Here is a 54,420-nt window from a genome sequence, read left to right on the forward strand (position 1 = left end):
CAAGGTCGCCAGTACGATTTTTGCGGTGTTCATGATTACCCTTTTCAGCATGAGAGAGGAATGAAATGCATTTATTCACGAGCAAAGCATCAGAACCAGATACGCACACCCGCAACCAATTGCACATCATGTGCCGGATCGCCATTGGTTCGCGCAATGTCTGCGGTTTTTCCGTATTTTTGCACATAATTGACACCGATGTAGGGTGCTAATTCACGGCGGATTTCGTAACGCAAGCGCAAGCCCAATGATGTATCGGACAGTCCTGCGCCAATGCCGCGATCCACGTCATCCTTGCTGTACAGATTGGCGTCGATTTCCGGTGTCAGGATCAGCCGCTGCGTCAACAACAGGTCATAGGCGGTTTTCAGCCGCATCGCGGCGCGCCCTGCCGGCCCCGCATACGCGGTTGCTTCGACATCAAATCTGTAAGGAGCCAGCCCCTGTATGCCCAAGGCGGCCCAGTCGCGGGAGGGGCCGGCGCCGAAGTCATGGCGCACGCCCGTCACGACATCCCAATATGCCGCATAAGTATGGCCCCACAACAATTCAGCATCAGCATCCTGGGTTTTGCCATGAGCCCGTTGACCTTCGCTGCGTATCCAGAGCTTGTCAAGGTCGTGACCGAGACGAAAGCGTCCATCCCATACCATGCTGTCGGTCTGGTCGCCATGGACATATTCCAGCTTGTCGAGCAGGAATTTGGCGATGAGCGGATCATCCTCCATATGCATGCTATCCATGTCTATACCCAAAGCGTGGTATGACTTGCCTGCCGAGCCATCGCTGCTTGGCAGGCTGCCTACCGGTGGGGCGGGTTGCGCAGGGGGGTGCTGCTTGCTGGTGGTAGTAGTGGTTTCCATACCCGGCATGTCGCCCATTTTTTTCATGGAATCCGCATCCATGTTTTTCATGTCCGAGTCGGAACCGGATGTGGACATCTCATGCCCGGACATAGGCATCGGGTCCTGGGCAAAGACAGCCTCGCTCAGCGGGAACAGCGTGCAGAGCAATATCTGCGCTAGCGGCTTGAGGTTTTTCATTGCAATGATCTCCGTTACTTCATACACAGATTAAGCGACTACCACGGTGCGGAACATGCCGCCTTCCATGTGGTAGAGCATGTGGCAGTGATAAGCCCAGTTGCCGCGCGCATCGGCACTGACCCGATAGCTGACGCGGTGTCCGGGCGCTACGCTGATGGTGTGCTTGCGCACCTGAAAATTCCCGTCGGGGGACTCAAGCTCGCTCCACATGCCGTGCAGATGTATCGGGTGATGCATCATGGTGTCGTTTATCAGGATGATGCGCAAACGTTCGCCATAATGAAACAATATCGGCTCGGCTTGGGAGTAGGGCACTCCGTTGAAAGACCACATATAACGGTCCATATTGCCAGTCAAATGCAACTCTATTTCGCGTGTCGGATTGCGTGGATCCAGTGCGCCGCCCACTGTATGCAGATCGGCATAGGTCAGTACCCGTCGTCCGTTATTACGCAGACCCACGCCGGGATCATCCAGCCGTGTTGATACCTGATCCGCACGCGTGGAATTGGATGGGCCATATTCGGTGGCAGCATGGTGTTTTACTGGTACATCGCCACCTGCAGATGCCATATCTTTTGCATCTGACTTGGCAGAACCCGACATATCCATTCCAGGCATGTCCATTCCTGCATGCATATCCATGCCTTTCATGCTGCTTGATCCAGCCATATCCATCCCTGGCATGTCCTGCATGCTGCCATTAGCATCCATGCCCGGCATATCGCCCATGGCCATGCCCATATCCGACATGCCCAGCATGGGCACAGGGTCGAGTTTGGGAACCTCGGCACGCATCCCGATACGCGGTGCCAGGGTAGCAAGCGCGTAGCCGGAACGATCCAGTGCCTGGGAAAAAACTGTGTACGCACGGTCTTCAGTCGGCTCAACGATCACGTCGTAAGTCTCGGCCACGCCTATGCGGAATTCATCGACGTTGACCGGATGCACATATTGGCCGTCGGCCGCGACCACGGTCATCTTCAAGCCGGGGATGCGCACATCGAAATAGGTCATCGACGAGCCGTTGATAAAGCGCAGACGGATTTTCTCGCCGGGCTTGAACAGGCCGGTCCAGTTCCCCGCCGGGGTTATGCCATTGGTGAGAAAGGTATAGGTGGCTCCGCTTACATCGGACAGGTCACGCGGGCTCATGCGCATTTTGTCCCAGGCTGCGCGCGTGGACAGGGCGCTGGCCCAACCTTCTTTCTTCGCATCCTCGACCAGATCACCGACCGTGGGTCGAACATAATTATAGTAATCGTTCATCTGCTTGAGATGCTTGAACACCTGTTCCGGATCTTCGTCTGTCCAGTCGGACAGCATCACGACATAATCGCGATCATGAGTGAAGGGTGCCGGTTCGCGCGGTTCAATGACAATGGGGCCATACAGCCCGGTCTGCTCCTGAAAGCCGGAGTGGCTGTGATACCAGTAAGTGCCGGACTGGCGCACATCGAACTGGTACACATAGGTCTCCCCTGGTGCGATGCCCTTAAAACTGAGGCCGGGTACGCCATCCATCGGGGCAGGCAGCAGGATGCCGTGCCAGTGTATGGAACCCGGTACCGACATGCGATTGGTTACCCGCAAGGTGATGCGGTCGCCTTCGCGCCAGCGCAGCAGCGGGGCGGGCACTTGGCCGTTTACGGTAGTCGCCATGCGGGGGGTGCCGGTGAAATTTACCGCAGATTCAACGAGATCAAGCGTAAAGTCGGTTCCGCTGAGTACGGCGGGTTGACCAGGGCTGGTTGAAGCCCAGGCGGGATTTTGCCACAGGCTGGTGCCTATCAAGGCGCCCCCTGCAACAAGCCCTTCTACAAAGCGGCGGCGAGACGGGTTCGCCGGCAGGTTTTTGAGAGTCGTTTTTTTCATAAAAAATCCTTGGACATTCAATGAATGAATCAGCGTTAATTTTTTCCGCATCGGCGGCAAAGATTGCAGAACTGTGCAGCATGTCGTTTGCGGTCAATTCCCGGACTGTCGCCTCAACTGAGCTGGCCTGATTCGTTATATTCAAAAACGTTACGAGTTTCCGGCCGAGTGTGCATGGAACAAGTATAGACTTTTCCAGCTCACGTGCCGGGTTCTATTTTTGTACAACGATGCTTTTCCACAAATTGGCTAATCCCGCTATCATGGCTTGAGCGGATGCAATGGCTGTCCAGTTCGGTCGGTATCTATTCCTTCACGGAAAACAAGGTATTACCGTGAAGGTGGCAAGGCAAGTTACTGTTTATTATCTTTCGGCATTCCGGCTCCAGGATTCATGGAATGTTGACTCTGATCGTTCATCTGCTTTTGCATGGCAGGGGCGCTCATGTTTCCCTGTCGAGGCATGTTTTTCATGGAATCGGCCCCCATGTCCATGTTCATGCCTTTATTCATGTCTTTATCCATATTCATATTCATCTTATCCGAGTCATGGTTGGTTTTACCCATATCCGGCTGTTGCGCATAGACTGGTGCGGCAACAACGATGAGGCCTGCCAGCAGTACGCCGTAAACTTTATTCAATTTCATGATTTTTCCTTTTTTCAGTGTGTATGATTCGCAAAATACAGTCCGGCGGCAACTTGCCAACGGAATGCTGGTGGTACCTTCCGATAATGCCAGTACGACGACGGCTTTTATGAAGACGAACCGTTTTAATCGCGTAACTGTGAAAACAGCATGCGCCATGAATGGCGACAAAGTGCTGACGCGATAATTACAAATTTGTAACCTTTCCCTACGGGCTTGCAAAAGGGCGATAATATCGTCATGAAAATACTGATTGTCGAAGACGAGCCGAAAACGGGTACTTATCTGAAGCAGGGTCTCACCGAGGCCGGTTTTATTACTGATCTGGCGGTCACTGGAACCGATGGCCAGTATCTGGCGCTGACTGAGTCGTTTGATTTGATCATTCTCGATGTCATGCTTCCTGGTATTAACGGCTGGGAGGTGTTGCGTGCGCTCCGGACAGCAGGCAGGAGTATGCCAGTGCTGTTCCTCACCGCGCGCGACCAGGTGGATGACCGGGTCAAAGGACTGGAGCTTGGCGCCGATGATTATTTGGTGAAGCCGTTTGCATTTTCCGAATTGCTGGCACGGGTGCGGACATTGCTGCGTCGAGGGAAGGCGGTTGAGCCGGATATTCTGGAGATAGCCGATCTTGAGGTTAATCTCGTTCGCCGCCGTGCCAGCCGGAGTGGGCAGCGCATTGACTTGACGGCCAAGGAGTTCGTGCTGCTGACGCTGTTCCTTCAGCGTCAGGGTGAAGTGTTGTCGCGCACGTTGATCGCTTCCCAGGTATGGGATATGAATTTCGACAGCGACACCAATGTGGTGGAGGTCGCCATCCGTCGCCTGCGAGCGAAGATTGACGATCATTTCGAGCCCAAGCTCATCCATACTGTACGGGGCATGGGATATGTCATGGAGTTGCGAAACAGCTGATGTTAAGCCGCTCGATCACCTTTCGTCTGGCATTGCTGTTTGCCCTTGCCACCATGCTCTTGCTGGCGGGAATAGGCTATTTTATGAACCGCTCCGTCGAGTCGCACCTGGCTGACATGGATTGGGGGGAAATCCACGGTAAATGGGAATTGACCCGGAATTTGATCGAAGAGGTCCATACACCAGCCGATCTGGCCGCTTTTCCCCAATTGCTGGAGGGGGCGCTAGTCGGTCATCCAGAGTTATTTGTTGTTGTCAGGGACCAAACCGGGCAACGCTTGTTTGCCACTTCCGGTTTTTCTTTTCCACAGCAGTTTGCGGCAGCGGATACCGACGCTCCCCCATCATATTCTACTATGATAACCTGGCATTACGGCGAGCACATGTTCCGTGGCATCAAGGCTTCGATTGCCTCCGGTCTGGATGGGCACCCCCGTTTTAGCGTCGATATTGCTCTGGAAACCGACGAGCACCGACACTTTCTCGACCATTTCCATAGCCTGCTGGTGACTGCTTTGGTGTTCGGCATGACTACCGCTGCCGCGCTTGGCTGGTTCATCGCCAAACGCGGGCTTTTGCCGGTAAGGGATATGGCCGCAGTAGCGCGCAATATCTCTGTCAGTCATCTGGGTGAACGTTTGCGTCCCGAAAGTGTGCCACTGGAATTGCGCGATTTGGCGATTGCATTCAATGGAATGCTGTCGCGACTGGAAGATTCATTTCACCGGCTGACAGATTTTTCATCAGACATCGCACACGAATTGCGTACCCCCATCAATAATCTCATGATCCAGTCGCAAGTGGCGCTGTCCCAAGCCAGAAACATCGAGCAATACCAGGAGGTCATTGCATCCAATCTGGAGGAATTTGACCGTCTGGCCAGAATGATTGCTGACATGTTATTCCTGGCTAAAGCAGACAACGGACTGATGGTGGCGGGACGGGAAAGAGTTGATCTTGGAACAGAAATCGAGCGCCTTGCCGAATTTTTCGGTCCTTTTGCCGAAGATAAAGGTGTAACTGTCGTAACTACAGGGACAGGGAGCGTAACGGGAGACCGGATTATGTTACAGCGGGCTCTCGCTAATTTGCTGTCCAATGCGATTACTCATACCTCTCCCGGCGGAAAAGTTCATATTCGCTTAATTAAAGAGACAGCGTTGTTGCAACGGATTGAGGTTGAAAATCATGGCAAGGCAATTCCTGCCGGGCAACTGGAACGGATTTTCGATCGTTTCTACCGGCTTGACCCTGCTCGAGGCGCCGCGCTGGATGGAGCAGGATTGGGCCTTGCTATCACCAAATCGATCGTCGAAGCGCACAAGGGCTGCATTGGAGTTTCTTCAGACAACAATTCAACGATTTTCACGATTACACTGCCGGTGGCATCGTGATCAACGATTTCAAAGGTTGCAGACTAAATTCGTGACCTGCAAATTATACGAATATGTAATATTCACGTCATTCCTTGGTTAACGCACGTAGCGCAGGATAGCCGAGATACAGGTTAGTTATGCCGTTATGGACCCCTTTGGGTAGTGCTATGCATTTTTTGTCCTACAATGAAAGGCGAGCTGTCAGGAAAATCCAAATGGAAATTACCATAATACAACTCGAAAGTATCAAATATGCCTGTAGTCCCGTTGCCATTTAACTTAACAGGAGAAACAAATGAAACTCAAAACTGCATTTTTGTCTCTGGCGCTTGCTAGCGCTTGCGCATTGTCGATGCCTGTACTGGCGGATGATAGCCATCATCCCGATCAAAAGGCGGTTGTGACTTCCGAAAAACCCATCATTCAGAAAATGCAGGCTAACACCAGGAAGATGCAATCGCAGCTGGAGAAGCTGGCGGTCACGAAGGATCCGAAGGAACGGCAGCGGTTGTTGATGGAGCACATGATGACCATGCAGGAAAACATGGCCATGGACAAAAACATGATGGGAATGGATTGCCCCATGATGAAAGGTGGCATGGGCATGATGGGATCCCAGGGCGGCGGAATGGGCATGATGAGCGGCAATCAGGCTGGTATGGGTACCCAGGGGGCGGCATCTGACGCGATGATGAATCGCATGCAGATGATGGAAAAACGTATGGACATGATGCAGCAAGAGCTGGAGAAGATGCCCAAATCGCAAATGCCAGCGACAACAGATAAGTAGTAATCTGTTATGGCAGCGGTTGGGGGCGAACGTGGCCTGTACCTGACCCATGTACTCCGAAGTACAACAGCAGAAACCAGGTAGCTGCCACAAAATATGGTATGGAGTTGGAGTTCGAGACGGCGCGCGTCGTTCGTGGCGATGTGCCGATTTTGGCAGCCGCAACGATCCCGCCGGGCTGGGACAGCTCCCCCCGTGCTGGTAGCTGCATCGCATCATGCGCATACAGCAGGCTGGATGGGCGGCATTGATCCGCGGCGCGGAGGCATGGCAGCTGGTATTGAAATCGGGGGGCAAACATGAGATTAAGCGTAATGGCTGTGCTAATGTTGCTGAGTGTCCAGAGCTGGGCCGCGCCGGCGCCCTGGTACCAATGGCGTAGCAAATTGGACGGCGAACTGATCTGCCGGCAGGTGTCGCCCGGGCCGGGATGGGAAAAGGCCATAGGGCCATTTCAGGACCCGCATTGCAAGCATCTGGTGCGTCGTTAGTTCCGTTAGATGTTCATTTCGCTCCATATGGTTAGGACAGCATCAGGTTTTGGCCGGATTCAGCGTGGGTAAACCCCGGCAATTCGCTGGAATCACAAATGTATTTACCGCATATACCATGAGTTGGAACTGAATCTGCGCATCAAGCCAAGGCGGCGCCTGGTTCGCGAGAAGCCGCAGGCGCTCGCTGTGCCCACACAAATCAATGAAGTATGGTCGATGGATTTCATGCATGACCAGCTGGCTGATGGACGTTGCATCAGGTTGTTCAATGTCATTGATGACTTTAATCGTGAAGGCTTGTGTATCGAGGTTGATTTCTCGCTACCATCAGAGCGGGTGATCCGCTCATTGGAGCAAATCATCGAATGGCGTGGCGCACCAAAAGCCATTCGATGCGATAACGGCCCGGAATACATCAGTGCCGCCACCCAGGCATGGGCTGAAAGGCGCGGCATCAGGATGGGTTTCATTCAGCCGGGCAATCCGCAACAAAATGAATACGTTGAGCGCTATAACCGTACCGTTCGCCATGATTGGCTGGCACCTACTTGCTGGATTCAATTGATGAAGTGCAGAACTTTGCCACAAACTGGTTATGGACTTACAATCACGAGCGAACCGACATGGACATTGGCAGCATCACACCAACACAGAAGCTGGCTTTGGTCGCTTAAGCTCTACTTTTAGATATCATTTAAAAATGGGGGGATTACCCAAGCGCAGCATTTCGGAGAGGCAGCAAATTATGGTGGATACGGATTTACAGTCGCATGTGCTTTCGCCCAAGTTGAATTTAAAACTTGCACCGGAAATGCGGGCGGATGAGGCTGTACGTGTCATTATGCGGCGTCTGCTGGAGATGATGAATACCAATGAAGCAGGTGTGTCTGCGGGAAAAGATATTGAGTGCCTGCATAACTTCCGCATTGCAGTGCGGCGTAACCGTTCTTTGCTTGGACAAGTTCACGGTATTATCCCACAGCATGAATGGCAGCGATTCACGCGAGGATTCGCATGGCTGGGCGTGATCACCCGCTCAGCGCGAGATATTGATGTTTACCTGCTAAGTTTTGAAGATTATACAAAAGGCCTCGGGGCAGTAGCTGCCAAAGCGCTTGATCCCTTGCGTGAGTTCATTCTGCATCAACAGCAACAAGCTCATCAACAATTAGTCGATAGTCTGAAGTCGGCACGTTATTCACAGCTGATGGCGGTTTGGGCTACGTTTCTTGCTTCACCGTTATCCTCCCGTAGCAGGCTGCCTAATGCCAAGCTGCCTGTGCTTGATCTGGCAAATCAGCGCATTTGGCGCATGCTGCGCCGCGTCATCAGGCAAGGTACCGAGATCGATGCAGACAGCCCGCCGCAAGCACTGCATGAGTTGCGCAAATCCTGCAAGAAGCTGCGTTATCTGATCGAGTTTTTCCAAAGCTTTTATCCTGCAGACAGAGTCAGGAAAGCGATCAAGGCGCTGAAGTCGCTGCAGGATATGCTCGGTGAATATCAGGACTTGCAGGTGCAGCAGGAGATGCTGAAAAATTTTGTCCCGCAGATGGCTGTGCTTGCGTCAGAGAAGCCGTGCACGCTGGCAGCAGTAGACAGAATGATGCGCAAACTGGCGAAGCGTCAGCTTAAAGTGCGCAAAATGTTCAAACAGCGGTTTGCCAGGTTTATCGAAGAAAAACATCAGAAGGTGTTCCGGCAGTTGTTCAAGTCGGGAAAGGCGATTGGGCCATGAAATGGTTTTCGCAGGGTATTGCCTAAAATCAATAAATAATTCGAAGGCACGAAAATAAATCAAAGGAGCGAGCGGGGTCTCAATCGCATTCCTGGTATTTAAATTTTGCGTGTCTTTCGTGATTTTCATGGACAGAATGTTTTTTGAATTGAATGACGATCAAAATGAACGGAGGATAAGCGCATGTTCCGCAATCGTGATGACGCAGCAAAAAAACTGGCCGACAGTCTGGCCCAATTCAAGGGTACACACCCGCTGGTGCTGGCGATTCCCCGTGGTGCAGTGCCGATGGCCAAAATCATTGCTGATCGGCTGGGTGGCGATTTCGATGTGGTGCTGGTGCGCAAGCTCCGTACGCCATCCAATCCGGAATTTGCGATAGGTTCGATCGATGAGAGCGGCTGGAGCTACATTGCGGATTATGCGGCATCGGTGGGCGGTACGCCTGAGTACATCGAGTCGGAAAAGCAGACGCAACTGGAAACCATACGCAGGCGCCGCGCCCAATATACTCCGATACGCCCGCCCATCGATCCCAGCGGTCGCATCGTGATCGTGATCGACGACGGGCTGGCGACTGGCTCCACCATGATTTCTGCGTTGCATGGTCTGCGTGCCAGACATCCGGCAAAACTGATTTGCGCGGTGCCGGTATCGCCCGAGGACACCTTGATCAAGGTGCGGCAATATGCCGATGAAGTTATCTGTCTGGAAGTGCCCGAATACTTTCAGGCGGTCGGGCAGTTCTACGCGGATTTCCCGCAGGTGGAGGACGAGGAAGTGATCACGATTCTGCAGGATAGTGCCGAAGTTTAGTCCGTTTTGATGCGCACGCCAGGATTTCCACCTTGCCCCTATGGCAGGTTTTGGCAAGATTGCGGGCGACGAAAATGGTATCTTGGCGTGTCTGCATGTGATGTCGCATCCGCTGGTATGGCGATAGCGAAATACCGCAATGCTGCTCAGTCAGCTTTCAAATAGCGTTTGAACCAGGCTGTTGCCCGATGGGCGACTTGCTCCAGCGCGCCTGGTTCTTCAAACAAATGGGTTGCACCGGGAATGATCGAGAGTTCTTTGGGGCAGCTCATGACATCATGGGATGCCTGATTAAGATCGATGACCAGATCATCAAAGCCGCCGACCAGCAACAGGGTGGGGGCGCGTACCTTGCGCAGCATGGCGGCACCGGCAAGATCGGGGCGCCCGCCGCGCGATACCACAGCGGCAATCTTGTGGGTAGATTGCGCGGCGGCCTGCAGCGCAGCGGCGGCGCCGGTGCTGGCGCCAAAATACCCTATGGGCAAATTTCGCGTGGATTGCTGCTGACTTATCCAGTCGGTGGCGTCCAGCAGGCGTCGGGTGAGCAGCGGGATGTCGAACCGGGTTTCATAGACCATGTCTTCCTCAGGGGTCAGCAAATCCATCAACAGTGTGCCGATGCCCGCTTCGCGCAGCACGCTGGCGACATAGTTATTGCGCGGGCTATGACGACTGCTGCCGCTGCCGTGGGCGAACAGCACGATGCCCGGAGCGTTCTCAGGCAATTCCAGCATGCCTTCAATATGGACATGATCGCTGGGAATGCTGACCAGTTGCGCCAGTTCGGTAGTCATCATGAGTCTCCATTGGTTTTGCTGGTTGCCATCAACCAGGCCTGTCAGAAATTACGCCCGCACCCGGCTGATCGCTATCGGAATGCGTTGCCGGCCGAAATGGCCCGGTTTGGCGTCAAACCGCCCTGCGATCAGGCTGTTGCAATGCGGGCAGTGACCATCAGGCGTCAGACGGTATTCGTTGATCTGGTACCAGTCGCGCACGATGAGCGGCGCATGGCAATCGGGGCAAAAGGTGGTGTCGCCCTCGATGTGATGCACGTTGCCGGTATAGACGTAATGCAGCCCGGCACGCAGCGCGATGTCGCGCGCCCGTATCAGCGTGGATGAAGGCGTCTGCGGAATATCCGGCATTTTGTAATCGGGATGGAACGCAGAAAAATGCAACGGTACATCCGGCCCCAGCTGCTGCATGATCCACTGGCACATCGCGGTGATTTCCGCATCGGAATCGTTCTTGCCGGGAATGAGCAGGGTGGTGATCTCGAACCAGACATCGGTTTCGTGCTTGAGGTAAACCAGCGTATCCAGCACAGGTTGCAGCTGCGAGCCGGTGAGCTTGAAATAGAAGTCTTCGGTAAACGCCTTGAGATCGACATTGGCGGCATCGATCTTGCTGTAGAAATCGCGGCGCGCTGTATCATGCATGTAGCCGGCAGTCACCGCGACGGTCTTGATGCCGCGGGCATGGCAGGCATCGGCGGTATCCATCGCATATTCGGCGAAGATCACGGGGTCGTTGTAGGTGAACGCCACGCTCTTGCAGCCGCTCTGTTCCGCAGCGATGGCGATGGTCTCCGGCGCGGCCTGATCCATCAGTTTGTCCATGTCCCTGGATTTGCTGATGTCCCAGTTCTGGCAGAACTTGCACGCCAGATTGCAGCCTGCGGTGCCGAACGACAGCACGCTGCTGCCGGGGTAGAAGTGATTGAGCGGTTTCTTTTCGATCGGGTCGATACAGAAACCGGATGAGCGCCCGTAGGTAGTGAGCACGATCTGGTTGCCCTCGCGCATGCGCACGAAGCAGGCGCCGCGCTGGCCTTCGTGCAGCTTGCAGTCGCGCGGGCACAGGTCGCACTGGATGCGGCCATCGTCCAGTGCATGCCAGTATTTTCCGGGGTGATGCTGCGTTGCATTCATTCGGATAAGCTCTCCAGATCGCTTTCTTTCCACTTGTTCACGGTATATCGGTATAGTCTGACGCTTTCATCCCAGAAGCGCGGATGGAGTCCGGCTTTGTGCTTCAGGTGCGCCATGAATTCGACCGGGTCGGGTAGCTGTTCCCATACCTGCGGCAAAAAGGTGCTGCGGTAGCGGCCGTATTCGAACACGATGCCGTCGATTTGCGGCCGCAGCTGTTCCAGCGCATCCTGTTCGCTGGCAAACACCATGTCCTGCATCATCGATAACAGTGATACCTCTACTTCAGTATAGTCCAGCTCGGCTTTTGTCAAAGGTGCAAATCGCGGATCGTGAAATGCAGCCGCCAGCGCGTTGGCCCTGACGTCGGCCAGCAGTGAGCGATGCGCTTCCAGTGTGCCGATGCAGCCGCGCAGCTGCTCGTGTTGGGTGAGGGTGACGAAGCATGCCCGGTGTTCCTGCAGCCAGCTGCTATTCTCATTGGCCGGATAGGTTTTCCCCAGTTTTTGCGAGATGGCCGCGCGCGCGATCGGCAGTAAGATCTGGCCGTGGTTAGTGGGCATGAGCAGGTTCCTCCATGAAAGCGAACGAGGCGTAACCGACCACGCGTTCCTTGTCGCCGGCGGTGTCGCCCGAGTTGCGTAAATCCAGCAGCAACGGTTGCAGATGGTGGCGCCGGGCGGCCAGCAGCATGCCGTTGATGGGCGTGCCGCCGCAGGCTTGCTCGTGAGACAGCGGGCCGCGCAATTCCAGGATGCGTTGAGCCGTTTCCCGATCCACGGTCTGGGCTGAAGCGTAGGGCAGGAAATGTGACAGGTCGGAGCTGATGACGATCAGGGTTTCCGGGCCGCCCCACAGCGCATCCAGTACTTCGGCGATCTCCTCCGGCGTGGCATCGCCTACGGCTAGCGGAATCAGGCTAAAATTATTCAATAATGCCTGCAGGAAGGGCAGTTGTACTTCCAGCGAGTGTTCCCATGCATGGGCGGCGGCACTGGTAACGATCTGTGGCATCGTGCCCAGCAACTCGACAGCCGCCTGGTCGATGGAAATGTTGCCGAGGGGAGTCGCAAAGCCATCGACGCCGGGCAGGGCCAGTCCGCGTACCGGTACGCGATGGACCGGGCCGAGCAGTACCACGCGCGTGATCTGGTCGCGGCCTGCGGCAAGGCTGGCATAGGCAGCGGCGGCAATGGCGCCGGAATAGACATAGCCGGCGTGAGGCACGATGACGGCCTTGGGCAATTTGCCGAGAGGGGCGGGGTGGGCTGCCGCCAGCAAGGCGGTCACATCGCGGGCGAGCGTGCTCGATACGCCGGGATAGAAAGTGCCAGCGACGGCGGGTTGACGAATTTGGTGCATGGTGGAAGTCTCCAGAGAGGAAGGGTTTATGCTATTAAAATTAGGGTGTTACGCTGGAATTCAAGTGCCGTCATCAATATGATGGCCACGCCTGGGAATGCGGATACCGCTGGCCGCAATACAGCGCGCGTATTTTTTGCGCTATGGCCCGATCCGGATATGCGCACGGCACTCGCCGGGATGGGCAAACATATGCATGCACAATGCGGGGGGCGGCGTACACGCGCCGAGTCTATCCACATTACGCTGGCGTTTGTGGGAGAGGTGGGGATTGAGCGCATTGCCGAATTACAGGCATTAGCTGCGCAGTTGCAGTGCGCTGCATTCAATTTCGAGCTGGCGCGCACCGGCTGGTGGCGGCATAACCATATCGCCTGGGTGGCGCCGGAAACGGTCCCGCAGGGGTTGATTGATCTGGCGAGCGCATTGCAGTCGCGGTTAAAGGGTGCAGGTTTCAAAGTCGATGAGCGAGCATATTTGCCGCATGTGACCTTGCTCAGGAAAGCTGATTGCCCTTGGGCGCAGGCAGCGATGAAGCCATTACGCTGGACGGCACGGAATTTCGTACTGGTGAAATCGGTAACGGGTGAGAATGGATCGGCCTATGAGATCATAGGCCGATGGCCTTTGGTGTCAGCCTTATAGATAAATGCAGTGCGACAATCGCCCGGTTAGTTCTTGTGGAGCGAACCGGGTGTAATCTTTTTCGATGGTGTCGGTAATCAGATTGCGTACATGGGTGTTGAACTGGTTATTGAGCAGCCCGATGAATGGTGCGGAGGCCACCAGAATCACGCGATCAAAAATATTGCTGGTGCGACCATGTTCCAGTACCTGTGCCAGTTCCTGAGCGAATTTTCCAGCTTCATTCTGTTTGGGTTGCGAGGCGGCAACGAAAGCGCCATGACCATTGCCCTGACTCTTGTTATGGCCGGGACGATCTGACACCAGTTCCGCGCTTTTCTCTCGGCTTTCCGGGTGGTTGAATTCCTTGATGAGCTGCAAACCCTTTTTGATACCGTGGTTTGCATATAAACGAGCAAAACTGGCATTGGCGATTAAAATCCAGGTTGTGGCCATTATTTCTCCAAGATAGCAAGTTGAAGGAAAGCTACTGGCAAAGACGCGACTGAAGATGGATCTTCACTTTTGAATTTGCCGGATAGCCTGCGGAAACACGACAGTTTTGGTCATCGTGTCGATTTCGGGAATGGGGTCGATAAAACAGCTACGCGTAAATCAACCGCTCTTCCCAAATTCATACATACAGAATATTTTCGAGGTGACTGGCCAATTCGCGCTCGGTAAGATACGTGTAATCCTTTTCGATGGTGTCAGTGGCCAGTGCCCGTACATGTGCGGGCAGCTGATTATTCAATTTGCCCATGAAAGGGTCTGAGGCCATTATGATGAGCCGTGTATAGCGGTTGCTGGTACGGCCTGTTTCCAATTCGCTTGCCAGTTCCGCGGCGAACTTGTCTTCTTCATGCTGCTTGGGGTCAGTAGGCTGGGAAAAGGCGCCATGCGCTCCGCTGCCGGTCTGATAATGCCCGGGGCGGTCTGATGTTCTTTCCAGGGCTTTCTCGCGGCTTTCGACATGCTGAAATGTCTTAACCAGTTCCAGGCCTTTATGAGGCCCGTGGTTTACGTATAAATTTGCTTTGCTTGCATTCGCAACCAGTACCCAGGTGGTAGCCATTTCCTCGTCACTCCCTCATTCATGTCTATTTTAAGACTAGCAAGTTTCCGGGGTTTTTCAAGGTTGGTTGACCAACTGGAACGGCACGGCTTCAAGCCGTATCATTAACTGATCAATTGGATGCGTATCCGCAAAGTGGCGGCAGTAATATGCCTGTATCCGATAAGTTACGTTGTTAGGCCAGCCCCGTGTCATGGACGCTTTTCACACAGAATAACTGCGCAGTTATCCGCCAGCATATTTCACACTTACGCATTGACCTGCGCCAGGCATACCCGGTCGCGCCCACTGTGCTTGGCCTCGTACATGGCGGTATCGGCGGCGCGAATCAGATCCTCGGCCGTCGTGCCGTGTTCCGGGAACACGGCAACCCCCATGGAGATGCTCACCGGACCAAGTGGCCGCCCCTGCCGGTTGACCTGCAATTGGTGTACGGCCGTTCGCAATTCCTCGGCGCGCTGGTGGGCGGTTTCGAGAGGTGTATCAGGCAGCAGCAGAACGAATTCCTCGCCGCCGTAGCGGCAGGCGACGTCGCTGGCGCGCATGTGGCTGAGCAGCAACCGGGCCAAACTCTGCAGCACTGCGTCACCGGCCTCGTGTCCGAAGGTGTCGTTGAAGCGTTTGAAGTGATCGATATCCAGCATTATGACCGCGAGCGGCAACTGCTTGCGGGCAACACGCGACAGATCGCGCTGCATCGTTTCTTCCAGATAACGGCGGTTGTATAGTCCGCTCAGGGGGTCGCGGATCGATTGCTGCCGAATCGCATCACGCAGTCTGAGATTGGCGAATACCATGGCCAGATGTTTGGCAAGCATGGCGGCAAGCGCTTGGTCGGCAGCCGGAATCGCATCATCCCTTGTCTGTTCATCAAGTGCCGGGAACTCCAGGTAGAGTGTGCCCAGCGTATCGCTTTGGGCCATCATCGGTATACAGAGGTAGGGGCGTAGCTCCGCATCCGTATTTTCCAAGTGCGGGCAGTCAGCCCTGTATGCGGATCGACGACGCAGTGCAGTTGGCCGCGCCGCAGCGCCCAGCATTCCTGGACCGCGAACATCGGCGCTGTGGCCACTGGATCGCCCCATGTTGCGACTGCTTCCAGGTGGTTGCGCGATGCCTCCAGTAAATAGAGATGTCCCGCCGCAAGGGGGAATAGTTGTTGTCCGAACTTGGGGACAGTCTTATAGGCTTCTTCGAGCGTGAGGCAGGAAAGCAGGGTATCGCCCATTTCCCTGAGCAGGGAGATTCCCCGGTTGCTCTGCTCGAGTCCGGCATTGGCGTCACGCAGCTGCGCGGTGCGTTCGGCGATACGGTGTTCCAGTTCGGCGTTGATCTTGTTGATCGCTGCTTCGGCCTGTTCGCGCTGGCGTATCTCGCTGTGCAAGGCCTGGTTCGTCGCGGCCAGTTCCGTGGTCCGCTGCTCGCGTGCATGGGCCGCTTCCTGCAGCGCGTCAGCCATGTCGTTCAGGGCGTTGGCCAGCGTACCGAATTCGTCGCGGCCACTGCGCTGCATGCGGCTTTGCAAATCGCCCAGTGCCACCCGCTTGGCGAAATCCACGCATTCCTGTATCGGTTTGGTGATACCGCGTGTCACCAGCCATGTCGCGAACAGGACGAACAGAATCGCGCCCAGGGTGGTGCCGATCACGATGCGCTCGGCCATATGCAATGTTTCACGGGCGCTGCCGCGTTTCGCTTCGTCTATGGCTGTTGCCTCCATGCTCAGCTTTTGCAGCAGCGGCATGAACGTTCGCACCGCAGCGAAATATTCATGTTTTTTGTCGTCGATCTGGTGTTTGATCTGCACGTATTTCAGGAACAGGGGCTGATATTCATCGGCGAGTGCGCGCAGTTCGTTCTTTCGATTGTCGGGCAGCGCGGAATGCGCCAGGTCGGTCTTGAACCCGGTCATGGCCTCTTCAAGCCGCCGTACATCCACCTCCAGCCCGCGCATTATGAAGTCCTTCTCTGCACGGCGCATGATTAGCAGATCGAGCATGAGCCGCCCCTGCCGTGAGGCCTTGAGCAGTTTCTCCATCTCGTGCGCCCGGTCGCGGAATTGCCCTTCCAGGCCGGTATCGACGAAACCCAGTTGACCATATAGGTCCACCATGTCGAGGAAGGATGATTCGTAGCGGTTGATGGACTGCTCAATGGCCAGCGTTTGCTGTACCATGCCCGTTCTGGTCATGAAACGGCGCATTTCTGCCAGATTCTCGCGCACATCGGCCAGATCGGTGCGCAACAGGGTCACGTAGCGTGATCTGGCTTCGTCAAAACCGAATTCCCGGTAGAACAGCAGAAAATTTTTCTCGTGGCGGCGTGCATCGAACATCGACGCGTCGCTGCGCAGACTCAATGTCGCGATCCGTGCATCGATGTCGAGCATGTGGTCGGACACGGCCAGCATCCGGTTCTGGCTCAGCACGGCAATGATGCCGACCAGCAGCATCAGGCTGGATACGGCAATGGAACCGCCCATCAGCATGGTGTGCAGACTGAGCCGGCTTATCCGGTGGATTATTCGTTGAGGCATGTCCATGGGGGTCAGTCTTCGTAAGGAACAAAGTTATTTTCCTCGATGAGGTCGGTGACCTGCGGAGACAGGGAGAACGCGATGAATGCACGCGCCAGCCCTTTGGGCAGGTCTTTCGTCACCAGGGAAAGCGGGCGTGACAGGGGATAGTTGCCATTGCGCACAGTCTTGCTGGAAGCTGCCACGCCGTTCAGTGCCAGCAGTTTGATGTTCATGCCAGTCTGCGACATGCGTTCCGCTTCGCCGAGGGAAACGAAGGTGATGGCATCGGGATTGCCGGCGACTGCATCGATGGTTGGCTGGTTGTCGCCTATGGTTATTGCTGCCCGGATATCGCCGTACGCAAACTTGAAGTAGCGGGTGAACAGTTCCACCTCGCTATGTCCCCGTTCGCGGTTGATGACCACGATAGGCGCATCGCGGCCGCTCAATGCCTTCCAGTTGCCGATCCTGCCGGTGAAAATGTCGGCAACCTGCCGATCGGTGAGCGTGGTTAACGGATTGTCCTTGTTGACAATGATGCCTACGCCGTCGCGCGCCATCAGGAAGCCATCCAGATCGCTTTCCCTGTCCGTCAGTGCCTGCGATGCCATGCCGATGTCTGCCTTGCCCGCGCGGGCATCGTTGATACCGCGGCTGGAGCCGCCTGTCAGTACCCGGATTTGTACGTTCGGATGGAGTGCCCGGAAGCGCTCGCCTATCGCCTGCATGAGCGGTGCCATGGTACTCGATCCGGTCAGCGTGAGCTTGCCGGCGAGATGGACGGAGAGCGGGTTGTCAAGATGCTTTTCCGCTTGGGCATCCTGTCTGGAACAGGCCAGCAGCATGGTGCAGAGAGCAAGTATAATGGCTGGTTTCCAATAGTTCTTATACATGTTGCCTCCCATGATGTTTTGGCAGAGCTGGCCTAACACCAATTGCGCCGATTCGAACTTGATATGCAATGTCTGATAATTTGCAGAGTATCTGATTGTGGTATCGGTTAGCAATCAATAATTAATCGATTCTTTTCTGACTAAATACACCACCAGATACGCTCCTTGAACCAGCCTCGGCTTTCCCGGTTCAAAATTTGACAGCTCGGCGGTTCGCAGGCGGTGTGGAGGACTCTGACTCATGTAATATCAGTATTCTGTAAACCGCCTGGCTTAAGCGCATCGGATCAGGGTTGGCCGCAGCCGATTGGCGTCCCCGTTTAATCATTCAGCGGAACGAAATATGAGCACATATGCAATCCACAAAGCCACCTCCGTCGATGCCGCGGCCATTGCCAGCATGGTGCAGCAGTTGCTGGAAGAAATCATGGCGGTCACGGGGGGCGCGCATTTCCATGTCGACCTGCCTGCTATCGTTGAACGTTGCGAACGGTTCATTGCCGAAGGCATTTATACGGTGCTGATTGCCGTGGAAGACACCGGCAATGCGGCGGCCGGCTTCATCAGTCTGACAGAGACCCATAGCCTCTACGCCGAAGGGGCATTCGGAATCATTCCCGAGCTTTATGTGCAGCCTGCGTTTCGTTCCGGCGGTGCCGGCCAGCTTTTGCTCGACGCGGCCAAGGCATACGGACGCAGCCGCGGCTGGCAGCGGCTGGAGGTGACGACGCCGCCATTGCCTGCGTTTGACCGTACGCTGGGCTTTTATCAGGCCAACGGTTTTGATGTCGCCGGTGGCCGCAAAATGAAGGTGTTGCTCTAATTCCGGCCTACAGACTGGCTTTTCGAGGCGGGGTGTTTAACTGGTTTACCCTTGTTTTCCGTTTAACGTACAATCAGTATTCGCCAGTTTATAAAAATGAGGTTCCAATGGACAACACCTTGCTGACCGATAACGAGAAATCCGCCAAAAGCCTGACGACGATCATTTATGCCTTGTATGCCGCTTCGTTCCTGTTCGGCATCACGGCGATCGCGGCGATCATGATGAATTACATCAAACGCGACGATGTGGCCGGGACGTTTCTGGAAAGCCATTTCCGCTGGCAGATACGTACTTTCTGGTTCGGCCTGCTGTGGGGCGTGATCGGCGGCATCACTACGCTGATCCTGGTCGGCTGGCTGATATTGTTCGCCAATACCCTGTGGCTCATTTACCGCATTATCAAGGGCTGGCTGAATCTGAATGACAACAAATCCATGTATATGGCTTAACGAGGCGGAATATGGGACAAAGATATACCGAAATCTCCGAAAAGCTGGCGCAGTTCATCGCTGAGCAGAAGATATTTTTTGTAGGGACCGCGACTGACGACAGCAGCGTCAACGTGTCGCCCAAGGGAATGGATTCGTTGCGTGTCATCGACCAGAATCGTGTGGTCTGGCTCAATGTCACCGGCAGCGGCAACGAAACCGCTGCGCATGTGCAGATAAATCCGCGCATGACGCTGATGTTCTGCGATTTTGATGGCGCGCCGATGATATTGCGCTTGTATGGCAAGGCGAAAGTGATTCACCAGAAAGATGTCGAATGGGATGCGTTGTTTGCGCTGTTCGATCCGCTTCCCGGCGCTCGCCAGATTTTCGATCTGTCGGTAGAGCTGGTGCAGACCTCGTGCGGGATGGGCGTGCCTTATTTCAACTACGTCGGCGAACGCGAACAGTTGACCAACTGGGCGTTAAAGAAAGGTCCTGCAGGTTTGATGCAATATTGGAAAGACAAGAATCAGACCAGTCTGGACGGGATTCCTACGGATATCGTTGCGAAGAATATCTGATATCGGATATTCCCCGTGTTTCACGGCCTCCCTCTGATGCCGAAGTTTTCCTAGACGACTTCGGCAGGCGCCAGCCGGCACATTACATCATGGTCGCCCAGCTCGATCTGGAAAGTGGCGTGACCGATATGGAAACGATGGGCCAATTCATCGGCGATGCTGTCAAGAAATGCATCGCCGGGATGGCCTTCGGGCGTGACGAGGTGGACGGTAAGCGCGTTTTCGGTGGTGCTCATGCCCCAGATATGCAGGTCGTGTACCTCGCGCACTTGCGGCAGGCCGAGCAGGTAAGCCTGGATTTTGGCAGGATCTACGGCGTCGGGCACGGCGTGCAGTGCCAGCTTCAACGATTGCTTGAACAGGCCCCAGGTGCCGATAAAGATGACGGCGGCAATCAGCAGACTGATGGCCGGGTCCAGCCACAGCCAGCCGGTCAGCATCATGCCCACGCCTGCCAGCGCTACACCGACCGATACAGCCGCATCGGCTACCATGTGTACAAATGCGCCGCGCAGGTTGAGGTCGTCCTTGTGACCTTTCATCAGCATGAGTGCGGTGATGGTGTTGACGACCACGCCCGCCAGGGCGACCCAGATCATGACAGGTTCATTTACCGCCATCGGCTCGCTAAAGCGCCGGATGGCTTCCCAGGATATGCCGCCTACCGCGATGAGCAGCAGCATGGCGTTAGCCAGCGCGGCCAGTATGGTGGTGCTGCGCAGGCCGTAGCTAAAGCGCAGCGAAGGCAGACGCCGTGCCAGTATCATGGACCCCCACGCTGCCAGCAGACCGATCACATCGCTGAAATTGTGTCCGGCATCTGCCAGCAGCGATAGCGAATCGGCATAAATGCCGAATCCGATTTCGATGACGACAAAGGCCATGTTCAGGCTGACGCCTACCGCAAATGCGCGGCTGGTCGTATCGACATTGCTGTGATCATGATGGTGATGATGGGCATGACCGTGATCATGGTGGCCGTGGTCATGATGCTCATGGTGGTCGTGCTGTGCGTTCATCAGGGTATTTCCGGTTATAAATATCAGGTTAGCCAGCTATCGATCTTCTTGCGATCGGGTACGCCGCCGGCATGCACTACGATGCCGTCGATCACTACACCGGGCGTGGACATCACGCCATAACCCAGAATATCGGCAATGGCCTCGACCTTTTCCAGCAGTATCGCAATGCCTTTTTCCCTGGCGGCCTCTTCGATGAGCCGGGTTGTCGTTTTGCAGTTGGTGCAACCGGTGCCGAGTACTTTGATGTTTTTCATGACAATTCCTTTCGGTGACTGTAAACGGCGAGTCGGCTTCGTGTCGGCTCGCCGATCTTGAGCGTGCTTTTTTACTGCCCTAGCAGCAGGATTTGCCGCTGGGGGTAGGGGTGCAGCATGCTTCAGCTACCGGAATGTTAAGTGGCTTTGCCAGTACAGGCGCAGCCGACATTTTAGCTGAAAATGCTGCATCAAAACTGACATCGAACTTTTGTCCGGCTTCATCGCGGATATGACGAGCGATTTCTACCACCAGATCGATTTGCTCCCCGGTAATGCCGAATTGCTTGAGTTTGTCGATCTGGCACAGGCCTTGTCCGGGGTGATTGGCGGCAATATTCGCTGCCAGTGATACCAGAGACACGATTGAGGGATGCAGAATTGCGTGAGCCATTTCGCTCTCCTTTCCTTATTTGCTGCAGCAAGCGGCTTTTTTGCCATTGCCGAACAGTACGCCTGCTGGGCAGAAGCCGGTAAAGGTAGCCTGGAATGCCATGATGCTGGCGAAACCGGCTATCCATAAGAAACTGGGATGTAACAGATTGAACTGGCCGGAAAAATGGGTTGCTGCCAGCGAGACCAATACCATGACCGACATCATGCGCGTCATTTTGTTGCCTTTCATTGTGATACTCCTATCATTGGTTCAAATTAAAGCACTGCATTAAATACATAGCCAACGAACAATATGCCCGCAGACACGACGCCGACAAAAGTTGCGATCAACCTGGGTTTGAGTACCTTGCGTAGTATGATCATTTCGGGAAATGACAGCGCGGTGACACTCATCATGAAGGCCAATACCGTACCCAATGCCGCACCTTTGCCGAGCAAGGCCTGCACTACCGGAATAATGCCTGCCGCATTGGAATACATGGGTACGCCGATCAATACTGCTGCGGGCACAGACCACCAGGCGCCCTTGCCCATGATACCTGCCATGAAGTTTTGCGGTACATAGCCGTGGATACCGGCACCGACCGCGACGCCCAGAACGATGTAGGGCCACACCTTGCCGACGATTTCCTTGAGGTGGCGGATGCCTGCTTCAAAACGCTCAGGCCAGGTTTGTTTCCGGTCGAGATTGGCGATGACCGCGCCGCCTTTGGCCTGAATGGCCTGCACCCAGTCTTCCAGATGCTTTTCCATGCCGAGCTTGCCGATAACCAATCCGGCGACGATCGCAACAGCCAGCCCCAGGCCCAGATACAGCAGCGCGATTTTCCAGCCGAACAAGCCGAACAGCAGACCCAGCGCGACTTCATTCACCATGGGTGCGGAGATCAGGAAGGAGAAGGTCACCCCCAGCGGTACCCCCGCCTGCAGGAAGCCGATAAACAGCGGCACCGCCGAGCACGAGCAAAAGGGCGTGACGATGCCCAGACTGGCGGCCATGACATTGCCGATACCCAGCCGGCGCCCGGATAACAGTTGCCGGGTACGCTCGGGGGCCACGAAAGTCTGGATCACGCCCATCGCGAATACGATGAGTGCGAGCAGCATCAATACCTTGGGCGTTTCGAACACGAAGAAGTTGAGCGCTTGTCCGAGATGCGTGTCTGCGGCAATTCCGGTCAGACTCATGCCGTAATCGGCAAGGTTCTGCAGCTGGCTGTAAAGCGCTATCCATACTGCCAGTCCGAGCGCAACCGCCGCCAGCCATTTGACGGTATTGATGCCTTCGGGTGAACGCTGTTGCATTATCTCCACGTCACTGCTCCTGAGCTGCCGTTGGCTTCAAGCTGCGCAACAGGCGTTGTTTGTATCACTGCCGCAAGCCGAGGCTTCCAGCGCCATCGCGGTTGCCATTTGCGCTAATGTTACCTGCGTCCAGTCTGGCAGTGCCGGGTTGATGCGGTAATGCACCCATGTGCCCGAGCGCCGTGTGCTTACCAGCTCCGCTTCGCGTAATATCGCCAGGTGGCGCGATACCTTCGGTTGCGACATGTCCAGCGTGGCATACAGCTCGCAGACACAGGATTCGCCGTGCTGCAGCAAATGCGTCAGCAACTGGCGGCGAGTGGTGTCGGCGAGGACGGTAAATAACGTGCTGGAATCCATCATGCGTTTAATATATATGTATTAGTAAATATATGTCAATACGTATATTGAAAAATGGACGAACTATGGTTACCATTCAGCTCCCCGATATATTCTCTGAGAACACCATGTCCGACATAACGATCTATCATAATTCCGCCTGCGGCACTTCGCGCAATGTGCTCGCCATCATCCGCAATACCGGCGTCGAACCGGAAATCATCGAATATCTGCAAACGCCGCCCAGTCGCGACAAGTTGGTGGAGCTGATTGCGGCAATGGGGACGCCGGTACGCGAACTGCTGAGGCGCAAAGGCACGCCGTACGATGAGCTGGATCTGGACAACGGCAAGTGGAGCGATGACGAGCTGATCGATTTCATGATGGCGTATCCCATCCTGATCAACCGGCCTGTCGTGGTCACGCCGCTCGGCACCCGGCTGTGCCGGCCTTCGGAAACCGTGCTGGAAATCCTGCCCTTGCCGCAACTGGGGCCGATCGCCAAGGAAGACGGCGAGGTGATCGTGGCCAGGACGGATGTCTGAGCGTGAGCGGGTCGTTGCTGCGGATTGCACATAAAACTTGCAGCCGAAGTTGCGTAAAACGTTTGTGTCCGATTAGCGTCAGGAAAAATGGATAACATGGGTAGTGCCGCAATGTTACGGCAAACTAAACGCCACTGTTGTGCGGCGTATTGAGCAAGGAGTATGGTGGTGATAAAAATCAGCAAGTCGGCTCGTCGAGTTCTGTTCGTGATCAGTATGGTTTTGCTCGGTGCTGCCGTGGTAGTTGTGCTCGGCATGATGCTTCTTGGCCACGCATAGCCCTGGATTGTTAAACCGAATCACGTGGCATGTAACCCTGCAAATCATCTGCCGAAGCACTGGCCGTTTTACATCAGGCAATAATTGAGCGGTTGCAGCTGCTGGAGCTCGTGTTCGTCGCCTACCGCTTCGCGCAAGTTGATTTCTATCGAGCGACAGATCGCTTCCAGCGCCAGATCGTTTGGGGAGGTGCCGAACGGCTCCTCGATTTCGTCGCCCAGCGCGTCCAGTCCGAAAAACGTATAAGCGACGATGCCGACGACGAAAGGCGTCATGAAACCTATCGTATCCACCAGTCCGAAAGGCAGCAGGAAACAGTACAGATAAGCGGTACGGTGCAGCATCAGGGTATAGGAGAACGGAATAGGCGTGCTTTTGATGCGCTCGCAGGCGGCGGCAGCGGAAGTCATGGCGGACATGGTGGCATCAAGGGACGTCGCCAGGCAGCTGTCGAGGCGCTGTTCATTCATGCACAGACGCAGGTCGTTGCCCATCTGGCGCATCAGATAATCGGGAAGGTTGCTGGTCTGGTCGAGGTGCTGCCATTCCTGTTGTGTGAGCAAGGGCTGGAGCTCGGTACGGGCATCGGTATTTCGCAGCTGATGACGCAACGCGTGCGAGAAGGCGATGGCGCGGTAGATCATCCTGACACGTATGTCCTTGAATCCGGTGGTAGCCTTGAGCGGTTCGGCGTGCTCGATCAGGCTCAGGCACTGGCGTGCGAAATTGCGGCTGAGCAATACGATTTCGCCCCACAGTTTGCGGCCTTCCCAGTAGCGGTCATAGGCTGCATTGTTGCGGAAACCGAGGAAGATGGCCAACGGCAGGCCGATGAGGGTGAACGGGATGGCAGTCAGCGTGATTTTCAACCGGAACAGATCGCCGTGATTCAGCGTGACCAGGGTAGCCACCACGATGTTGATTACCAGTACTTTCCATATCTGTTTCAGAATCGAACCGCGTAACACTAAGAACAATTGTATCCCTGAGGGCCTGCCGCGAACTATCATAAAATAACCTTTTGCCGGTGTAGTGGAGTTGCTGGAATGGTGTGAGAGGGAATTGGCTGTTTGCGCATGTTATTTTTTGCGGGCTTTCCGATCCAGCGCCTGCAGGTGTTCCAGTTTTTCTGCGATCCTGCTTTCCAGACCGCGTGGCACCGGCTGATACCAGCCCGGCTCCGCCATGTCGTCCGGCAGGTAGGTCTCGCCGGCGGCGTAGGCTTCCGGTTCATCATGCGCATAGCGGTAGGCGTGGCCGTAACCCAGTTCTTTCATCAGTTTGGTAGGCGCATTACGCAGATGCACCGGCACTGTGCTGGATTTGTCCCTTTTCACAAAGGCCATGGCCTGATTGAATGCGTTATAGCCGGCATTGCTTTTGGCGGCTACTGCCAGATAAATCACTGCCTGCCCTAGTGCCAGCTCACCCTCGGGCGAGCCCAGGCGCTCGTAGGTGGTTGCGGCATCGTTAGCCAGCTGCATGGCGCGCGGATCGGCCAGACCGATATCTTCCCAGGCCATGCGGATGATGCGCCGCGACAGGTATTTGGGATCGGCGCCGCCATCCAGCATGCGGCATAGCCAGTACAGCGCAGCATCGGGATTGGAGCCGCGCACCGATTTATGCAATGCGGAAATCTGGTCGTAGAACTGGTCGCCGCCTTTGTCAAAACGCCGCGAGTTGAGTGTCAGCGCCTGTTCGATGAACGCGGCGTCAATGTGGCTGATGCCGCTGGTCTGGGCGGCGGTCTGGGTCTGTTCGATCAGGTTGAGCAGGCGTCGTGCGTCTCCATCGGCATAACCGATCAGGGTATCGATGGCGGCTTCGGACAAATCCAGTGCTATGGCGCTGGCAGCGCGTACGACCAGCTGGCGCAGCTCGTGCGCGCTGAGCGCTTGCAGCACGTACACCTGGGCGCGCGACAGCAGCGCAGAGTTGACTTCGAAACTGGGATTCTCGGTGGTGGCGCCGATCAGGGTGACCAGGCCGGATTCGACGAACGGCAGCAGCGCATCCTGCTGCGCCTTGTTGAAGCGGTGGATTTCGTCGACGAACAGCAAGGTGTGGCGGCCGTGTTGCTGCAGCGTTTGTTCGGCCTGCTCCATCGCGGCGCGGATATCCTTGACTCCGGCAAATACCGCCGACAGCGCGATGAAGGTGCAGTCGAAAGCATCGGCGGTGAGGCGCGCCAGCGTGGTTTTGCCGACACCGGGCGGCCCCCACAGGATCATCGAATGCGGCTTGCCCGAGGCGAAGGCCAGGCGCAGCGGTTTGCCCTCGCCGAGCAGGTGGCTTTGGCCGATGACCTCGTCGATGCCGCGCGGCCGTAGGCGCTCGGCTAGCGGCGCATGGTCTGGAATTCTATGAAATAAATCGTCGCTCACTTGCTGTCTGATATCACATCGACCCCGGGTGGCGGGGTGAACTTGAAGGTGCTGGCAGGCAGTTTTGGATTGCGCTCCAGATGGCTGAGCTTGAGTACGGTGGTGAGGCCGAAATTGTCGCGTATCTTCATTTCCGCCAGTGTGCGCTGGTTAAATCCCATCAGTATCTGATTGAAGCTGCCGTCCTTGTCCTTCGGCGTGGCGCTGAGCCAGGTCAGACCGTCATGCGTGCCGGCATCGGCCAGCACATAGAATTTTTCAATCTCGTTGTTGCCTGCGAGCAGCGCCGCGGGGCTGCTGCCGAGCGCCTGATCCAGCTGCTTGATGGTGACTTGCTCGAGGTCGACATCGTACAGGTAGATTTTGCTGCCATCGCCGACGATGAGCTGTTCAAACGGTTTTTGGTAGGCCCAGCGGAATTTGCCCGGGCGCGAGAATGCCATGGTGCCGCTGGTTTGCTGTTTGGTCGTGCCGTTCTTGTCGAGTACGGTCTGACTGAAGTCGGCCTTTGCGGTTCGGGTATCGGCGATGAAGGCTTTGAGAGCGTCAATACCATTGGCGCCGGCACTGGCAGTATAAAACAAGAGGGCGGCAAGCAGACTGAGTTTTTTCATAAATGGATACCGGTTTATTCGCGATGTTGACCAATGACTTCCCGATTGCCGTTGCTTTGCATCGGGCTGACGAGCCCGGCGCTTTCCATGGCTTCGATCAGGCGTGCAGCCCGGTTGTAGCCAATGCGCAGATGGCGTTGTACGGCGGAAATGGAGGGACGGCGGGTGCGCAGTACCAGCGCAACGGCTTCGTCGTAGAGTGGATCAGATTCGGCATCGCCGCCACCGCTTTCGCCTGCGGCTTCGTTGTCTTCCGGCGTGTCGAGGATGCCTTCGATGTAATTGGGTTCGCCCATCTGCTTGAGATAATCGACCACTTTGTGCACTTCGTGATCGGCGACGAACGCGCCGTGTACGCGCTGCGGATAGCCGGTGCCGGGCGGCAGATAGAGCATGTCGCCCTGGCCGAGCAGGGCTTCCGCGCCCATTTGATCGAGAATGGTGCGCGAATCGATTTTGCTGGAGACCTGGAACGCGACGCGGGTCGGCACATTGGCCTTGATCAGGCCGGTAATGACGTCCACTGACGGACGCTGGGTGGCGAGAATGAGGTGCACGCCTGCAGCACGTGCTTTTTGTGCCAGCCGGGCGATCAGCTGTTCCACCGATTTGCCGACCACCATCATCAGATCGGCCAGTTCGTCGATCACCACCACGATCAGCGGCAGATCGTCGAGCGGCTCAGGGTTGTCCGGGGTGATGCTGAACGGATGGGTAAGGGGCTTGCCGGCTTTTCTAGCTTCGGCGAGTTTCTGGTTGTAGCCCGCCAGATTGCGCACGCCGAGTGCGGACATCAGCTTGTAGCGGCGTTCCATCTCGGCCACGCACCAGTTGAGCGCGGCGGCGGCCTGGCGCATGTCGGTGACCACGGGCGCGAGCAGGTGCGGGATGCCGTCGTAAATCGACAGCTCCAGCATTTTCGGATCGACCAGGATGAGCCTGACCTGATTGGCGTCAGCCTTGTACAGCAGGCTCAGGATCATCGCGTTGATGGCGACGGATTTGCCCGAGCCGGTGGTGCCTGCCACCAGCACGTGCGGCATCTTGGCGAGGTCGGCGACCACCGGGTTACCGGCGATGTCCTTGCCCATGGCCATGGTCAGCGGGCTGTTCATGTCGTGATAGATCTTGGCTTCGAGGATCTCCGACAGGCGCACGATTTCGCGTTTGGGGTTGGGGATCTCAAGCGCCATCGTGGTTTTGCCGGGGATGGTCTCCACCACGCGAATACTGACCACCGACAGCGCACGGGCGAGATCTTTGGCCAGATTGAGTATCTGGCTGCCTTTTACGCCGGAGGCAGGTTCGATTTCGTAGCGGGTGATGACCGGGCCGGGCAGGGCGGCGACCACGCGGGCTTGCACATTGAATTCGCCCAGCTTGCGTTCGATCAGGCGCGAGGTAAATTCCAGCGTGTCAGCGGTGAGGCTTTCCACTGGCGGGCTGGCGGGGTCGAGCAGGTGCAGCGGTGGCAGCGGCGAATCAGGCATTTCGGCAAACAGCGGTGCCTGTTTTTCGATTTCGACGCGTTCGGATTTGATAATGATGGGCGAGGGCGTTTCGATGATGACCGGTTCCTGGTGCTCCATGCGCTGCTTCTGCACCTGTACGACTTCCTTGCGCTGGCGCGTGGCGCTGGCGCCAGCGCGTTTGATGCGCCAGTTATCCAGTGTTTGCACTGCCCACAGCCAGCCGCGTTCCATCGCTGCACCGGTGGATTCCGCTACGCCGATCCAGGAAATGCCGCTGAACAGGCTCCAGCCGACCGCGATCAGCACCAATAGCGCCAGCGTGCCGCCGGTAAAACCGAGCAGTTGGGTGACGGTGTCGCCACTCAGGGCGCCGATGATGCCGCCTGCCTGTTCGGGAAGATAATGCCCTATGCTGTGCAGGCGTGCAGATTCGAGTCCGCTGCTGGCGAGTATCAGCACGACGAAACCGGCGCCGCGAATAAAAGCCGGCCGGCGGTCGGCTTCCGTCTCGGGTTGCTGTTGCAGCTGATGGTAACCGCGCCAGGTATTGAAGCCGGCCAATACGATCAGCCAGCCACTTGAAAAACCGAATAACGCCAGCAGTATATCCGCTATATAGGCGCCGAATGTGCCGCCCAGATTCTGGATGGCGGCTTTGCTGCTGTGCGACCAGCCCGGATCGCTTGGCGTATAGCTGAATAGAATCAATGCCAATCCCAGCGCGATCATCGCGCTGAGCAACCAGCCGGTTTCGCGCAGCAAACCGCTGACTTTGGGCGGCAGCGGTTTGCGTGGAGTTGTAGTAGTGCGGCGACGTGGAGTAAACATGGTTATGTCAGGGAAGCACTGATTTAATCAAACATGGGTTGCGTTCAAACGGAAACAGGTTTTATCAGGGCGCAAGCCGCAGGCCGTAGCTCGGTCTGCGATGCCAAGGCGTGCAACGCAGAGCAAGCCTGTTTTCGTTTGAACCCGGCGGGACGGGTTATTGCAAGCGCCAAGCGGCATCGGAAGCTGCTTGTGCAGAATGCTGCATGGCGTGTCTTTCTTCTTGCCTGGCATTTCGCAATACTCCGTCGCAACCATGTTTGATTAAATCAGTGCTTCCTTAGGAACATCGAAGTTAAAATTATAACGTGAACCTTGTTAAAGGGTGATTGAATCCTGTTAGAATTTCCACATTAAACTTACATTAATAGATATGGAGTGCATGAGTATGTCTGAAACCAAACATTCACGGTTATTGATTTTGGGTTCCGGCCCGGCAGGATATTCTGCAGCGGTATATGCCGCGCGCGCCAATTTGAACCCGGTGCTGATTACCGGCATGGCACAGGGCGGCCAGTTGATGACTACCACCGAAGTCGATAACTGGCCAGCGGATGTCGATGGGGTGCAGGGTCCGGAATTGATGGAGCGTTTTGAAAAACATGCTCGCCGCTTCAATACCGAGATCATTTTCGATCATATTCATACCGCGAAGCTGACCGAAAAACCGATGACGCTGATCGGCGATCAGGGTACCTATACCTGCGACGCGCTGATTATTGCAACGGGCGCATCGGCGATGTATCTGGGGCTGGAATCCGAACAGGCGTTCATGGGCAAGGGTGTGTCCGGTTGCGCGACTTGCGACGGCTTCTTCTATCGCAATCAGGATGTGGCTGTCATCGGCGGCGGCAATACGGCAGTGGAAGAGGCGTTATACCTCTCCAATATCGCGCGTCACGTCACCGTGGTGCACCGTCGTGATAAATTCAAGTCCGAGAAGATTCTGGCTGATCGCCTGATGGAGAAAGTGGCGGAAGGCAAAGTGACGCTGGAATTGAATTGCCAGCTGGATGAAGTGCTCGGCGACAAGACCGGCGTGACCGGGATGCGTGTGAAATCGGTGGCTGACGGCAGCACCAAGGATATCGCAGTCACCGGTGTCTTCATCGCTATCGGCCATAAACCCAATACCGACCTGTTTACCGGACAGCTGCACATGGAAGGCGGCTATATCGTGACCCATGGTGGCCACAAGGGTAACGCGACGGCAACCAGTATCCCCGGCGTGTTTGCGGCAGGCGATGTGCAGGATCATATCTACCGGCAGGCGATTACCAGTGCCGGCACCGGTTGTATGGCTGCGCTGGATGCCGACCGTTATCTAGAATGCTTGACGGATTAAAACGTCATGGCAGGTAAACACCTACCTGCATCCCTCACCCCTGACGATCTTGCGCTGTTCCAGGCAGCCGTCAGGGATGCCCAACCTATCGCCGCTCATGGGCGTATCGAACCTGATCCGGTAGCAACACCCCCCATTCCCAAAAGTCTATTGCGCGACGAGCAGCAAGTGCTGGCCGACAGCCTGTCCGATTACATCGGCTGGGACGACGGACTGGAAACCGGCGAGGAGCTGGTGTTCATCCGTCCCGGTTTGCGTCGCGATACGCTGCGCAAACTGCGCCGCGGGCACTGGATATTGCAGGGCGAACTGGATCTGCATGGCATGGTCAGCGTGGAGGCGCGACAGGCTGTGGCGGCCTTTATCGCGCATTGCAGCAAGCGCGGGCTGCGTTGTGTGCGGATTATTCATGGCAAGGGCCTGGGTTCCAGGAATCGTGAACCGGTGCTGCGCACCAAGGTCAAGCATTGGCTGATGCAGAAGGATGAAGTATTGGCATTTTGTCAGGCGCGCGCAGTCGATGGCGGCAGCGGTGCGGTAGTCGTATTGTTGAAATCAAGTTAACGAGGAGTGAATATGCAAATTGATGATTTTGAATTGCCAGCAACAGGTAATAAGACGTTCAAGCTGAGCAATGCGCGCGGCAAGAAGCTGGTGGTGTATTTTTATCCCAAGGACGATACCCCTGGATGCACGGTGGAAGGCTCCGATTTCCGTGACCTGTATGCCGGGTTTCAGCAGCTCGGCTGCGAGATCGTGGGCATTTCGCGTGACAGTGTCCAATCCCATGAGAAGTTCAAAGCCAAGCTCAATGTGCCGTTCGACTTGCTTGCCGATGAAGACGAGAAGGTGTGTGAATTGTTTGGTGTCATGAAATTAAAGAATATGTATGGTAAAGAAGTGCGTGGTATCGATCGCAGTACGTTTTTGTTTGATGAAGCCGGAAAAATAATACAGGAATGGCGCAGCGTGAAATCGGCTGGCCATGCCCAAGCAGTTCTGGATGCCCTTAAATCCCTTCAGGAGAATTAAATGCCACGTAAAACCCCGGCGGTGATTAAGCTGTTTGTATTGGATACCAATGTGCTGATGCATGATCCAACCAGTCTGTTTCGGTTTGAAGAGCATGATGTGTTTTTACCTATGGCGACACTCGAAGAACTGGACCAGCACAAGATAGGCATGACCGAAGTCGCGCGCAATGCGCGGCAGGCCAGCCGCTTTTTGGACGAGATCGTATCGGGGTGCGAGACTGGCATCGAGTCGGGTATCTCGCTGTCCAGCAAAGGGCGCAAAGGTGCGATAGGGCGACTGTTCCTGCAGACCCGCGCCATCCAGGGTTCGTTGCCGGCCAGCCTGCCTTCCAGCAAGGTGGATAATCAGATACTCGGCGTGCTGCTGAGCTTGCGTCAGGAACAGCCGGGCCGTCCGGTGATACTGGTGTCCAAGGACATCAACATGCGTATCAAGGCGCGCGCGCTGGGGCTGCTCGCAGAGGATTATTTCAATGACAAGGTGCTGGAAGACACCGACCTGCTATATGCCGGCGTGCGCGAGCTGCCAGCCGATTTCTGGGACAAGCACGGCAAGGGCATGGAATCCTGGCAGGTGGAAGGCCGTACCTGGTATCGCATCAAAGGGCCGCTCGTATCCAGCTTGCTGGTCAACGAATTCGTGTATCTGGAAAGCGGGACGCCGTTCCATGCCATCGTCAAGTCAGTCGACGGCAAGGTCGCCGAGCTGCAAACCATCAAGGATTACGGCCATCAGAAAAACAATGTCTGGGGTATCGCCGCGCGCAACCGCGAGCAGAATTTCGCACTGAATGTGCTGATGGACCCGGAGATCGATTTCGTGACTTTGCTCGGCCAGGCCGGTACCGGCAAGACCTTGCTGACGCTGGCTGCCGGATTGATGCAAACGCTGGAGCACAAGCGTTATTCCGAGATCATCATGACCCGGGTGACGGTGCCGGTGGGCGAAGATATCGGTTTTCTGCCGGGCACTGAAGAGGAAAAAATGAGCCCGTGGATGGGTGCGCTGGAAGACAACCTCGATGTGCTGAACAAGACCGATGAAGCGGCAGGGGACTGGGGTCGTGCCGCGACGCAGGATCTGATACGCACCCGCATCAAGGTGAAGTCGCTGAATTTCATGCGCGGACGGACTTTTCTGAACAAATACCTGATTATCGACGAAGCGCAAAACCTGACGCCCAAGCAGATGAAGACCCTGATCACCCGCGCCGGTCCGGGGACCAAGGTGGTCTGTCTGGGCAATATTTCGCAGATCGATACGCCTTATCTGACCGAAGGCAGCTCCGGCCTGACTTATGTGGTGGATCGTTTCAAGGGCTGGCCGCATGGCGGGCATATCACGCTGGCGCGCGGCGAACGTTCGCGTCTGGCGGATTATGCCGGGGAAACCCTTTGAGGCGATGGGGATGGGCATGGCTGGCGGCGGCGTTTATCAGTTCAACAGCGTTTGCCGCGCCATGCCGCGATGAAGTTCACCGGGTAAATTTTTCACTTCGTCCTATAATAGATGAAGTTGAGTTAACCGATATTCTGAACCGGTTAAACGCAACCCATAATCGTTACCTGCCCGACAAGTTTGTTACCAAGCGGGCCGCCGTTGCCGCGGGCTGGCAGCGCGGCCATGCATTATGGGATGCGCCTTTGCTCAAAGGTAAAAGTATCGGAGGCGACAGGTTTGACAACCGCGAACGGCAGCTATCGGCCGGGCAATGGCGGGAAGCGGATCTGGATTACAAGGGAGGGCATCGTGGCGCGAAACGTCTGATTTTTTCGCTTCAGGGACGGCGCTTTATTACGGTGGATCATTATCAAACTTATACGGAGATACCAGCCTGCCAATGAAAACCTGTTATTTAAAAAACCTGACCAGCCTGAAAAGCTTTTATGAGCAAATTGCGTTTTCTTTTGATTTTCCGTCTCATTTCGGACGCAACATGGATGCTTTATGGGATACGCTGACCGATGTCGAAGGACCGTTGGAGCTGATCTGGGAGCAACCGGGCGTCAGTCGTGATGCAATGGGCGAAGATTACTGGCTGCTGCTGGAAATACTTGCCGATGCAGTCGCGGAGCGGGATGACTTCAGCTTTACCTTGCGCGCCTGAGTTTGCGGTTAGCATAAAAAAACGTCTATCCGCCAGCACGACAGGTAGACGTTCGGAAAAAGTACGACCGGGATGGGCTGTACTTTAAAGCAGCAGTGGGCCGTCTTTTTGGGGCGGTTACCTGCTGTTATGCGTTATTTCAATTTCTTGATGCCCATCGCACCGAGCACGTATTTTTCATAAATAGGTTCGGTCGTGCCTTTCTTCATTTTGCGGATGAAATATTTTTCAAACGCAATTTTGGCCAGATGTACCCATTTCCCTTCTTTAAACCAGTTGACGTTGCGCGGAGGAATCTGCGGCAGCGCGACAAACGCTGCGCCGGCATCCCCGAAATCGGCCAGACAGATCGCATTCCATGTTGCCTTTTCGCTGGGTTCCTTGCCATCCAGTGCATTGCGGATGTTATGCGCCGTGGCGGTGACCATGCTTTCTATCATGTAGCCTGTCTTCGGTGTGCCGGTAGGCACGGGCGTGGTCTCTACCGGCGGTATGGCGACGCATACGCCGACCGAATAGATGTTCGGATATTTCGGATTGCGCTGATAAGGATCTGCAATGATGAAACCACGCGGATTGGTGAGGCCCTCGATGCCGAAAACGGCATCTATGCCCTTGAATGCAGGCAGCATCATCGAATAGCCGAACGGCAGTTCGTGTTCCTTTTTTACGCTGCCGTCGTCGTTGTGCTCGGTAACGAACATTTTGCCGGCTTCGACTTTGGTGACTTTGGCGTTACATATCCATTTGATATGGCGGTCGCGCATGCTGGATTCGAGCATACCCTTGGAATCGCCTACGCCACCCAAACCGAGATGGCCGATATAGGGTTCGGCAGTGACGAAGGTCATGGGCACCTTGTCGCGGATCTTGCGTTTGCGCAAATCCGTTTCCATGATGAAAGCGTATTCGTAAGCTGGGCCATAGCAGGATGCGCCTTGCACGGCGCCGACGACGATGGGGCCCGGCTGGGCGCAGAAATTTTCCCATTCATTCGCGGATTTTTCCGCGTGGTCGACGCTGCATACCGAATGGGTGTGGCCTTGGGGCCCTAATCCGGGGACTTCATCAAAGGCAAGCTTGGGGCCGGTCGCGATCACCAGATAATCGTAATCGATGACTTGTCCATCGACCAGTTCGACCTGATTCCGATCCGGATGCAGACGTGCGGCGCCGCGCGGAATGAATTTGATGCCCTTTCTTTCCAGATAAGGCGCGACCGGGAAGGTTACTTCCTCGCGGCTGCGCCATTTGACGCCGACCCAGGGGTTGGATGGCGTGAATTGAAAAGTGTCGGTGTTGGAGATGACGGTAACGGTATCCTCCGGGCGCGCCAGTTCTTTCATTTCATAAGCCATCGGCATGCCGCCTATGCCGGCGCCTAAAATTACGATGTGTGCCATTGCGGTATCCTTATTCTGATTTGGAATGTTGCCAACGCTAATACTTAGCGGATTTTGTGCCATGATTTCAATATAATGAATTTAAAGTATTTTTTGTTATGTTCAGATTTTGAAATAAAATTTGTCATGACAGAGTGTCTGGTTATGACTTATGCTGAGCCATCTTGTCATGACATCATGTCAGAGGAAGAAATTGAAAAAACTCGGTCCGGAATTAAATTCATTGCTGGAAGTGCATGCGCATCCGTTTGTGCTGATTGATGCCAATTATCGAATAGTCGGGGCGAATCAGGCCTATTGCGATAATTACGGCATGGCACGCGAGCAGATCGTCGGTCAGCGCTGTCACGAAGTGTCGCATCGCTCGGCCGTGCCGTGTCATCAGAATGGCGAGGACTGCCCGCATCAGGCCGTATTTAGCAGCGGCAAGGAACACGAAGTGATTCACACGCATTTTGACCGGCATCATCGTCCCGAGTATGCGCGGATCAAGGGGTATCCGATATTCGATGAGGCGGATGTGCGTTATCTGGGCGAGGCGGTGATGCCGATAGTGAGCCCGGATGAAATGAATTGCGATGAAATGCGCATGGTGGGCAGCTCGCCTGCATTTCTGCATTGCGTGGAGATGTTGTCGATGACCGCGCAATCGGAAGCCTCGGTGTTGTTGCTGGGGGAAAGCGGCGTCGGCAAGGAGCTGGCGGCGCAATATCTGCATAAGCGTTCCCGCCGGCGGGACAAGCCGTTCGTGGCAATCAACTGCGCTGCGATTGCCGAAACCATGTTTGAGGACGAACTGTTCGGGCACGAGCGCGGCGCATTCACCGGCTGTATCGGGCGCAAGCAAGGTTTGTTCGAATTGGCCAACGGCGGCACGCTGCTGCTGGACGAAGCCGGAGAGATTCCTCTGGCGATGCAGGCCAAGTTGCTGCGTGTGCTGGAGAGCGGTGAATTCCGTCGGGTGGGCGGTACCGAAACCTTGCGCACCGATGTGCGTATCGTGGCCGCGACCAATCGCAATCTGCTGGAAATGGCGGAGTCCGGCCAATACCGGCTGGATTTATATTATCGTATCGCTGGCATCGACCTGCGTTTGCCGAGTTTGCGCGAACGTCGCAGCGACATCCCGGCGCTGGCCGAAGCCATGCTGAAACGGATTACCGCATCCGGTACCCCGCGCTGCAAGTTGACCGATGATGCAATCGCCAAATTAACGCAATACGATTTTCCCGGCAATGTGCGCGAGCTGCGCAATATCCTGCTGAAAGCGGTAGCGATGTGCCGTCACAGTGTCATCAGCGCGGATAATATCGTGTTGGGCAGGCAGGCGGCCGAGACTGACCGGCGCCTAGCCACGGCTGAGCAAGCTGCGCCGGTATTGCCTCAGGCTGTTTCCGATGTGCATCAGGCCGTGTCCGGCATGCCGATAGCGGAACTCGAAGCCAGATATATTGCGGACTTGCTGCAGATTCATCATGGGCATCGGCGTAATGTGGCTGATATACTGGGAATCAGCGAGCGTACTTTGTACCGAAAATTAAAATTGTACAACCTGTCATAGCATTATGGATCATGCTATTGGCTTGTATGTATTTGAATAATTAGAACGGATTTTACTTTGACAAAAATAACGCGAGAGACGGTTCAGGACTCGCTCGACCCGACAGATTGGCAGGATTTACGCGAACAAGGCCATCGCATGCTGGATGACATGCTCGATTATCTGAAGCAGATCCGGCAACGACCGGTCTGGCAACCCGCCCCGCAAGCTGTGCGGGAAGTCTTCCGGCAACCGTTGCCTCAGGCTTCAGGCGACCTGGCTGCGGCACATGCAACCTTCATGCACGATATTCTGCCGTATGCGGTGGGTAATGCGCATCCCGGCTTCATGGGCTGGGTACATGGCGGCGGTACTCCGGTCGGCATGCTGGCGGAAATGCTGGCGGCGGGATTGAATGCCAATCTCGGCGGCCGCGATCAGATTCCGGTTGAGGTCGAATGGCAGATAGTGCGCTGGATGCGGGAGTTGTTCGGCTTCCCCGATACTGCCAGCGGCCTGTTCGTCACTGGCACCTCAATGGCGAATCTTATTGCCGTGCTGGTGGCGCGAACCGCTGTGCTGGGCGGCGCAGTGCGCTATCAGGGCATGGCATCCGGAGGCAAGCGCCTGACCGCCTATACTTCGGCTGGTGCGCATGGCTGTATCGCTCAGGCGATGGATCTGACCGGGCTGGGGATGGATGCGCTGCGAGTGATTCCGGTCGATGAACGATTCCAGATGGATATCGCCGCGCTGACTGCCGCGATTGCGCAAGACCGGGAACAGGGGTATACGCCGTTTTTCATCGCCGGAACTGCCGGCTCGGTGGACGTAGGCGCCATCGATGACCTGACTGCATTGGCCGATCTCGCGCAAAAGGAAGCGCTGTGGTTTCACATTGATGGCGCGTATGGTGCGCTGGCGATGTTGTCACCCGAACTGGCGCCGCGATTGGCAGGTCTGGAGCGTGCGGATTCGGTGGCGTTCGATTTTCACAAATGGGGGCAGGTGCCCTACGATGCCGGATTTATTCTGGTGCGCGACGGCACCTTGCACTACGACGCCTTTGCCTCTCCTGCGGCCTATCTGCGCCGGGAAACCTGCGGCATGGCAGCAGGTTCGCCATGGCCATGCGATTTCGGCCCCGATCTGTCGCGCGGATTCCGGGCGCTTAAAACCTGGTTTACCTTGCAAGTCTACGGTGCCGAGCGGCTGGGTATGAGCATTGCGAAAACCTGTGCCCTTGGGCAATACTTGAAACAGCGCATTGAGGCGACGCCTGCCCTCGAGCTATTGGCACCGGTAGCGCTGAATATCGTTTGTTTCCGCTATCGTTGCGATGACGCCGACAGGGTGAATGCAGCGATCGTCATCGCTATCCAGGAATCAGGCATAGCCGCACCATCTACCACCACCATTAACGGCAAGCTGGCTATTCGCGCCGCAATTGTCAATCATCGTACCGACACCGTGGATATCGATGCCTTGATCGATGCCGCGCTCAAGTTCGGCGAAAGCATTGCACATAACAGGAATGACCATGGAACTGAATGAGCTGGAACAGCCTCCCCTGATTGGGTTGCCGAGTTTAATGCGGATGTCTCTGCAGGGTGTCGATCTCGCGCCATTGGCAACCGATCTGATCGCCTATGCCAACGCGCATCCGGAGGCAGCCAATGTGCTGATGGATCTGGCGGTGATTCTGCAATTCAAACAGAATCGCGAGCTGGCTTTGCAGGTGCAGGCGGAAGCGCTCAAGCTGCAGAAGGTCTATCGATTGCCTTTCAACGGCGAGCAGGTTCGTTTGCGCGTGCTGGCGCTGGTAGCGCCGGGTGACTTGATGTCGAATACGCCGATAGAAGTTCTGCTGGAAGACACCGATGTGCTGCTCAACCTGCTTTATGTGGCGCCGGATCTGCCTTTTCCGGCGGAATTGCCCGAGCATGATGTGGTTTTTGTCGCGATCGGCGAATCGGATCACAACCGGCTGATCCTGGGATTCGTTGCGTCGTTTATCCAGCAATGGCCGCGTCCGGTATTGAATGCGCCTGACAAAATCGGGGCGCTATCGCGCAATGCCGCCAGCGCCTTGCTTAGCGGGGCCACCGGGTTGGTCATGCCCAGCACCGCAAGGGTTGAAAGGCAGGTGCTGGCGCAACTGGCCAGCGCTGAATTAAGGATGGCTGCGGTGATCGCTGACGGCGATTTCCCGGTCATTGTGCGTCCGGTCGATTCGCATGCGGGGCAGGGTTTGATGAAGCTGGATAGTGCCGGCGATATCGATGCATATCTGCGGAGCCGGACCGAAGACGAATTCTATATTTCACGTTTTGTGGATTATAGCGGTGCCGACGGATTGTTCAGGAAATACCGGATCGTGTTGATCGGCGGTCGGCCGTATGTCTGCCATATGGCATTGTCCAGGCACTGGATGGTGCATTATCTCAACGCGGAGATGACGGACAAGCCGGAGAATCGGGCTGAAGAAGCCCGATTCATGGCGAATTTTGATGAGGATTTTGCGCGCCGGCACGCGGCTGCTTTTCAGGCCATATATGAACGGGCCGGCCTCGATTATCTGGGTATCGACTGTGGCGAAACGGCGGATGGCGCGTTACTGATATTCGAGATAGACAGCAATATGATCGTCCATGCGATGGATCCGGTGGACATGTTTCCTTACAAACAGCCACAGATGCATAAGGTTTTTTCCGCTTTTCACGCGTTGCTGGTGAATGCCGTTGACCGTCAGAACTGATGTGACTATCCCTGCTACTGTAGTATTGCTGGCGGCCGGCGGCGATGCCCGTATCGCGCTGGATGCGGAGGACGGGCGCAATAAATACGGTTGTCGGGTCTATCCTGATGCCGCGTTGATTGCGTTTGGCTCGTCAACCGCTTCTGTGATCTCCGAACAGGGTTTTGCTGCTGCCGACAGGTTGCGGGACGAATTGGCACGCAATGCGGCTATCGAGCCGCCAGCCGTCAGCTATGCGCGCAAGCTCGATGCGATGCGCATGGAACTGGCTGCGCTGTGCGGCATTGCGGATTTGCCGGGTCTTGAAATCGTGTTTGCTGCATCGGGTACCGACAGCCATTTGATTGCAGCACAACTGATGTGCCAACAGGGACCGTTATGCGCGATCATGGTGGAGGAGGGCGAAACCGGCAGAGGGGTGCCGGCCGCTTTGGCAGGCAGGCATTTCAGTACGCGTACGGCGTTATCCCGGAATGTTGCTGAAGGCGATGCTATTGCCAATGATGAGATCGCTGTGGTGACGATTGCGATGCGCCTGGCCGATGGCACTCCGCGCGCTGTTGAGGCGATGGATGCCGAGGTTGCTGCGCGGGTGCATGAGGCCGTGGCGGCAGGCCAGCGGGTGCTGTTGACACTGGTCGATGTGTCCAAGACCGGCATGATCATGCCGGGTACGGTCTGCGTGTCTGCGTTGCATCGGCAGTATCCGGGGCAGGTAGAAGTACTGGTGGACGCCTGTCAGTTCCGAATTGCGCCATCGACTTTGCGTGCTTACTTGCAGCAAGGCTTCATGGTGGCCGTTACCGGTTCAAAATTCATTACCGGCCCGACTTTCTCCGGTGCGCTGTTGGTTCCGTCGCCTGTGACTGAATGCATGCAGCGGCATGCTGTGCCTTCCAGCTTGCGTGCCTATTCGGCTCCCGCCGACTGGTCGAGCGGATGGAACACCGCAAAACTGGATGCGGAGGGCGCCAATTATGGTTTGCTGTTGCGCTGGGAAGCGGCTTTGACGGAATTGCGCCTGTTTCGCGCGATACCGGAGCGGGATGTCGGCAGTTTTTTGCAGGCCTTTGCAGCGGCGGTGTTGCAGAAACTCGACAGCGATCCCGCATTTGAGGCGCTACCCGTGCCGGAGCTGAATCGCGCTCCCATTTCTGATGGAACGAGCTGGGACAGCTTGCCTACCATTTTCCCTTTCCTGCTTTACCGGGTGCGTGCGACTGGAACTCGTCAGCCACTCGATTGCGACGAAATGATGTGCATTTATCAGTTGTTGCAATGCGATTTGAGCGTGGATGCACGTCTGTTTGCCGTTACAGCAGGTAATCCGTTGCTGGCCAGTCGTGTGCAACTGGGTCAGCCTGTGGATTATGGCGTGCGTGACGGGGTACCGGTAAGCGCGCTGCGTCTGAACGTCAGCGCAAGGCTGATTGTCGAGGCTTTGTCGCCGCAGGGTCCGGGTGCGGCTATCGTGATCGGGCGGGCACTCGCCGCATTGGACAAAATCGCGCTTTTGCTGCACGCAAATCCTGTTTGAGTCGATTCAAATAAGACAGTCAGCCGTCAGGCGTATTGCTTGGGTTCAGGGCAATGTGAGTGTTTGAAATGTGCAAATTTAACAAATATAAATATTTTGTGCTATATTGACATTTAATCCTGGATTAAATGATGAGGAGTATCCCATGAGTTTGGCGCTTGTACCCGATACTGAAAAATCCAGTGTCCTCACAGAAGCTTTGGCTAATGCCGGCAAGCACTTGGGTATGAATCAGTCAGACCTCGGCGAAGTGATAGGCAAAAATCGCACTGCGATCAGCCGCGGCGACATCGACCCTGACAGCAAGGCCGGGGAGCTGGCGTTGTTGTTCATCCGCTGTTATCGCTCGCTTTTTGTGCTGGTCGGAGGGGATTTTCAGCAGATGCGGCACTGGATGCAGACTGAAAACCTGCATACAGGCGGCATTCCGCGCGAGCAGATCAAAAGCGTACAAGGCCTGACCACGGTGCTGGAATATCTGGATGCCATGCGGGGCAAGCTGTAAGTGGTCGATTGGTCTCTTTGTCTGGCAGAAGCCGAATTGCGCAGTCTGTCAGGCGTGCTGTTGCGGCTGGTAGAGAGCCAGGAGCAGGTTGCGACCAACCAGCTGGTCAGTTCGCTGGAGCGGCAATTGGTGCTGGAGGATATGCTGGAGGCGACAAAACCGCGTCTGCGTGCGGAAACCAGGGGGCTTCACTACCTGCTGGCGACACCGTTTCGCTATCCGCCATTGAAACACGGTTCGCGTTTCAGCACGCGTAACGCACCAAGCCTGTTTTACGGGGCGCTGGAAACCGGCACGGTGCTGGCAGAAGCTGCCTATTACCGATTCCTGTTCTGGTACGGCATGGCGACGCCGCCTGCGGGCAAACTTGATACGCAGCATACCCTGTTTGGCGCCGAATACCGCACAGGGAAGGGGCTGCAGCTACAAGCCTTGCCGTTCGCAAGTTATCGTGAAGTGCTGACCAGTCCATCGGATTACGGACCGACTCAGGTGCTCGGTGCCGAGATGCGCACAGCCGGGGTCGAGGCATTCGAATTCATCTCTGTGCGCGATCCGGAAGGCGGCATCAATGTCGCTTTATTCACGCCTGCGGCGCTAGGCGCAAAGGCTCCGGTGTTTCAGGAACCGTGGTTATGTGAGGTAACTGCAGAACGGGTTCGTTTTCATGCTGCGCATAGTCGCACGCTGTACACGTTTCCCATCGAGGTGTTCCTGGTTGAGGGTAAATTACCGCAAGCTGCCTGAACGATGCAGATCAAGGCCGCCTGTCCGACCTTAATCTGTTCTTTCATAAGTTATCCGGCAGAATTTTTATTGTCGTGAGGTTACCAGTTGGTTTCACGCTCGGCAGTGGCGGATATTTTGTGTATGGATAAGTCCGCACCGTTGTACTCGTCCTCCTGATTGAGGCGTATCCCCAGCGTGGCTTTGAGTACGCCATAAACGACGAACCCGCCTGTCAGCGCGACGGCAATAGCCCCCAGGGTGCCTAACAGTTGCGACATGAATGCGACGCCGCCTAAGCCGCCAAGAGCAGGCAAACCAAAGATGCCGGCAGCCAGACCACCCCAGGTGCCGCACAATCCATGCAGCGGCCATACCCCGAGTACGTCATCGATTTTCCATCGGTTCTGGGTCACCGTAAACATCCACACAAATAAGGCACCGGCGATGCCGCCGGTAATCAATGCGCCCAGGGGGTGCATCAGATCGGATCCCGCGCATACTGCGACCAGTCCAGCCAGCGCGCCGTTATGAGTGAAGCCGGGGTCGTTACGACCGACGAGCAATGCCGCAAGCGTGCCGCCTACCATTGCCATCAGTGAGTTAACCGCAACCAGACCGCTGATTTTGTCTATGGTTTGAGCAGACATGACATTAAAGCCGAACCAGCCCACTATCAGAATCCAGGAGCCAAGTGCCAGAAATGGAATGCTGGAGGGCGGATGGGCGGCGATGTCGCCATTCTTACGGTAACGGCCATGGCGCGCACCGAGCAGCATGACAGCGGCCAGCGCGATCCAGCCGCCCATGGCATGCACAACGACGGAACCGGCAAAATCATGGAAATTTGCGCCGAATTGCAATTTCAGCCAGTCCTGAATGCCGAAATGATTATTCCAGGCGATACCTTCAAAGAACGGGTAGACGAAGCCGACCAGTAAAAATGTGGCAGCGAGTTGCGGACCGAATTTGGCGCGTTCGGCGATGCCGCCGGAAATGATGGCCGGTATGGCGGCCGCAAAGGTGAGCAGAAAGAAGAATTTGACCAGTTCGTAACCGTCTTTTGCCATCAATGTATCGGCGCCATGGACAAAGTGGACGCCATAGGCAACCCCGTAACCGATAAAGAAATAGGCGATGGTGGATATCGAAAAGTCGGCGAGTATCTTGACCAGGGCGTTGACCTGATTCTTGCGACGGACGGTACCGACTTCAAGAAAGGCAAAACCCGCATGCATGGCCAGTACCATGATGGCGCCGAGTAAGATGAATAATACGTCATTGCTTATTTTGAGATGATCCATACGGGCTCCTGAATGAGTCCCGTATATAAGCAATATTTGGGCCTGATTTTTTTCGTTTAAAAAACAATAGGGATTGTTTTCTGCTAAATGATCGTGCACCTATATAGTGCATTTGCCTATCGATAGGCACTATTTTAGTGCAAAATAATCCATATCCTTTGATACAAGGATAATTTAACAGCGGGGATGAGGAGTGTTAGTGCTTTGGAGGGTCGATGCCATCAAGCTCGCGTTCCATTTCCTCTTCGGAAAGCGGCTGGTAGCTATCGGTAGCCGGAGCAGGCCGGCTAACCAGGCTGGCAACGATAATGCCAAGCTCGTAGAGCAGCCAGAGTGGAACGGCTAGCATGGTCTGCGAGACCACATCCGGCGGGGTGAATATCGCACCGATGATAAAGGCCCCGACAATGACGTAAGGGCGGATTTCACGTAATTTGGCGACGCTGACCAGACCGATCTTGACCAGCAGGACAACGACGACGGGTACCTCGAAAGTAATGCCGAATGCCATGAACATGGTGAGCACGAAATCGAGGTATTTGCTGATGTCGGTCATCACCGCAACGCCCACCGGCGCAACCCCGGCGATAAAACCGAATACGATAGGGAAGACGAGGAAGTAGGCGAAAGACATGCCGCAGAAAAACAGCAACACGCTGGCGATAATCAGCGGGATGCCAAGACGTTTCTCATGCGAGTACAGGCCGGGCGCAATGAATGCCCATATTTGATAGAGAATGTAAGGCAATGCGATCAGGAATGCCGCCATCATGGTGACCTTGATAGGCACAAAGAATGGCGCGGTCACCTCGGTCGCAATAAGCTGGCCGCCTTTAGGCAAAGCATGGAGCAGTGGTCTGGCAAGCAGTGTATAAAGATCGTTCGCCCAATGAAACAAGCCCAGGAACACCAGGATGACTGATAACACCGCACGCAATAAACGATCGCGTAATTCAACCAGATGAGAGATGAATGTGTCCTGCGATTCGGGTGTGCTCATGCTGTGTGATTGGTTTTATGTGGGTCGGTGTCAGAATGGGATGCAGGGTCCGGCATCGGCTCCAGAGCTAATTCACGCTGAGGATTTTCAGGTGTGGCGGTCAGTGTTTGCTCGGTATTGGGCAGTTCCAGTTGGGCAGGATTTGCGGCAGATTCAATGCTGTGTTGAACCTGATTGATTTCACCGGCGATGTGTTGCCCGGTTTCCTGCAGACTGTCCTTGAATATCTGCCCGCTTTTGCGCAGCTCATCCAACTGGATTTCCTGGCTGATATCTGATTTTACCGCGGCAACATAGCGTTGCATGCGTCCAAGCAACAAGCCGGCAGTACGGGCGACTTTGGGAAGTCGCTCGGGGCCGATGACAATGAGCGCAACGACGCCGATCACCAACAGTTCGGAAAAGCCAACATCAAACATGTTGCGCCTTATGCTTTGGTTTTTTCTTTGACTTCGCCGTCTATGGTATGGCCGGTGTCCTGGCTGTCGATTTTGCCCTGTTCGCCTTCTTTCATGGCGTCTTTAAAACTTTTAACGGCACCGCCTACGTCGCCGCCGATATTACGCAGTTTTTTCGTACCGAATATCACTAAAACGATGGCTAGTACGATTAACCAATGCCAAATGCTAAAGCTGCCCATGATAGCTCCTTGTTAGGTACGCGCCAGCTTGCCGCCGCCGCCAAATATGTGGATATGCAGGTGGAATACTTCCTGTCCACCACCGTGCCCGGTATTGATCATGGTACGAAAACCCGTCTCCAGACCATGCTTGCGGGCAAGTTCAGGTGCTAATAATAACATCCGCCCAAGCAAATTCTGATGTTTATTCCCGCATTCAGACAAAGATACTATATGTGTCTTGGGAATAATTAATATATGAACCGGGGCGATCGGATGGATGTCATGAAATGCGAGCAATTCATCATCTTCATATACTTTATTGCTGGGTAAGGCACCGTCTACGATTTTGCAAAAGATGCAATCATTCATACATTGTCCTTGCGCGCGGCCTTTTCAGTATGCCCGGATACGCCTTCGCGGCGGGCCAGCTCATTAAGTACGTCCTGCGGTCCCAATCCCTGCTGCGCCAGCAATATCATGCTGTGGAACCATAAATCAGCTACTTCATAAACGATATGCTGTTTATCCCCGTCCTTGGCCGCCATGATGGTCTCGGCTGCTTCTTCAGCCACTTTTTTGAGTATGGCATCCAGACCTTTGGCATACAGGCTGGCGACATACGACGAACTAGGTTCGCTGGATTTTCGTGACTCCAGGGTCGCGGCTACACGGGTTAGTATATCGCTCATTGCTTATAAATCTCTGACGGGTCTTTCAATACGGGTTCGGTGATTACCCATTCATGGTTCTCCAGTTTCTGGAAGAAACAGTCATGCCGACCGGTATGACAGCTGATCCCGCCTATTTGTTCTATTTTCAGCAGGATGACGTCTTCATCGCAATCCAGCCGGATTTCGTGAACTTTCTGGATGTGACCGGATTCTTCGCCCTTATGCCAGAGCTTTTTGCGTGAGCGTGACCAATACACGGCTTCGCCTGATTCGACTGTGCGCTTGAGTGCGTCACGGTTCATCCACGCCACCATCAGCACTTCATTGCTGGCGGCATCCTGAGCGATTGCCGGTACCAGGCCGTCACTCGACCAATTGACTTTATTTAACCAATTGTCTTGCGTGCTCATAGCCGCACCTCTATGCCGTTCTGCAGCATGTGCAGTTTGGCTTCGTGTATGGAGAATTCGCCAAAGTGAAAGATGCTCGCTGCCAGTACGGCATCGGCATGTCCCTGAATGACGCCGTCAGCGAGATGTTGCAGGGTGCCTACACCGCCGCTGGCGATGACAGGAATGCCGACTGCATCGGATACTGCACGGGTAAGCGGGATATTGAAACCGCTTTTGGTACCGTCGCGATCCATGCTGGTGAGCAGGATTTCGCCCGCACCCAGATTCTGCATCTTGATGGCCCATTCTACGGCATCCAGACCGGTGGCGTTGCGTCCGCCGTGGGTATAGACTTCCCAGCGGCCTTCGGCATTGGCTTTGGCATCGATGGCCACCACGATGCATTGCGAGCCAAAACGCGCAGCGGCATCGGCAACCATTTGCGGGTTGCTGACTGCGGTGGTGTTGATACTGACCTTGTCCGCACCGGCGTTGAGCAGACGGCGCACATCGTTGACTTCGCGTACGCCACCACCGACGGTGAGCGGTATGAAGACTTCGGAGGCAACGGCCTCGATGATCGGCAGAATCAGGTCGCGTTGATCCGAGCTGGCGGTAATGTCGAGAAAAGTCAGTTCGTCAGCGCCTTCGCGGTCGTAACGGCGCGCGATTTCAACCGGATCGCCTGCGTCACGCAAGCCGACGAAGTTGACGCCTTTGACGACGCGCCCGGCGTTGACATCCAGGCAGGGGATAATGCGTTTAGCGAGTCCCATTATGCGCCCGACAGCTCATCGGCGAGTGCCTGGGCAGCAGTGAAATCCAGCGTGCCTTCGTAAATCGCGCGTCCGGTGATGGCGCCCATAATGCCTTCGTGTTCTACTGCGCACAGCTTGCGTACATCGTCCAGATTGGTAATGCCGCCGCTCGCAATCACTGGAATGGTGAGCGCCTGTGCAAGCTTGACTGTGGCTTCGATGTTGACGCCGGAGAGCATGCCGTCGCGACCGATGTCTGTGTAAATCACGCCTTCCACACCGTAATCCTGGAATTTCCTTGCCAGATCGATGACGTCATGGTGAGTAAGTTTGGACCAGCCATCTACCGCCACTTTGCCGTCTTTTGCATCCAGGCCGACGATGATCTGGCCCGGGAAAGCGTTGCAGGCATCATGTAAAAACCCCGGGGTTTTGACTGCGGCGGTGCCGATGATGACATAGCGTATGCCGCTGTCGAGATAGCGGGAAATGGTATCCAGATCGCGGATGCCGCCGCCAAGTTGTACCGGAACGTCAACGCCGACAGCGTCAACAATGGATTTGATGGCCTTGCCATTGACCGGTTTGCCGGCAAAGGCTCCGTTGAGATCGACCAGGTGCAGACGTTTTGCGCCTTGAGCCAGCCAATGCCGTGCCATCTCGGCGGGATCTTCGGAGAATACGGTGGATTCTTCCATTAAACCTTGTTTAAGGCGTACACAGTGACCGTCTTTAAGGTCAATAGCAGGGATAATCAGCATGATAAGAAGGAGTGGAAATCAATAAAAACAAGTTATAGTGAACATTCGGTATTGAAGGTATCGCACTGGTTAGGCGCTATATTACCATCCCATGTCACAAAATTGCCAAGCAAGGTGAGTCCGGCGGTTTGGCTTTTTTCGGGGTGAAATTGCACCGCAAAAATATTGTTGGCAGCAACTGCGCAGGTAAACGGGAAAGGGTACAGCGTGAATGCCGACACCAGATCCGGGTTGCCGGCTTCCACATAATAGCTGTGCACGAAGTAAAAGCGGCTGCCGTCGGCTATGCCGTTCCACATTGGGTGCGGCACTGCCTGATGCACTTCGTTCCAGCCGATATGCGGCACTTTGAGGCGGTTATTCTGATTGTCGAACATGGCTTCGTCCGGGAAGCGTAATACGCGTCCGGGCAAGATGCCCAATCCAGTGGCATCGCCTTCTTCGCTGTGTTCGAACAGCATTTGCATCCCGAGGCAGATGCCGAGAAAGGGTTTGCTGGCGGCGGCCTGCTTAACCACGTCAATCAAGCCGCGCTGCTTCAGTTCGGCCATGCAGTCACCCATGGCACCGACCCCTGGAAATACCACGCGGCCGGCATTGAGTATGGTCTCAGGGTCGGAGGTAACAACAATGCTGGCGGCAGGGGCAACGTGTTCCAGGGCTTTGGACACCGAACGCAAATTACCCATGCCGTAGTCAATTACAGCGATATCGATATTTGCTGCCATATTATAAGCAACCTTTGGTAGACGGCATCACGCCACCCATGCGCGGATCGGGTTCCACCGCCATGCGCAGTGCGCGGCCAAATGCCTTGAATATGGTTTCGGCCTGATGGTGGGCGTTGTCACCGCGCAGGTTGTCGATATGCAGGGTGACGCCAGCGTGGTTGATGAAGCCCTGAAAGAATTCATGGAACAGGTCCACGTCAAACTGGCCTATCGCAGCGCGGGTAAAGTCGACGTGATATTCCAGTCCCGGGCGGCCGGACAAATCGAGTACTACGCGTGATAACGCTTCGTCCAGCGGCACGTAGGCATGCCCGTAACGGCGCACTCCTTTTTTGTCGCCGATCGCTTTGGCGAAGGCCTGACCCAGCGTAATGCCGATGTCTTCGACTGTGTGGTGTGCGTCGATATGCAAATCGCCGGCCGCGTCGATTTCTATATCCATCACGCCGTGACGTGCGATCTGGTCGATCATGTGGTCGAGAAACGGCACGCCGGTATTGAAACGGCTGGTGCCGGTTCCATCCAGGTTGAGTTGAACACTGATCTGGGTTTCCAGCGTGTTGCGGGTGACTTGAGCTGTACGCATGATAAATGTGTATATTTGGGCTAATTGTTAGATTGCAATATATCAGTTAATGCTGTTATCAGGGTATGACATTGTTCATCCGTGCCTATTGTAATCCGCATAAACGGTGCGATGCGGGCCGGATTGCGAAAATGTCGTACGATAATGCTGCGTTCTCGCAGTTTGGCGGTAAGCTCTGCGCCATCATGTTGTGGATGGCTGGCAAACACGAAATTCGCCGCGGATGGCAAAACGATAAAACCGAGCCCGGTCAAATCTGCAATGAGCCGTTCGCGCGTCTGCTTGATGTGCGTGCAAGTTTCCTCGAAATAGTCGCGATCCTGTATAGCCGCAGTCGCGCCTATTTGCGCCAGTTTGCCTAGCGGGTAGGAATTGAAGCTGTCTTTCACCCGCGTCAGCCCCGCGATCAGTTCGCTGTCGCCCACGGCATAGCCGACGCGTAAACCCGCCAAGCCGCGCGATTTTGAGAAAGTGTGCACAACCAGTAATTGCGGGTACCGGTTAATCAGTTGCACCGCCGATTCAGCGCCAAAATCGACATAAGCTTCGTCAATGACCACCACTGAATCGGGATTCGCCTGCAACAGGCGTTCGATGTCAGACAACGCAACCGGGCAACCGGTCGGCGCATTGGGATTGGGGAAAATAATGCCGCCATTGGGGCGAATGTAGTCGTTCACCCGGATCTGGAAGGTCTCGGTAAGCGGGATGGCAGTGTGCGCTATTTGGTACAGACGGCAGTAAACCGGATAAAAGCTATAGGTGATATCCGGGAAAAGTATGGGAAGCTCGTGCTTGAGCAGGGCATGGAAAGTATGCGCCAGCACTTCATCGGAACCGTTGCCGACAAAGACATTGTCGCTGCTTACACCATGATAATCGGCAATAGCCTGTGTTAAAGCCGAGCTATTGGGGTCGGGATAAAGCTGTAACTGGTTGGGGATGTTCTCATGGAATGCCTCGGTGACCCGCGGGCTAGGCGGATAGGGGCTTTCGTTGGTATTGAGTTTGACCAGATTATCCAGCTTGGGTTGCTCTCCCGGTATGTAAGGGGTGAGCGTGTGGGTGACCGCACTCCAGAAACGACTCATGGGCTAATCCTGCGTCATGCGGAATTCTGCCGAGCGCGCGTGCGCTTGCAGACCTTCGCCATAAGCCAATGTGGCCGCAATATTGCCCAGAACGTTCGCGCCTGCAGCCGATACCTGAATCAGGCTGGAACGTTTCTGGAAATCGTAAACGCCCAGTGGACTGGAGAAACGCGCAGTACGCGAGGTCGGCAATACGTGATTAGGGCCGGCGCAATAATCGCCCAACGATTCGCACGTGTTGCGGCCCATGAAAATCGCACCCGCGTGGCGGATTTTCTTCGCCCATGTTTCCGGTTCGTCGAGCGACAGTTCCAGATGTTCCGGCGCGATGTGATTGGCGATAGCCACGGCTTCGTCCAGATCGCGTACCGTGATCAAAATGCCGCGGTCGCGCAGGGAAGCCGTGATCACGTCGCGGCGCGGCATGTCCGGCAATAATTTATTGATGCTGGCAACGACCTGGTCGATATAGGCCGCATCCGGGCAGAGCAGTATCGATTGGGCAAGCTCGTCATGTTCGGCTTGCGAGAACAGGTCCATCGCGATCCAGTCAGGATTGGTTTTGCCGTCGCAGATGATCAGGATTTCGGAAGGCCCGGCCACCATGTCGATGCCGACCGTGCCGAATACGCGGCGCTTGGCAGCAGCGACATAGGCGTTGCCCGGCCCGACGATCTTGTCGACCTGGGGGATGGTGGCTGTGCCGTAAGCCAGTGCGGCAACTGCCTGCGCGCCGCCAATGGTAAATACACGGGTGACGCCGGCTACCGCAGCGGCGGCCAGCACCAGTTCGTTCTGTACGCCGTCCGGGGTTGGCACCACCATGATCAGTTCGGCCACGCCTGCGACCTTCGCGGGAATGGCATTCATCAGCACCGATGACGGATAAGCTGCCTTGCCGCCGGGTACATACAAGCCCACGCGGTCCAGTGCGGTAACCTGCTGGCCTAAAACGGTACCGTCGGCTTCCTGATAAGTCCATGACTGCATCACCTGATGCTCGTGGTAATCGCGCACGCGTTTGGCGGCAGTTTCCAGCGCAGCCCGTTGTTCGGCTGGCAAGTTGTCCAGCGCGCCTTGCAGTCGTGCGATAGGCAGTTCCAGTTCGGCCATGCTGGAGACGTCGAGACGATCAAAGCGTTTGGTATATTCCAGAACTGCGGCATCCCCTTCGCGGCGAACATGACGCAAAATGTCTTCGACAGTGCGCTCGATAGCAGCATCCTGTTCGCCTTCGAAGGCGAGCAAACGATCCAAGTCAGCCTGAAACCGGGCAGATTGGGTAGTGAGTTTTTGAATGTTCAACATGAGCGACAATCCGGGGAAATATGCAGTAAACAATTTATCATTATACCGATAAAATCAGGCAAATCGAGGAAGGTCGCTGCGAATATTGCTGATCAAGCCGGCTGCCAGCCGGGACTGATTGTGATTGACAAATATAGTTATGTTATTTTACCGCCGGGCTGCTAATGTATAGTTTGGAATGTCCCATTTTAATATTAATCAGGAAGGGATTGAAGGATGAAGCGTTTAGTATGGTTGATGGCTCTGGTGTTGATGAGCAATTTCGCGCTTGCTGCCGATTATGCGCGCGAGAAAAAATGGGCGGATGAAGTCGTGCCGGGCGTAGTGGCAGGTGATCCGGTATATCTCGAGCAGCCTGACGGACATAAATTCTTAACGTTGTACACGCCGGCCAAAGATGCCAGGGCGGCGCTGATAATCGTGCACGGCATGGGAGTCAATCCGGACTGGGGTTTGATCGGTGTATTGCGCAGCCAGTTGCCGGATCGGGGCTATACTACCCTGTCGATACAAATGCCTGTGCTGGCAAGCAATGCAAAGGCTACCGCCTATCCAGCCACCTTCCCTGAAGCAGTGCAGCGATTGAATATCGCCGTGGATTTCCTTAAGGCCAAGGGTTATACCAAAATCGGCCTGGTATCGCACAGTATGGGTTCGCGCATGAGTGCAGTGTATATGACAGGCAAACCCGATGCGGCGGTCAAGGCCTGGGTGGCTATCGGCATGGCTGATCGCGTCGATTACCGTAAAGTGGGTGTGCCGGTATTGGATCTGTATGGCGAGAATGACCTGCCTGATGTGCTGAAAAATGCCAGGGCGCGTAAGACGGCATTGCAAGGCAAGACAGGCTCGAAACAGGAAATGGTGGCACATGCCGATCATTTCTTTGACAATATGGATGAGCAGCTGGTGAACATTGTGAGCAAATATTTGGACCAGCAGTTCTAAATTTGGCCATTTCATATAGCGAATTCAAGGAGGAAAACGATGCGTACCTGGATGAAATTTTTTATGTTGTTGTTGATTTTGAGTCTGAGCGGCTGTGGCTACAATACCTTTCAGACCAGTGATGAGCAGGTGAAAGCAAGCTGGGCTGAAGTGCTTAATCAGTACCAGCGCCGGGCGGATCTGGTGCCGAATCTGGTGAATGTGGTCAAGGGTTACGCCTCCCATGAGAAGGACGTGCTGACGCAGGTCACCGCCGCACGTGCCCGTGTCGGCCAGATTCAGGCTACGCCGGAGCTGATCAACGATCCCGCGGCTTTCGCCAAATTTCAGGCGGCGCAACGCGACATGAGCGAATCGCTGGGGCGCCTGATGCTGGTGGCTGAAAACTATCCGCAGCTGAAGGCCGATGGGGTATTCCGTGATCTGCAGGCGCAACTGGAAGGTACCGAAAACCGTATCGCCGTGGCGCGTAAACGCTATATTGAAGCGGTGCAGGTATATAACAACGCCGTGCGACAGTTCCCGAGCAACCTCACTGCGATGGCGTTTGGCTACAAGGTGAAACCGAGCTTCACGGTCGAGAACGAAAAGGAAATCTCCAAGGCGCCCAAGGTCGATTTTAGCGCACCGATTAATCCGGCCCCGGCGCAATAACCGATTATGAAGCGTTGGCTGCTTGCGCTGCTGGCCTTGCTTGCAGTGTCATGGTTTACCTCTGCAATGGCGGAGGTAGCTGTGCCTGCGCTCAAGGCACGTGTAACCGATCTTACCAATACCCTGACACCTGCCCAGGCAGCCGGTATCGAGCAGCAATTGCTGGCGCTGGAGCAGCGCAAAGGCAGCCAGATCGCAGTGCTCATCGTGCCCACTACTCAGCCCGAAGCCATCGAGCAATACAGTTTGCGAGTAGCGGAGGCGTGGAAGCTGGGGCGTAAAGGGGTGGATGATGGCGCGTTGCTGCTTGTTGCCAAGAACGATAGGGCATTGCGGATCGAGGTTGGCTACGGTCTGGAAGGTGTTATTCCGGATGCTGTGGCCAAGCGAGTGATTGCTGAAACCATCGTTCCGCATTTTCAGCAAAACGACTTTGCTGGCGGCATTGAGGCCGGGGTGAGCCAGCTGGTCAAACTGGTTGACGGCGAGCCTTTGCCGCCGCCGGCAAAACAGTCGCGGCAGAATAATGGCGATCCGATGGGTACCTTGTTTATTATGGCGATCGCCGCAGTCGTTGTCGGCCAGGTGCTGAGCGCTGTGTTCGGCCGTTTGCTGGGCTCCGGCCTCGCGGCCGCCGCCGTGGGCGGCCTGGGGTGGCTAGTGCTGGGTTCGGCGTTGATGGCAGGGCTGGCTGCGCTGCTGGTGTTTTTTTTCGTTCTTTCCGGGATCAATCCGATGCAGTTTATGGGTGGTTTCGGCGGCGGTGGTCGCTCCGGTGGTTCGGGCGGGTTCGGCGGGGGCGGCGGAGGTTTTGGCGGTGGCGGTGCATCGGGGAGATGGTGATATGACATTCCTGCGTATATTCAAGCATTTGCTGCATCAACCCGTGCTGGTACATCGGGCGTTTCCTGCCAGGACGATGCATGCCATCGAATCCGCTATCCATATTGCCGAACAGCGACATGCCGGTGAATTGCGCGTGGCGATCGAAGGCGCGCTGGAGCTGCCCGAGCTGCTGCGTGGCCTGAGTGGGCGCGAGCGCGCGCTGGAGGTCTTCTCCAATTTGCGCGTATGGGATACCGAAGCCAATAACGGCGTGCTGATTTACCTGCTGCTGGCCGACCGGGATGTCGAAATCATCGCTGATCGAGGCATACACCAGCGCATAGCGACGGATGAGTGGGGTAAGGTATGCCGGGCGATGGAATCCTTGCTGCGGCAAGGTCAATATGAGGCCGCGGTACTGCAG

64 protein-coding genes and 1 pseudogene (2 of these 65 running past the window's edge) are annotated in these 54,420 nt (G+C 55.5%); 28 read left to right on the forward strand and 37 right to left on the reverse strand.

The window, feature by feature from the left end; translation table 11 throughout:
* The 4 genes from CAP31_RS05020 to CAP31_RS05035 all read right to left on the reverse strand — a co-directional run.
* Positions 1-33: the beginning of a cytochrome c gene (locus CAP31_RS05020; protein ID WP_087446534.1), read on the reverse strand. Its footprint begins 558 nt before the window's first position; only the first 33 of its 591 coding nucleotides appear in the window; its start codon is at positions 31-33; the stop codon falls past the left edge of the window.
* A gap of 56 nt (positions 34-89) precedes the next feature.
* On the reverse strand, positions 90-1,043 hold the full coding sequence (locus CAP31_RS05025; RefSeq protein WP_223247373.1) for a copper resistance protein B: 954 nt from the start codon (positions 1,041-1,043) through the stop codon (positions 90-92).
* Positions 1,044-1,073: 30 nt separating this feature from the next.
* Positions 1,074-2,921 carry a copper resistance system multicopper oxidase gene (locus tag CAP31_RS05030; RefSeq protein ID WP_087446535.1) on the reverse strand — a complete coding sequence of 616 codons (1,848 nt, stop codon included), beginning with the start codon at positions 2,919-2,921 and terminating at the stop codon, positions 1,074-1,076.
* Between the two features lie 354 nt (positions 2,922-3,275).
* Complete coding sequence (locus CAP31_RS05035; protein WP_087446536.1) at positions 3,276-3,569, reverse strand: hypothetical protein; 294 nt, start codon at positions 3,567-3,569, stop codon at positions 3,276-3,278.
* A 240-nt stretch (positions 3,570-3,809) separates the two neighbouring features.
* Between CAP31_RS05035 and CAP31_RS05045 the strand changes: the two genes are divergently transcribed.
* From CAP31_RS05045 to CAP31_RS05075, 7 genes and pseudogenes are all read left to right on the forward strand, one after another.
* Complete coding sequence (locus CAP31_RS05045; protein WP_087446538.1) at positions 3,810-4,487, forward strand: heavy metal response regulator transcription factor; 678 nt, start codon at positions 3,810-3,812, stop codon at positions 4,485-4,487.
* Positions 4,487-5,881, forward strand: coding sequence for a heavy metal sensor histidine kinase (locus CAP31_RS05050; RefSeq protein WP_087446539.1), 1,395 nt, complete (start codon positions 4,487-4,489; stop codon positions 5,879-5,881). Before CAP31_RS05045 ends, CAP31_RS05050 begins: the two co-directional genes overlap by 1 nt.
* A gap of 277 nt (positions 5,882-6,158) precedes the next feature.
* On the forward strand, positions 6,159-6,653 hold the full coding sequence (locus tag CAP31_RS05055; protein ID WP_087446540.1) for a hypothetical protein: 495 nt from the start codon (positions 6,159-6,161) through the stop codon (positions 6,651-6,653).
* Between the two features lie 299 nt (positions 6,654-6,952).
* On the forward strand, positions 6,953-7,144 hold the full coding sequence (locus tag CAP31_RS05060) for a hypothetical protein (RefSeq protein ID WP_087446541.1): 192 nt from the start codon (positions 6,953-6,955) through the stop codon (positions 7,142-7,144).
* An 87-nt stretch (positions 7,145-7,231) separates the two neighbouring features.
* Positions 7,232-7,821: pseudogene (locus tag CAP31_RS05065) on the forward strand (IS3 family transposase); the annotation flags it as partial.
* Positions 7,743-8,885, forward strand: coding sequence for a CHAD domain-containing protein (locus CAP31_RS05070; RefSeq protein WP_087446542.1), 1,143 nt, complete (start codon positions 7,743-7,745; stop codon positions 8,883-8,885). The pseudogene CAP31_RS05065 and the gene CAP31_RS05070, both read left to right, overlap by 79 nt.
* 183 nt (positions 8,886-9,068) lie before the next feature.
* Complete coding sequence (locus tag CAP31_RS05075) at positions 9,069-9,701, forward strand: phosphoribosyltransferase (protein WP_087446543.1); 633 nt, start codon at positions 9,069-9,071, stop codon at positions 9,699-9,701.
* A gap of 146 nt (positions 9,702-9,847) precedes the next feature.
* Here the strand turns inward: CAP31_RS05075 and CAP31_RS05080 are convergent, their stop codons facing one another.
* The 4 genes from CAP31_RS05080 to amrB are packed head-to-tail and all read right to left on the reverse strand — an operon-like array spanning position 9,848 to position 13,000.
* The gene (locus tag CAP31_RS05080) at positions 9,848-10,501 is read right to left on the reverse strand and encodes a dienelactone hydrolase family protein (RefSeq protein ID WP_087446544.1); all 654 of its coding nucleotides are present in this window, start codon (positions 10,499-10,501) and stop codon (positions 9,848-9,850) included.
* 48 nt (positions 10,502-10,549) lie between these two features.
* Complete coding sequence (gene amrS / locus CAP31_RS05085) at positions 10,550-11,638, reverse strand: AmmeMemoRadiSam system radical SAM enzyme (protein WP_087446545.1); 1,089 nt, start codon at positions 11,636-11,638, stop codon at positions 10,550-10,552.
* Positions 11,635-12,201, reverse strand: a complete 567-nt coding sequence (gene amrA, locus CAP31_RS14895) for an AmmeMemoRadiSam system protein A (RefSeq protein WP_189836644.1) — start codon at positions 12,199-12,201, stop codon at positions 11,635-11,637. Before amrA ends, amrS begins: the two co-directional genes overlap by 4 nt.
* Positions 12,191-13,000 carry an AmmeMemoRadiSam system protein B gene (amrB, locus tag CAP31_RS14900; RefSeq protein WP_189836645.1) on the reverse strand — a complete coding sequence of 270 codons (810 nt, stop codon included), beginning with the start codon at positions 12,998-13,000 and terminating at the stop codon, positions 12,191-12,193. The genes amrA and amrB overlap by 11 nt, the downstream gene beginning before the upstream one ends.
* 78 nt (positions 13,001-13,078) lie before the next feature.
* Here amrB and thpR point away from each other — a divergent pair, with 78 nt between their 5' ends.
* Entirely contained in the window at positions 13,079-13,645 is a 567-nt protein-coding gene (gene thpR, locus CAP31_RS05095) for an RNA 2',3'-cyclic phosphodiesterase (protein WP_087446546.1), read from the forward strand.
* Here thpR and CAP31_RS05100 read toward each other — a convergent pair.
* The 5 genes from CAP31_RS05100 to CAP31_RS05120 all read right to left on the reverse strand — a co-directional run bounded on the left by CAP31_RS05100 (position 13,640) and on the right by CAP31_RS05120 (position 18,110).
* Complete coding sequence (locus CAP31_RS05100) at positions 13,640-14,080, reverse strand: host attachment protein (protein ID WP_087446547.1); 441 nt, start codon at positions 14,078-14,080, stop codon at positions 13,640-13,642. The two genes, thpR and CAP31_RS05100, sit on opposite strands and share 6 nt — an antisense overlap.
* A 178-nt stretch (positions 14,081-14,258) precedes the next feature.
* The gene (locus tag CAP31_RS05105; RefSeq protein ID WP_087446548.1) at positions 14,259-14,699 is read right to left on the reverse strand and encodes a host attachment protein; all 441 of its coding nucleotides are present in this window, start codon (positions 14,697-14,699) and stop codon (positions 14,259-14,261) included.
* 248 nt (positions 14,700-14,947) lie between these two features.
* Entirely contained in the window at positions 14,948-15,625 is a 678-nt protein-coding gene (locus CAP31_RS05110) for a GGDEF domain-containing protein (RefSeq protein WP_157662656.1), read from the reverse strand.
* Positions 15,622-17,235 carry a methyl-accepting chemotaxis protein gene (locus CAP31_RS05115; protein WP_157662657.1) on the reverse strand — a complete coding sequence of 538 codons (1,614 nt, stop codon included), beginning with the start codon at positions 17,233-17,235 and terminating at the stop codon, positions 15,622-15,624. The genes CAP31_RS05110 and CAP31_RS05115 overlap by 4 nt, the downstream gene beginning before the upstream one ends.
* Before the next feature lie 11 nt (positions 17,236-17,246).
* Positions 17,247-18,110 (reverse strand): phosphate ABC transporter substrate-binding protein, encoded by an 864-nt coding sequence (locus tag CAP31_RS05120; protein ID WP_223247374.1) that lies wholly within the window; start codon positions 18,108-18,110, stop codon positions 17,247-17,249.
* A 343-nt stretch (positions 18,111-18,453) separates the two neighbouring features.
* On the opposite strand from CAP31_RS05120, the gene CAP31_RS05125 reads away from it, so the two are divergent.
* The 3 genes from CAP31_RS05125 (at position 18,454) to CAP31_RS05135 (ending at position 19,948) form a co-directional block, all read left to right on the forward strand.
* On the forward strand, positions 18,454-18,933 hold the full coding sequence (locus CAP31_RS05125; protein WP_087446551.1) for a GNAT family N-acetyltransferase: 480 nt from the start codon (positions 18,454-18,456) through the stop codon (positions 18,931-18,933).
* A 107-nt stretch (positions 18,934-19,040) separates the two neighbouring features.
* The gene (locus tag CAP31_RS05130; RefSeq protein WP_087446552.1) at positions 19,041-19,385 is read left to right on the forward strand and encodes a hypothetical protein; all 345 of its coding nucleotides are present in this window, start codon (positions 19,041-19,043) and stop codon (positions 19,383-19,385) included.
* An 11-nt stretch (positions 19,386-19,396) separates the two neighbouring features.
* Positions 19,397-19,948, forward strand: coding sequence for a pyridoxamine 5'-phosphate oxidase family protein (locus CAP31_RS05135; protein ID WP_087446553.1), 552 nt, complete (start codon positions 19,397-19,399; stop codon positions 19,946-19,948).
* A gap of 50 nt (positions 19,949-19,998) precedes the next feature.
* On the opposite strand, the gene CAP31_RS05140 is transcribed toward CAP31_RS05135, so the two are convergent.
* The 6 genes from CAP31_RS05140 to CAP31_RS05165 form a co-directional block, all read right to left on the reverse strand.
* On the reverse strand, positions 19,999-20,967 hold the full coding sequence (locus tag CAP31_RS05140) for a cation diffusion facilitator family transporter (protein WP_087446554.1): 969 nt from the start codon (positions 20,965-20,967) through the stop codon (positions 19,999-20,001).
* A gap of 23 nt (positions 20,968-20,990) precedes the next feature.
* Complete coding sequence (locus CAP31_RS05145) at positions 20,991-21,224, reverse strand: thioredoxin family protein (protein WP_087446555.1); 234 nt, start codon at positions 21,222-21,224, stop codon at positions 20,991-20,993.
* A gap of 79 nt (positions 21,225-21,303) precedes the next feature.
* On the reverse strand, positions 21,304-21,618 hold the full coding sequence (locus tag CAP31_RS05150) for a hypothetical protein (RefSeq protein ID WP_087446556.1): 315 nt from the start codon (positions 21,616-21,618) through the stop codon (positions 21,304-21,306).
* Between the two features lie 15 nt (positions 21,619-21,633).
* A complete protein-coding gene (locus CAP31_RS05155; protein WP_087446557.1) occupies positions 21,634-21,849 on the reverse strand; it encodes a DUF2892 domain-containing protein in 216 nt (71 codons plus the stop codon).
* Between the two features lie 26 nt (positions 21,850-21,875).
* The gene (locus tag CAP31_RS05160; protein WP_087446558.1) at positions 21,876-22,925 is read right to left on the reverse strand and encodes a permease; all 1,050 of its coding nucleotides are present in this window, start codon (positions 22,923-22,925) and stop codon (positions 21,876-21,878) included.
* A gap of 36 nt (positions 22,926-22,961) precedes the next feature.
* Positions 22,962-23,288 (reverse strand): metalloregulator ArsR/SmtB family transcription factor, encoded by a 327-nt coding sequence (locus CAP31_RS05165; RefSeq protein WP_087446559.1) that lies wholly within the window; start codon positions 23,286-23,288, stop codon positions 22,962-22,964.
* Between the two features lie 104 nt (positions 23,289-23,392).
* On the opposite strand from CAP31_RS05165, the gene arsC reads away from it, so the two are divergent.
* Positions 23,393-23,809 (forward strand): arsenate reductase (glutaredoxin), encoded by a 417-nt coding sequence (gene arsC / locus CAP31_RS05170; RefSeq protein WP_087446560.1) that lies wholly within the window; start codon positions 23,393-23,395, stop codon positions 23,807-23,809.
* Positions 23,810-24,156: 347 nt separating this feature from the next.
* Here arsC and CAP31_RS05175 read toward each other — a convergent pair whose 3' ends face one another.
* The 4 genes from CAP31_RS05175 to CAP31_RS05190 all read right to left on the reverse strand — a co-directional run bounded on the left by CAP31_RS05175 (position 24,157) and on the right by CAP31_RS05190 (position 29,389).
* Positions 24,157-25,098 carry a bestrophin family protein gene (locus CAP31_RS05175; protein ID WP_087446561.1) on the reverse strand — a complete coding sequence of 314 codons (942 nt, stop codon included), beginning with the start codon at positions 25,096-25,098 and terminating at the stop codon, positions 24,157-24,159.
* A gap of 69 nt (positions 25,099-25,167) precedes the next feature.
* Entirely contained in the window at positions 25,168-26,475 is a 1,308-nt protein-coding gene (locus CAP31_RS05180) for a replication-associated recombination protein A (protein ID WP_223247375.1), read from the reverse strand.
* Complete coding sequence (gene lolA, locus CAP31_RS05185) at positions 26,472-27,089, reverse strand: outer membrane lipoprotein chaperone LolA (protein ID WP_087446562.1); 618 nt, start codon at positions 27,087-27,089, stop codon at positions 26,472-26,474. The genes CAP31_RS05180 and lolA overlap by 4 nt, the downstream gene beginning before the upstream one ends.
* 14 nt (positions 27,090-27,103) lie before the next feature.
* Complete coding sequence (locus CAP31_RS05190; protein WP_087446563.1) at positions 27,104-29,389, reverse strand: DNA translocase FtsK; 2,286 nt, start codon at positions 29,387-29,389, stop codon at positions 27,104-27,106.
* Positions 29,390-29,777: 388 nt separating this feature from the next.
* Between CAP31_RS05190 and trxB the strand changes: the two genes are divergently transcribed.
* The 6 genes from trxB to CAP31_RS05220 are packed head-to-tail and all read left to right on the forward strand — an operon-like array spanning position 29,778 to position 33,876.
* Positions 29,778-30,734 carry a thioredoxin-disulfide reductase gene (trxB, locus tag CAP31_RS05195; RefSeq protein WP_087446564.1) on the forward strand — a complete coding sequence of 319 codons (957 nt, stop codon included), beginning with the start codon at positions 29,778-29,780 and terminating at the stop codon, positions 30,732-30,734.
* Between the two features lie 6 nt (positions 30,735-30,740).
* On the forward strand, positions 30,741-31,298 hold the full coding sequence (locus CAP31_RS05200) for a Smr/MutS family protein (RefSeq protein WP_087446565.1): 558 nt from the start codon (positions 30,741-30,743) through the stop codon (positions 31,296-31,298).
* 12 nt (positions 31,299-31,310) lie between these two features.
* Entirely contained in the window at positions 31,311-31,766 is a 456-nt protein-coding gene (locus CAP31_RS05205) for a peroxiredoxin (RefSeq protein ID WP_087446566.1), read from the forward strand.
* Positions 31,767-33,167, forward strand: a complete 1,401-nt coding sequence (locus tag CAP31_RS05210) for a PhoH family protein (protein WP_087446567.1) — start codon at positions 31,767-31,769, stop codon at positions 33,165-33,167. It abuts the gene before it with no gap.
* A complete protein-coding gene (locus CAP31_RS05215) occupies positions 33,164-33,613 on the forward strand; it encodes a ribonuclease domain-containing protein (protein WP_223247376.1) in 450 nt (149 codons plus the stop codon). The genes CAP31_RS05210 and CAP31_RS05215 overlap by 4 nt, the downstream gene beginning before the upstream one ends.
* Entirely contained in the window at positions 33,610-33,876 is a 267-nt protein-coding gene (locus CAP31_RS05220) for a barstar family protein (RefSeq protein ID WP_087446569.1), read from the forward strand. Before CAP31_RS05215 ends, CAP31_RS05220 begins: the two co-directional genes overlap by 4 nt.
* 134 nt (positions 33,877-34,010) lie before the next feature.
* Here CAP31_RS05220 and CAP31_RS05225 read toward each other — a convergent pair whose 3' ends face one another.
* Positions 34,011-35,279 (reverse strand): NAD(P)/FAD-dependent oxidoreductase, encoded by a 1,269-nt coding sequence (locus CAP31_RS05225; protein ID WP_087446570.1) that lies wholly within the window; start codon positions 35,277-35,279, stop codon positions 34,011-34,013.
* Between the two features lie 193 nt (positions 35,280-35,472).
* Between CAP31_RS05225 and CAP31_RS05230 the strand changes: the two genes are divergently transcribed.
* The 6 genes from CAP31_RS05230 (at position 35,473) to CAP31_RS05255 (ending at position 42,366) form a co-directional block, all read left to right on the forward strand.
* A complete protein-coding gene (locus tag CAP31_RS05230) occupies positions 35,473-36,840 on the forward strand; it encodes a sigma-54-dependent Fis family transcriptional regulator (RefSeq protein ID WP_223247377.1) in 1,368 nt (455 codons plus the stop codon).
* Between the two features lie 57 nt (positions 36,841-36,897).
* Positions 36,898-38,373: an aspartate aminotransferase family protein gene (locus tag CAP31_RS05235; protein ID WP_223247378.1), complete on the forward strand. Its 1,476-nt coding sequence runs from the start codon at positions 36,898-36,900 to the stop codon at positions 38,371-38,373.
* Positions 38,360-39,577 (forward strand): RimK family alpha-L-glutamate ligase, encoded by a 1,218-nt coding sequence (locus CAP31_RS05240; RefSeq protein ID WP_223247379.1) that lies wholly within the window; start codon positions 38,360-38,362, stop codon positions 39,575-39,577. Before CAP31_RS05235 ends, CAP31_RS05240 begins: the two co-directional genes overlap by 14 nt.
* Positions 39,561-41,114 (forward strand): hypothetical protein, encoded by a 1,554-nt coding sequence (locus CAP31_RS05245; protein WP_157662658.1) that lies wholly within the window; start codon positions 39,561-39,563, stop codon positions 41,112-41,114. Before CAP31_RS05240 ends, CAP31_RS05245 begins: the two co-directional genes overlap by 17 nt.
* 145 nt (positions 41,115-41,259) lie before the next feature.
* Positions 41,260-41,619 carry an MbcA/ParS/Xre antitoxin family protein gene (locus CAP31_RS05250; protein ID WP_087446574.1) on the forward strand — a complete coding sequence of 120 codons (360 nt, stop codon included), beginning with the start codon at positions 41,260-41,262 and terminating at the stop codon, positions 41,617-41,619.
* Entirely contained in the window at positions 41,620-42,366 is a 747-nt protein-coding gene (locus CAP31_RS05255; protein ID WP_087446575.1) for an RES family NAD+ phosphorylase, read from the forward strand.
* An 80-nt stretch (positions 42,367-42,446) separates the two neighbouring features.
* On the opposite strand, the gene CAP31_RS05260 is transcribed toward CAP31_RS05255, so the two are convergent.
* The 13 genes from CAP31_RS05260 to hisD form a co-directional block, all read right to left on the reverse strand.
* Entirely contained in the window at positions 42,447-43,649 is a 1,203-nt protein-coding gene (locus tag CAP31_RS05260; protein WP_087446576.1) for an ammonium transporter, read from the reverse strand.
* Between the two features lie 196 nt (positions 43,650-43,845).
* The gene (gene tatC / locus CAP31_RS05265) at positions 43,846-44,649 is read right to left on the reverse strand and encodes a twin-arginine translocase subunit TatC (RefSeq protein ID WP_087446577.1); all 804 of its coding nucleotides are present in this window, start codon (positions 44,647-44,649) and stop codon (positions 43,846-43,848) included.
* The gene (gene tatB, locus CAP31_RS05270; protein ID WP_087446578.1) at positions 44,646-45,068 is read right to left on the reverse strand and encodes a Sec-independent protein translocase protein TatB; all 423 of its coding nucleotides are present in this window, start codon (positions 45,066-45,068) and stop codon (positions 44,646-44,648) included. Before tatB ends, tatC begins: the two co-directional genes overlap by 4 nt.
* Positions 45,069-45,076: 8 nt before the next feature.
* Positions 45,077-45,289 carry a Sec-independent protein translocase subunit TatA gene (tatA, locus tag CAP31_RS05275; protein WP_087446579.1) on the reverse strand — a complete coding sequence of 71 codons (213 nt, stop codon included), beginning with the start codon at positions 45,287-45,289 and terminating at the stop codon, positions 45,077-45,079.
* 12 nt (positions 45,290-45,301) lie between these two features.
* Positions 45,302-45,640 carry a histidine triad nucleotide-binding protein gene (locus CAP31_RS05280; RefSeq protein WP_087446580.1) on the reverse strand — a complete coding sequence of 113 codons (339 nt, stop codon included), beginning with the start codon at positions 45,638-45,640 and terminating at the stop codon, positions 45,302-45,304.
* Entirely contained in the window at positions 45,637-45,960 is a 324-nt protein-coding gene (locus CAP31_RS05285) for a phosphoribosyl-ATP diphosphatase (RefSeq protein ID WP_087446581.1), read from the reverse strand. Before CAP31_RS05285 ends, CAP31_RS05280 begins: the two co-directional genes overlap by 4 nt.
* Complete coding sequence (gene hisI, locus CAP31_RS05290) at positions 45,957-46,352, reverse strand: phosphoribosyl-AMP cyclohydrolase (RefSeq protein ID WP_087446582.1); 396 nt, start codon at positions 46,350-46,352, stop codon at positions 45,957-45,959. The genes CAP31_RS05285 and hisI overlap by 4 nt, the downstream gene beginning before the upstream one ends.
* Positions 46,349-47,110, reverse strand: coding sequence for an imidazole glycerol phosphate synthase subunit HisF (gene hisF / locus CAP31_RS05295; protein ID WP_087446583.1), 762 nt, complete (start codon positions 47,108-47,110; stop codon positions 46,349-46,351). The genes hisI and hisF overlap by 4 nt, the downstream gene beginning before the upstream one ends.
* On the reverse strand, positions 47,110-47,853 hold the full coding sequence (gene hisA / locus CAP31_RS05300) for a 1-(5-phosphoribosyl)-5-[(5-phosphoribosylamino)methylideneamino]imidazole-4-carboxamide isomerase (RefSeq protein WP_087446584.1): 744 nt from the start codon (positions 47,851-47,853) through the stop codon (positions 47,110-47,112). Before hisA ends, hisF begins: the two co-directional genes overlap by 1 nt.
* A gap of 32 nt (positions 47,854-47,885) precedes the next feature.
* A complete protein-coding gene (hisH, locus tag CAP31_RS05305; RefSeq protein ID WP_087446585.1) occupies positions 47,886-48,581 on the reverse strand; it encodes an imidazole glycerol phosphate synthase subunit HisH in 696 nt (231 codons plus the stop codon).
* Between the two features lies 1 nt (position 48,582).
* Complete coding sequence (gene hisB / locus CAP31_RS05310) at positions 48,583-49,170, reverse strand: imidazoleglycerol-phosphate dehydratase HisB (RefSeq protein WP_087446586.1); 588 nt, start codon at positions 49,168-49,170, stop codon at positions 48,583-48,585.
* A gap of 20 nt (positions 49,171-49,190) precedes the next feature.
* A complete protein-coding gene (hisC, locus tag CAP31_RS05315) occupies positions 49,191-50,261 on the reverse strand; it encodes a histidinol-phosphate transaminase (protein WP_087446587.1) in 1,071 nt (356 codons plus the stop codon).
* Between the two features lie 3 nt (positions 50,262-50,264).
* Positions 50,265-51,569: a histidinol dehydrogenase gene (hisD, locus tag CAP31_RS05320; protein ID WP_369802442.1), complete on the reverse strand. Its 1,305-nt coding sequence runs from the start codon at positions 51,567-51,569 to the stop codon at positions 50,265-50,267.
* Between the two features lie 216 nt (positions 51,570-51,785).
* On the opposite strand from hisD, the gene CAP31_RS05325 reads away from it, so the two are divergent.
* The 4 genes in view from CAP31_RS05325 to CAP31_RS05340 are tightly spaced (at most 39 nt apart) and all read left to right on the forward strand, a layout consistent with a single transcriptional unit that may run on beyond the window.
* Entirely contained in the window at positions 51,786-52,517 is a 732-nt protein-coding gene (locus CAP31_RS05325; protein WP_087446588.1) for a DUF3530 family protein, read from the forward strand.
* Between the two features lie 39 nt (positions 52,518-52,556).
* Complete coding sequence (locus CAP31_RS05330) at positions 52,557-53,171, forward strand: LemA family protein (RefSeq protein ID WP_087446589.1); 615 nt, start codon at positions 52,557-52,559, stop codon at positions 53,169-53,171.
* 6 nt (positions 53,172-53,177) lie between these two features.
* Positions 53,178-54,014: a YgcG family protein gene (locus tag CAP31_RS05335; RefSeq protein ID WP_087446590.1), complete on the forward strand. Its 837-nt coding sequence runs from the start codon at positions 53,178-53,180 to the stop codon at positions 54,012-54,014.
* A gap of 1 nt (position 54,015) precedes the next feature.
* A protein-coding gene (locus CAP31_RS05340; RefSeq protein WP_087446591.1) for a TPM domain-containing protein crosses the window boundary here: on the forward strand, positions 54,016-54,420 show its 5' portion. 102 nt of this gene lie beyond the right edge of the window; the window shows 405 of its 507 coding nt (coding positions 1-405); it begins with the start codon at positions 54,016-54,018; the stop codon falls past the right edge of the window.

The organism is Sulfuriferula sp. AH1, assembly GCF_002162035.1.
Taxonomy (GTDB): domain Bacteria; phylum Pseudomonadota; class Gammaproteobacteria; order Burkholderiales; family Sulfuriferulaceae; genus Sulfuriferula.

Bases quoted from the DNA above. Each gene is read 5' to 3' on its own strand.
- CAP31_RS05160 (WP_087446558.1), bottom strand. From the start codon at position 22,925: ATGCAACAGCGTTCACCCGAAGGCATCAATACCGTCAAATGGCTGGCG.
- CAP31_RS05055 (WP_087446540.1), top strand. From the start codon at position 6,159: ATGAAACTCAAAACTGCATTTTTGTCTCTGGCGCTTGCTAGCGCTTGC.
- hisH (WP_087446585.1), bottom strand. From the start codon at position 48,581: ATGGCAGCAAATATCGATATCGCTGTAATTGACTACGGCATGGGTAAT.
- CAP31_RS05335 (WP_087446590.1), top strand. From the start codon at position 53,178: ATGAAGCGTTGGCTGCTTGCGCTGCTGGCCTTGCTTGCAGTGTCATGG.
- CAP31_RS05135 (WP_087446553.1), top strand. From the start codon at position 19,397: ATGGGACAAAGATATACCGAAATCTCCGAAAAGCTGGCGCAGTTCATC.
- lolA (WP_087446562.1), bottom strand. From the start codon at position 27,089: ATGAAAAAACTCAGTCTGCTTGCCGCCCTCTTGTTTTATACTGCCAGT.
- trxB (WP_087446564.1), top strand. From the start codon at position 29,778: ATGTCTGAAACCAAACATTCACGGTTATTGATTTTGGGTTCCGGCCCG.
- CAP31_RS05080 (WP_087446544.1), bottom strand. From the start codon at position 10,501: ATGATGACTACCGAACTGGCGCAACTGGTCAGCATTCCCAGCGATCAT.
- amrS (WP_087446545.1), bottom strand. From the start codon at position 11,638: ATGAATGCAACGCAGCATCACCCCGGAAAATACTGGCATGCACTGGAC.
- hisI (WP_087446582.1), bottom strand. From the start codon at position 46,352: ATGAGCACGCAAGACAATTGGTTAAATAAAGTCAATTGGTCGAGTGAC.
- CAP31_RS05110 (WP_157662656.1), bottom strand. From the start codon at position 15,625: ATGATGGCCCAAAGCGATACGCTGGGCACACTCTACCTGGAGTTCCCG.
- CAP31_RS05240 (WP_223247379.1), top strand. From the start codon at position 38,360: ATGGAACTGAATGAGCTGGAACAGCCTCCCCTGATTGGGTTGCCGAGT.
- CAP31_RS05250 (WP_087446574.1), top strand. From the start codon at position 41,260: ATGAGTTTGGCGCTTGTACCCGATACTGAAAAATCCAGTGTCCTCACA.
- CAP31_RS05205 (WP_087446566.1), top strand. From the start codon at position 31,311: ATGCAAATTGATGATTTTGAATTGCCAGCAACAGGTAATAAGACGTTC.
- CAP31_RS05130 (WP_087446552.1), top strand. From the start codon at position 19,041: ATGGACAACACCTTGCTGACCGATAACGAGAAATCCGCCAAAAGCCTG.
- hisD (WP_369802442.1), bottom strand. From the start codon at position 51,569: ATGTTGAACATTCAAAAACTCACTACCCAATCTGCCCGGTTTCAGGCT.
- CAP31_RS05025 (WP_223247373.1), bottom strand. From the start codon at position 1,043: ATGAAAAACCTCAAGCCGCTAGCGCAGATATTGCTCTGCACGCTGTTC.
- CAP31_RS05220 (WP_087446569.1), top strand. From the start codon at position 33,610: ATGAAAACCTGTTATTTAAAAAACCTGACCAGCCTGAAAAGCTTTTAT.
- CAP31_RS05325 (WP_087446588.1), top strand. From the start codon at position 51,786: ATGAAGCGTTTAGTATGGTTGATGGCTCTGGTGTTGATGAGCAATTTC.
- CAP31_RS05045 (WP_087446538.1), top strand. From the start codon at position 3,810: ATGAAAATACTGATTGTCGAAGACGAGCCGAAAACGGGTACTTATCTG.
- CAP31_RS05070 (WP_087446542.1), top strand. From the start codon at position 7,743: ATGGACTTACAATCACGAGCGAACCGACATGGACATTGGCAGCATCAC.
- CAP31_RS05125 (WP_087446551.1), top strand. From the start codon at position 18,454: ATGAGCACATATGCAATCCACAAAGCCACCTCCGTCGATGCCGCGGCC.
- CAP31_RS05200 (WP_087446565.1), top strand. From the start codon at position 30,741: ATGGCAGGTAAACACCTACCTGCATCCCTCACCCCTGACGATCTTGCG.
- amrB (WP_189836645.1), bottom strand. From the start codon at position 13,000: ATGCACCAAATTCGTCAACCCGCCGTCGCTGGCACTTTCTATCCCGGC.
- CAP31_RS05075 (WP_087446543.1), top strand. From the start codon at position 9,069: ATGTTCCGCAATCGTGATGACGCAGCAAAAAAACTGGCCGACAGTCTG.
- arsC (WP_087446560.1), top strand. From the start codon at position 23,393: ATGTCCGACATAACGATCTATCATAATTCCGCCTGCGGCACTTCGCGC.
- CAP31_RS05035 (WP_087446536.1), bottom strand. From the start codon at position 3,569: ATGAAATTGAATAAAGTTTACGGCGTACTGCTGGCAGGCCTCATCGTT.
- CAP31_RS05225 (WP_087446570.1), bottom strand. From the start codon at position 35,279: ATGGCACACATCGTAATTTTAGGCGCCGGCATAGGCGGCATGCCGATG.
- CAP31_RS05145 (WP_087446555.1), bottom strand. From the start codon at position 21,224: ATGAAAAACATCAAAGTACTCGGCACCGGTTGCACCAACTGCAAAACG.
- CAP31_RS05150 (WP_087446556.1), bottom strand. From the start codon at position 21,618: ATGGCTCACGCAATTCTGCATCCCTCAATCGTGTCTCTGGTATCACTG.
- CAP31_RS05260 (WP_087446576.1), bottom strand. From the start codon at position 43,649: ATGGATCATCTCAAAATAAGCAATGACGTATTATTCATCTTACTCGGC.
- thpR (WP_087446546.1), top strand. From the start codon at position 13,079: ATGATGGCCACGCCTGGGAATGCGGATACCGCTGGCCGCAATACAGCG.
- CAP31_RS05105 (WP_087446548.1), bottom strand. From the start codon at position 14,699: ATGGCTACCACCTGGGTACTGGTTGCGAATGCAAGCAAAGCAAATTTA.
- CAP31_RS05120 (WP_223247374.1), bottom strand. From the start codon at position 18,110: ATGTATAAGAACTATTGGAAACCAGCCATTATACTTGCTCTCTGCACC.
- tatA (WP_087446579.1), bottom strand. From the start codon at position 45,289: ATGGGCAGCTTTAGCATTTGGCATTGGTTAATCGTACTAGCCATCGTT.
- CAP31_RS05155 (WP_087446557.1), bottom strand. From the start codon at position 21,849: ATGAAAGGCAACAAAATGACGCGCATGATGTCGGTCATGGTATTGGTC.
- CAP31_RS05030 (WP_087446535.1), bottom strand. From the start codon at position 2,921: ATGAAAAAAACGACTCTCAAAAACCTGCCGGCGAACCCGTCTCGCCGC.
- tatC (WP_087446577.1), bottom strand. From the start codon at position 44,649: ATGAGCACACCCGAATCGCAGGACACATTCATCTCTCATCTGGTTGAA.
- CAP31_RS05060 (WP_087446541.1), top strand. From the start codon at position 6,953: ATGAGATTAAGCGTAATGGCTGTGCTAATGTTGCTGAGTGTCCAGAGC.
- hisA (WP_087446584.1), bottom strand. From the start codon at position 47,853: ATGCTGATTATCCCTGCTATTGACCTTAAAGACGGTCACTGTGTACGC.
- hisF (WP_087446583.1), bottom strand. From the start codon at position 47,110: ATGGGACTCGCTAAACGCATTATCCCCTGCCTGGATGTCAACGCCGGG.
- CAP31_RS05190 (WP_087446563.1), bottom strand. From the start codon at position 29,389: ATGTTTACTCCACGTCGCCGCACTACTACAACTCCACGCAAACCGCTG.
- CAP31_RS05330 (WP_087446589.1), top strand. From the start codon at position 52,557: ATGCGTACCTGGATGAAATTTTTTATGTTGTTGTTGATTTTGAGTCTG.
- tatB (WP_087446578.1), bottom strand. From the start codon at position 45,068: ATGTTTGATGTTGGCTTTTCCGAACTGTTGGTGATCGGCGTCGTTGCG.
- CAP31_RS05165 (WP_087446559.1), bottom strand. From the start codon at position 23,288: ATGATGGATTCCAGCACGTTATTTACCGTCCTCGCCGACACCACTCGC.
- CAP31_RS05050 (WP_087446539.1), top strand. From the start codon at position 4,487: ATGTTAAGCCGCTCGATCACCTTTCGTCTGGCATTGCTGTTTGCCCTT.
- amrA (WP_189836644.1), bottom strand. From the start codon at position 12,201: ATGCCCACTAACCACGGCCAGATCTTACTGCCGATCGCGCGCGCGGCC.
- CAP31_RS05140 (WP_087446554.1), bottom strand. From the start codon at position 20,967: ATGAACGCACAGCACGACCACCATGAGCATCATGACCACGGCCACCAT.
- hisC (WP_087446587.1), bottom strand. From the start codon at position 50,261: ATGAGTCGTTTCTGGAGTGCGGTCACCCACACGCTCACCCCTTACATA.
- CAP31_RS05100 (WP_087446547.1), bottom strand. From the start codon at position 14,080: ATGGCCACAACCTGGATTTTAATCGCCAATGCCAGTTTTGCTCGTTTA.
- CAP31_RS05175 (WP_087446561.1), bottom strand. From the start codon at position 25,098: ATGATAGTTCGCGGCAGGCCCTCAGGGATACAATTGTTCTTAGTGTTA.
- CAP31_RS05210 (WP_087446567.1), top strand. From the start codon at position 31,767: ATGCCACGTAAAACCCCGGCGGTGATTAAGCTGTTTGTATTGGATACC.
- CAP31_RS05280 (WP_087446580.1), bottom strand. From the start codon at position 45,640: ATGAATGATTGCATCTTTTGCAAAATCGTAGACGGTGCCTTACCCAGC.
- CAP31_RS05285 (WP_087446581.1), bottom strand. From the start codon at position 45,960: ATGAGCGATATACTAACCCGTGTAGCCGCGACCCTGGAGTCACGAAAA.
- CAP31_RS05115 (WP_157662657.1), bottom strand. From the start codon at position 17,235: ATGCCTCAACGAATAATCCACCGGATAAGCCGGCTCAGTCTGCACACC.
- hisB (WP_087446586.1), bottom strand. From the start codon at position 49,170: ATGCGTACAGCTCAAGTCACCCGCAACACGCTGGAAACCCAGATCAGT.